Origin of the sequence: Neorhizobium sp. P12A, from assembly GCF_008365395.1 — a bacterium.
Classification (GTDB): domain Bacteria; phylum Pseudomonadota; class Alphaproteobacteria; order Rhizobiales; family Rhizobiaceae; genus Rhizobium.
This window is the reverse complement of the sequence record NZ_QOVX01000014.1, coordinates 1-57,671: the sequence shown is the minus strand read 5'-3', so window position 1 is coordinate 57,671 and position 57,671 is coordinate 1. Positions and strand designations below refer to the sequence as shown.

Annotated in this window: 49 protein-coding genes and 3 pseudogenes; 23 read left to right on the top strand and 29 right to left on the bottom strand. The window is 58.4% G+C overall.

Going from position 1 to position 57,671, the window contains the following annotated elements; all coding sequences use genetic code 11:
• Positions 1-122 precede the first annotated feature (122 nt).
• The 3 genes from DTW90_RS27240 to DTW90_RS27230 all read left to right on the top strand — a co-directional run bounded on the left by DTW90_RS27240 (position 123) and on the right by DTW90_RS27230 (position 4,009).
• Entirely contained in the window at positions 123-1,403 is a 1,281-nt protein-coding gene (locus tag DTW90_RS27240; protein ID WP_149342424.1) for an MFS transporter, read from the top strand.
• A 122-nt stretch (positions 1,404-1,525) separates the two neighbouring features.
• Complete coding sequence (locus DTW90_RS27235; protein ID WP_149342422.1) at positions 1,526-2,677, top strand: mandelate racemase/muconate lactonizing enzyme family protein; 1,152 nt, start codon at positions 1,526-1,528, stop codon at positions 2,675-2,677.
• A 27-nt stretch (positions 2,678-2,704) separates the two neighbouring features.
• Positions 2,705-4,009: an MFS transporter gene (locus tag DTW90_RS27230; RefSeq protein ID WP_149342420.1), complete on the top strand. Its 1,305-nt coding sequence runs from the start codon at positions 2,705-2,707 to the stop codon at positions 4,007-4,009.
• 616 nt (positions 4,010-4,625) lie between these two features.
• Here the strand turns inward: DTW90_RS27230 and DTW90_RS27225 are convergent.
• From DTW90_RS27225 to DTW90_RS27195, 7 genes are all read right to left on the bottom strand, one after another.
• Complete coding sequence (locus tag DTW90_RS27225) at positions 4,626-5,789, bottom strand: M20 aminoacylase family protein (RefSeq protein ID WP_149342418.1); 1,164 nt, start codon at positions 5,787-5,789, stop codon at positions 4,626-4,628.
• Positions 5,790-5,904: 115 nt separating this feature from the next.
• A complete protein-coding gene (locus DTW90_RS27220) occupies positions 5,905-7,278 on the bottom strand; it encodes a serine hydrolase domain-containing protein (protein WP_188080069.1) in 1,374 nt (457 codons plus the stop codon).
• 26 nt (positions 7,279-7,304) lie between these two features.
• Positions 7,305-8,324, bottom strand: a complete 1,020-nt coding sequence (locus DTW90_RS27215) for an oligopeptide/dipeptide ABC transporter ATP-binding protein (protein WP_149342414.1) — start codon at positions 8,322-8,324, stop codon at positions 7,305-7,307.
• The gene (locus DTW90_RS27210) at positions 8,321-9,373 is read right to left on the bottom strand and encodes an ABC transporter ATP-binding protein (protein WP_149342412.1); all 1,053 of its coding nucleotides are present in this window, start codon (positions 9,371-9,373) and stop codon (positions 8,321-8,323) included. Before DTW90_RS27210 ends, DTW90_RS27215 begins: the two co-directional genes overlap by 4 nt.
• A 3-nt stretch (positions 9,374-9,376) precedes the next feature.
• The gene (locus DTW90_RS27205) at positions 9,377-10,249 is read right to left on the bottom strand and encodes an ABC transporter permease (protein ID WP_149342410.1); all 873 of its coding nucleotides are present in this window, start codon (positions 10,247-10,249) and stop codon (positions 9,377-9,379) included.
• Positions 10,246-11,178, bottom strand: a complete 933-nt coding sequence (locus DTW90_RS27200) for an ABC transporter permease (protein ID WP_149342408.1) — start codon at positions 11,176-11,178, stop codon at positions 10,246-10,248. Before DTW90_RS27200 ends, DTW90_RS27205 begins: the two co-directional genes overlap by 4 nt.
• Before the next feature lie 6 nt (positions 11,179-11,184).
• Complete coding sequence (locus DTW90_RS27195; protein WP_149342407.1) at positions 11,185-12,762, bottom strand: ABC transporter substrate-binding protein; 1,578 nt, start codon at positions 12,760-12,762, stop codon at positions 11,185-11,187.
• 190 nt (positions 12,763-12,952) lie between these two features.
• Here DTW90_RS27195 and DTW90_RS27190 point away from each other — a divergent pair, with 190 nt between their 5' ends.
• A complete protein-coding gene (locus DTW90_RS27190; RefSeq protein ID WP_246665063.1) occupies positions 12,953-13,561 on the top strand; it encodes a TetR/AcrR family transcriptional regulator in 609 nt (202 codons plus the stop codon).
• A 55-nt stretch (positions 13,562-13,616) separates the two neighbouring features.
• Here the strand turns inward: DTW90_RS27190 and DTW90_RS27185 are convergent, their stop codons facing one another.
• The 6 genes from DTW90_RS27185 to DTW90_RS27160 form a co-directional block, all read right to left on the bottom strand.
• A complete protein-coding gene (locus DTW90_RS27185) occupies positions 13,617-14,267 on the bottom strand; it encodes a pyridoxamine 5'-phosphate oxidase family protein (RefSeq protein WP_188080079.1) in 651 nt (216 codons plus the stop codon).
• 510 nt (positions 14,268-14,777) lie between these two features.
• On the bottom strand, positions 14,778-15,371 hold the full coding sequence (locus tag DTW90_RS27180) for a DJ-1/PfpI family protein (protein ID WP_132527456.1): 594 nt from the start codon (positions 15,369-15,371) through the stop codon (positions 14,778-14,780).
• A gap of 62 nt (positions 15,372-15,433) precedes the next feature.
• The gene (locus tag DTW90_RS27175; protein WP_246665073.1) at positions 15,434-16,366 is read right to left on the bottom strand and encodes a substrate-binding domain-containing protein; all 933 of its coding nucleotides are present in this window, start codon (positions 16,364-16,366) and stop codon (positions 15,434-15,436) included.
• Positions 16,367-16,445: 79 nt separating this feature from the next.
• Positions 16,446-17,438, bottom strand: coding sequence for an ABC transporter permease (locus DTW90_RS27170; RefSeq protein WP_149342402.1), 993 nt, complete (start codon positions 17,436-17,438; stop codon positions 16,446-16,448).
• Positions 17,435-19,006 carry a sugar ABC transporter ATP-binding protein gene (locus DTW90_RS27165; protein WP_246665062.1) on the bottom strand — a complete coding sequence of 524 codons (1,572 nt, stop codon included), beginning with the start codon at positions 19,004-19,006 and terminating at the stop codon, positions 17,435-17,437. The genes DTW90_RS27170 and DTW90_RS27165 overlap by 4 nt, the downstream gene beginning before the upstream one ends.
• An 8-nt stretch (positions 19,007-19,014) precedes the next feature.
• Positions 19,015-19,698 (bottom strand): GntR family transcriptional regulator, encoded by a 684-nt coding sequence (locus tag DTW90_RS27160; protein ID WP_165927972.1) that lies wholly within the window; start codon positions 19,696-19,698, stop codon positions 19,015-19,017.
• 151 nt (positions 19,699-19,849) lie between these two features.
• On the opposite strand from DTW90_RS27160, the gene DTW90_RS27155 reads away from it, so the two are divergent.
• The 3 genes from DTW90_RS27155 to DTW90_RS27145 are packed head-to-tail and all read left to right on the top strand — an operon-like array spanning position 19,850 to position 23,411.
• Positions 19,850-21,076 (top strand): iron-containing alcohol dehydrogenase, encoded by a 1,227-nt coding sequence (locus DTW90_RS27155; protein ID WP_149342396.1) that lies wholly within the window; start codon positions 19,850-19,852, stop codon positions 21,074-21,076.
• An 18-nt stretch (positions 21,077-21,094) separates the two neighbouring features.
• Positions 21,095-22,579 (top strand): NAD-dependent succinate-semialdehyde dehydrogenase, encoded by a 1,485-nt coding sequence (locus DTW90_RS27150; RefSeq protein ID WP_149342394.1) that lies wholly within the window; start codon positions 21,095-21,097, stop codon positions 22,577-22,579.
• A 10-nt stretch (positions 22,580-22,589) separates the two neighbouring features.
• Positions 22,590-23,411: an alpha/beta hydrolase gene (locus tag DTW90_RS27145; RefSeq protein ID WP_149342392.1), complete on the top strand. Its 822-nt coding sequence runs from the start codon at positions 22,590-22,592 to the stop codon at positions 23,409-23,411.
• 60 nt (positions 23,412-23,471) lie between these two features.
• Here the strand turns inward: DTW90_RS27145 and DTW90_RS27140 are convergent, their stop codons facing one another.
• Positions 23,472-24,791, bottom strand: a complete 1,320-nt coding sequence (locus DTW90_RS27140) for an MFS transporter (protein WP_149342390.1) — start codon at positions 24,789-24,791, stop codon at positions 23,472-23,474.
• A gap of 80 nt (positions 24,792-24,871) precedes the next feature.
• Complete coding sequence (locus tag DTW90_RS27135; protein WP_149342388.1) at positions 24,872-25,981, bottom strand: mandelate racemase/muconate lactonizing enzyme family protein; 1,110 nt, start codon at positions 25,979-25,981, stop codon at positions 24,872-24,874.
• Positions 25,982-26,073: 92 nt separating this feature from the next.
• On the opposite strand from DTW90_RS27135, the gene DTW90_RS27130 reads away from it, so the two are divergent.
• Positions 26,074-26,769, top strand: coding sequence for a GntR family transcriptional regulator (locus DTW90_RS27130; RefSeq protein ID WP_149342386.1), 696 nt, complete (start codon positions 26,074-26,076; stop codon positions 26,767-26,769).
• 215 nt (positions 26,770-26,984) lie between these two features.
• Here the strand turns inward: DTW90_RS27130 and DTW90_RS27125 are convergent, their stop codons facing one another.
• From DTW90_RS27125 to DTW90_RS27100, 6 genes are all read right to left on the bottom strand, one after another.
• Positions 26,985-27,938: an SMP-30/gluconolactonase/LRE family protein gene (locus tag DTW90_RS27125; protein WP_149342384.1), complete on the bottom strand. Its 954-nt coding sequence runs from the start codon at positions 27,936-27,938 to the stop codon at positions 26,985-26,987.
• A gap of 62 nt (positions 27,939-28,000) precedes the next feature.
• Positions 28,001-28,978 carry a sugar-binding transcriptional regulator gene (locus DTW90_RS27120; RefSeq protein ID WP_132527480.1) on the bottom strand — a complete coding sequence of 326 codons (978 nt, stop codon included), beginning with the start codon at positions 28,976-28,978 and terminating at the stop codon, positions 28,001-28,003.
• Between the two features lie 37 nt (positions 28,979-29,015).
• Positions 29,016-29,918 carry a ribokinase gene (locus DTW90_RS27115; protein WP_132527482.1) on the bottom strand — a complete coding sequence of 301 codons (903 nt, stop codon included), beginning with the start codon at positions 29,916-29,918 and terminating at the stop codon, positions 29,016-29,018.
• Between the two features lie 56 nt (positions 29,919-29,974).
• Positions 29,975-30,967, bottom strand: a complete 993-nt coding sequence (locus DTW90_RS27110; RefSeq protein ID WP_132527484.1) for a substrate-binding domain-containing protein — start codon at positions 30,965-30,967, stop codon at positions 29,975-29,977.
• Positions 30,968-31,024: 57 nt separating this feature from the next.
• On the bottom strand, positions 31,025-32,038 hold the full coding sequence (locus tag DTW90_RS27105; RefSeq protein ID WP_132527486.1) for an ABC transporter permease: 1,014 nt from the start codon (positions 32,036-32,038) through the stop codon (positions 31,025-31,027).
• A 46-nt stretch (positions 32,039-32,084) separates the two neighbouring features.
• Positions 32,085-33,596, bottom strand: a complete 1,512-nt coding sequence (locus DTW90_RS27100) for a sugar ABC transporter ATP-binding protein (protein ID WP_132527487.1) — start codon at positions 33,594-33,596, stop codon at positions 32,085-32,087.
• Positions 33,597-34,073: 477 nt separating this feature from the next.
• On the opposite strand from DTW90_RS27100, the gene DTW90_RS27095 reads away from it, so the two are divergent.
• From DTW90_RS27095 to DTW90_RS27070, 6 genes are all read left to right on the top strand, one after another.
• A complete protein-coding gene (locus tag DTW90_RS27095) occupies positions 34,074-34,847 on the top strand; it encodes an SDR family oxidoreductase (protein ID WP_149342383.1) in 774 nt (257 codons plus the stop codon).
• Positions 34,848-34,873: 26 nt separating this feature from the next.
• The gene (locus tag DTW90_RS27090) at positions 34,874-35,866 is read left to right on the top strand and encodes a dihydroxyacetone kinase subunit DhaK (RefSeq protein ID WP_149342381.1); all 993 of its coding nucleotides are present in this window, start codon (positions 34,874-34,876) and stop codon (positions 35,864-35,866) included.
• A gap of 15 nt (positions 35,867-35,881) precedes the next feature.
• The gene (dhaL, locus tag DTW90_RS27085) at positions 35,882-36,523 is read left to right on the top strand and encodes a dihydroxyacetone kinase subunit DhaL (protein ID WP_149342379.1); all 642 of its coding nucleotides are present in this window, start codon (positions 35,882-35,884) and stop codon (positions 36,521-36,523) included.
• A 161-nt stretch (positions 36,524-36,684) separates the two neighbouring features.
• On the top strand, positions 36,685-38,781 hold the full coding sequence (locus tag DTW90_RS27080) for a bifunctional sugar-binding transcriptional regulator/dihydroxyacetone kinase subunit DhaK (protein WP_149342377.1): 2,097 nt from the start codon (positions 36,685-36,687) through the stop codon (positions 38,779-38,781).
• A gap of 57 nt (positions 38,782-38,838) precedes the next feature.
• Complete coding sequence (gene dhaL, locus DTW90_RS27075) at positions 38,839-39,480, top strand: dihydroxyacetone kinase subunit DhaL (RefSeq protein WP_132527496.1); 642 nt, start codon at positions 38,839-38,841, stop codon at positions 39,478-39,480.
• A gap of 388 nt (positions 39,481-39,868) precedes the next feature.
• A complete protein-coding gene (locus DTW90_RS27070) occupies positions 39,869-40,366 on the top strand; it encodes an aconitase family protein (protein WP_149342375.1) in 498 nt (165 codons plus the stop codon).
• Positions 40,367-40,431: 65 nt separating this feature from the next.
• On the opposite strand, the gene gcvA is transcribed toward DTW90_RS27070, so the two are convergent.
• On the bottom strand, positions 40,432-41,346 hold the full coding sequence (gcvA, locus tag DTW90_RS27065; protein WP_132527500.1) for a transcriptional regulator GcvA: 915 nt from the start codon (positions 41,344-41,346) through the stop codon (positions 40,432-40,434).
• A 226-nt stretch (positions 41,347-41,572) separates the two neighbouring features.
• Here gcvA and leuC point away from each other — a divergent pair, with 226 nt between their 5' ends.
• The 8 genes and pseudogenes from leuC to DTW90_RS37745 all read left to right on the top strand — a co-directional run.
• Positions 41,573-42,988: a 3-isopropylmalate dehydratase large subunit gene (gene leuC, locus DTW90_RS27060; protein ID WP_149342373.1), complete on the top strand. Its 1,416-nt coding sequence runs from the start codon at positions 41,573-41,575 to the stop codon at positions 42,986-42,988.
• Positions 42,985-43,623, top strand: a complete 639-nt coding sequence (gene leuD, locus DTW90_RS27055) for a 3-isopropylmalate dehydratase small subunit (RefSeq protein ID WP_149342371.1) — start codon at positions 42,985-42,987, stop codon at positions 43,621-43,623. Before leuC ends, leuD begins: the two co-directional genes overlap by 4 nt.
• Positions 43,620-44,504 (top strand): isocitrate lyase/PEP mutase family protein, encoded by an 885-nt coding sequence (locus DTW90_RS27050; protein WP_188080068.1) that lies wholly within the window; start codon positions 43,620-43,622, stop codon positions 44,502-44,504. Before leuD ends, DTW90_RS27050 begins: the two co-directional genes overlap by 4 nt.
• A gap of 98 nt (positions 44,505-44,602) precedes the next feature.
• The gene (locus DTW90_RS27045) at positions 44,603-45,601 is read left to right on the top strand and encodes an ABC transporter substrate-binding protein (protein WP_188080067.1); all 999 of its coding nucleotides are present in this window, start codon (positions 44,603-44,605) and stop codon (positions 45,599-45,601) included.
• Positions 45,598-46,404: an ABC transporter ATP-binding protein gene (locus DTW90_RS27040; protein WP_132527510.1), complete on the top strand. Its 807-nt coding sequence runs from the start codon at positions 45,598-45,600 to the stop codon at positions 46,402-46,404. Before DTW90_RS27045 ends, DTW90_RS27040 begins: the two co-directional genes overlap by 4 nt.
• A complete protein-coding gene (locus DTW90_RS27035; RefSeq protein ID WP_149342365.1) occupies positions 46,404-47,156 on the top strand; it encodes an ABC transporter permease in 753 nt (250 codons plus the stop codon). The genes DTW90_RS27040 and DTW90_RS27035 overlap by 1 nt, the downstream gene beginning before the upstream one ends.
• Entirely contained in the window at positions 47,156-47,902 is a 747-nt protein-coding gene (locus tag DTW90_RS27030; protein WP_149342363.1) for an ABC transporter permease subunit, read from the top strand. Before DTW90_RS27035 ends, DTW90_RS27030 begins: the two co-directional genes overlap by 1 nt.
• Before the next feature lie 80 nt (positions 47,903-47,982).
• A pseudogene (locus tag DTW90_RS37745) lies at positions 47,983-48,089 on the top strand (ABC transporter permease); the annotation flags it as partial.
• 59 nt (positions 48,090-48,148) lie between these two features.
• Here DTW90_RS37745 and DTW90_RS37740 read toward each other — a convergent pair.
• The 4 genes and pseudogenes from DTW90_RS37740 to DTW90_RS27010 all read right to left on the bottom strand — a co-directional run.
• Positions 48,149-48,247 (bottom strand): annotated as a pseudogene (locus DTW90_RS37740) (hypothetical protein); the annotation flags it as partial.
• A 305-nt stretch (positions 48,248-48,552) separates the two neighbouring features.
• The gene (locus tag DTW90_RS27020; protein WP_246665061.1) at positions 48,553-50,421 is read right to left on the bottom strand and encodes a TRAP transporter large permease subunit; all 1,869 of its coding nucleotides are present in this window, start codon (positions 50,419-50,421) and stop codon (positions 48,553-48,555) included.
• A 35-nt stretch (positions 50,422-50,456) separates the two neighbouring features.
• Positions 50,457-51,368 (bottom strand): alpha/beta hydrolase, encoded by a 912-nt coding sequence (locus DTW90_RS27015; protein ID WP_149342360.1) that lies wholly within the window; start codon positions 51,366-51,368, stop codon positions 50,457-50,459.
• A gap of 48 nt (positions 51,369-51,416) precedes the next feature.
• A complete protein-coding gene (locus DTW90_RS27010; RefSeq protein ID WP_132527520.1) occupies positions 51,417-52,427 on the bottom strand; it encodes a TRAP transporter substrate-binding protein in 1,011 nt (336 codons plus the stop codon).
• 123 nt (positions 52,428-52,550) lie between these two features.
• Between DTW90_RS27010 and DTW90_RS27005 the strand changes: the two genes are divergently transcribed.
• Positions 52,551-53,540, top strand: a complete 990-nt coding sequence (locus DTW90_RS27005) for a LysR substrate-binding domain-containing protein (RefSeq protein ID WP_165927968.1) — start codon at positions 52,551-52,553, stop codon at positions 53,538-53,540.
• 43 nt (positions 53,541-53,583) lie between these two features.
• On the opposite strand, the pseudogene DTW90_RS27000 reads toward DTW90_RS27005, so the two are convergent.
• The 3 genes and pseudogenes from DTW90_RS27000 to DTW90_RS26985 all read right to left on the bottom strand — a co-directional run bounded on the left by DTW90_RS27000 (position 53,584) and on the right by DTW90_RS26985 (position 57,041).
• Positions 53,584-55,039: pseudogene (locus DTW90_RS27000) on the bottom strand (carboxylesterase family protein).
• A gap of 761 nt (positions 55,040-55,800) precedes the next feature.
• Entirely contained in the window at positions 55,801-56,829 is a 1,029-nt protein-coding gene (locus tag DTW90_RS26990) for a fatty acid desaturase (RefSeq protein WP_149342356.1), read from the bottom strand.
• Positions 56,826-57,041: a DUF4167 domain-containing protein gene (locus DTW90_RS26985; RefSeq protein ID WP_149342354.1), complete on the bottom strand. Its 216-nt coding sequence runs from the start codon at positions 57,039-57,041 to the stop codon at positions 56,826-56,828. The genes DTW90_RS26990 and DTW90_RS26985 overlap by 4 nt, the downstream gene beginning before the upstream one ends.
• Positions 57,042-57,671: the final 630 nt, after the last annotated feature.

Below are 57,671 nucleotides of genomic sequence, written 5' to 3'. Positions count from 1 at the left end.
TCGAACAGCAATGCTGACGTTCTTGCAAGCTGTGGAGGAATAACGCTGGCGAGGAGGATCGCCGTTGGCCGCCTGTCGCAGTTCCGGGCCTTTGGAGAACACTGGAAAGGGGAGGAGTTTAAATGGAGAACGTCAACCTTGCGCCATCGCGATGGCTCAGAATCGCACCGGTCGTGTTCGTGGTCTACAGCGTCGCGATCGTGGATCGGGCCAATTATGGCTTTGGATCCGCCGCGGGCATGGCGAAGGACCTGGGTATTACGGATAACGCAAATTCGTTTCTGGGGGCTTTGTTTTTCCTAGGCAATTTCCTCTTTCAGATACCAGCCGCGCACTATGCCACGCGCTACAGCGCCAAAAAGCTGATCTTCTGGAGCATGGTTCTGTGGGGGCTACTTGCTGCTGGCACCGGCATCATCACCAATTTGTCGTTGTTGTTTGCCGATCGATTCCTGCTGGGCGTCGTTGAGAGTGCTGTTTTCCCAGGCACCCTGATTTTTTTGAGCCATTGGTTCACCAAAAAAGAGCGGTCACGCGCAAATAGCATCATGATCCTTGGCAATCCGATTACTCTTCTTTGGATGTCGATTTTATCGGGTTATCTCGTCGATCAATTCGGGTGGCGGGCGATGTTCGTGATCGAGGGTGTGCCAGCAGTTATTCTGGCGGCCGTTTGGCTCTATGCTGTCAACGATCATCCTGCCCAGGCGAGTTGGCTCTCACCCAAGGAGCGCGAGGATCTGGAGAATGCCTTTGCTGAAGAGCAAGGCGAAATCGAGCCGGTCCGCAACTACCGTGAAGCGCTTGCCAAGCCAACGGTGTGGGTCCTCGCCTTCCAGTACATGTTCTGGAGCGTCGGCGCGAACGGATTGGTCATTTGGTTGCCCGCCATTTTGAAAGGCGGTTCCAACTACGGCATGACCGAGATTGGTTGGCTTAGTTCCGTGCCTTATGTGCTTGGTGCAATCCTGATGTTCTCTGGCTCGACATGGTCAGACAAGGTCCAGAAACGGCGTCCCTTCATTTGGCCGTTTCAAATGTTGGCAGCAGCCGGTTTTCTTGTCTCCTATTTGTCTGGAATCTCGCATTTTTGGCTTGCCTATATTGCGATCGTTCTCTCGGCAGGAGCGCTCTATGTCCCGTATGGACCGTTCTTCGCCACTATTCCCGAAATCCTGCCTCGGAATGTCGCGGGAGGAGCGTTGGCACTGATCAACAGTGTCGGGATACTGGGCGCTTTTGTGGGCGCGTATTTCATCGGTTACCTCAACGCGATAACAGGGGGGCCTGATGCATCGTTCCTCCTTTTATCCGGATCGCTTCTCGTTGCCTCCTTGCTCGGTGTGATGACGAAAATCTTTGAAGCCGGCTGGCAGAGTGGCAATCGAGCGAGAGCATATTGATGCGCAATGAACAATGCCGAGTGTTTTTGGGAAGGCATTCTCCACGGCCCTTGCCATTCGGGACCCAATGCGCCGATCACCCCGAGCCGTCTAATCTTAAACCCTTCCAAGAGTAGATACCGATGAAAATTGCTAAGATTGAATGCTTCACCCCGAGGGTAGGCCACCGCAACCAGCTTCTCGTCAAGGTTACCGCTGAAAATGGCATCTATGGCTGGGGCGAATCCGGATTAACGGGTCGCGAGCATGCGGTTATCGGTGCGATCAGACACTACAGTGAATTTCTTCTGGGCCGCGACGTCAGGCGAGCTGGTGCGCTATGGCAGGAGATGTACCGCAGCCAGTATTTCGAAGGCGGACGCGTTTTGTCAGCGGCAATCGGCGCGCTGGATATCGCCTTCCACGATGTTCGCGCGAAGGCATTGGGTGTCCCGGTGTTCGACCTGCTGGGTGGAAAGCAGCGTGACCTTGTTCCCGCTTTCGCAACGGCGCCCGCCGATCCTGGTCCCGAAATGGTCGAGCAGGCCAAAATACTCATGAACGCCGGCTGGACCTGCATTCGGTTTGTGCCATGGGGACAACATTCGACGGACATCTTCGAGCCACGGGAATCAATCGCGCGCACAGCTCCGTGGATGGTCAAGGTGAGAGAGGAACTTGGGCCGGCAGCGGTATTGGGGATAGATTATCACCACCGACTGAGCGTTGCGGAAGCTGCATCCTTCTGTCAGAAAATGCCAAGCGGGACGCTGGACTTCATCGAGGAGCCGATACGGGATGAGACGCCGGAGGCCTATGAGGCATTGCGGCGAATGACGGATGTCCCCTTCGCGATTGGCGAAGAGTTTTCATCCAAATGGCAATTTCTTCCTTACATCGAGCGGGACATCCATCAATTCAATCGACTGGATATTTGCAACGTCGGAGGCTTCACCGAAGCGATGAAGGTCGCGGGATGGAGCGAAGCCCATTATGTCGACCTCATGCCGCACAATCCCCTTGGCCCAATCTGTACAGCTGCGACCGTCCATCTTGCTGCCGCTGTCTCAAATTTCTCCTGGCTCGAATGCCGCTCTTCGCCGGTCGAGCAGCTGGGATTCGACGCAACGGAGCTCTTTCCCGAACAGGTTCGTCTCGAGGGCAGCAATTATAAGGTTCCGGACCGCCCGGGGCTTGGCATTGAGGTCAATGAAGATGCCCTGAGAAAACTGGATTTTCAGTTTTTCGAGCCGCCGCACCTTCGGCGCCGGGATGGAAGCTTTACAAACTGGTAATCACAATAAACTTTGGGAGGAGGATATATGTCCATTTCGGCTACGCTCGCGGCCCCGAGCCGAACACGCTTTGTCATAACCGCGCTATTATTTCTGACGGGGGTCATTAATTATCTGGATCGGACGAATCTATCCATCACAGCCCCAAATCTTTCAGGGGAATTAAAGATTGATCCTGTGACCATGGGCTGGCTCTTTTCGGCTTTTGGCTGGACATACACGGCGATGCAAATTCCAGGGGGATGGATAGCGGACCGGGTTCATCCGAGAGTGGTCTACCCACTGACCATTTTGGTCTGGTCGATTGCGACGCTGAGCCTTGGTTTCGTCGCAGGCATCGTCAGTCTCTTTATTCTCCGGTTGCTCGTCGGCGTTTTCGAGGCTCCAAGCTACATCGTCAACAACAGGATCGTGACCACCTGGTTCCCGGAGCGGGAGCGCGCTAGCACGATTGGCATTTACATCTCAGCGCAATATGTCGGACTTGGGTTTCTGACACCTGTGCTAATTTGGATAGAAGCCGCCTATGGTTGGCGTTCCGTCTTCATCCTAACTGGTATTCTTGGCATCATAGCAGCCGTGCTCTGGGCTACGATCTACCGCGACCCACACCAATTCCGCGGAACGAATGACGCCGAGCTTGATCTGATTAAATCCGGCGGCGGCGTTCCAGAGCTAAGCTCCCGTCTTCAGTCCGAGCAGGCGGACCGAAAGACATTCTCGTGGACCGATCTGAAGATCGTTTTGAGCAAGAAGAAGCTTTGGGGAATTTATATTGGCCAATTTAGCTACCTTGCTTCAGCCAATTTTTTCCTGACGTGGTTTCCCACCTATTTGGTTCAATACCGACACCTCGATTTCATCAAAGCGGGTTTCTACGCTTCGGTGCCATTTCTCGCTGGATTTGCAGGCGTTCTTGTTTCAGGATTCCTTTCTGATGCGCTCTTGCGTGGCGGCTTTACCCTCAGTTCTTCTCGCAAAATCCCAGTTCTTACCGGAATTGCTCTTTCGGTTCTGATCGTCGGCGCGCAGTTCGTCGAGAGCCCAGCTCTGATCATTCTTTTTCTAGCAGTGGCTTTTTTTGGTACCGGAATGGCCTCGATCACCTGGTCATACGTGTCAGCTCTCGCACCGGAGCGGTTAATCGGATTGACTGGCGGGGTCTTCAATCTGTTCGGGGGCCTTTCGAGTATCGTTATTCCGATCGCGATCGGCTATCTGGTTCAGGGCGGCAGCTTTGCGCCGGCATTGGCACTTTGTTCGATTCTGGCGATCATTGCGGCATTGTCCTACATTTTCCTTGTGGGACGCATGGACAGGGTTGTCGAGTAAGCTCGGCGGGCGGCAATCAGGTTTTTAACGAAAGTCCGTGATCCAGCTACAGGCGCGGTCCCCGATAATGAAGCCAGATACCTGCTATCGGACGCGGAGCGTTCAACAAGGCGCTTAAGGCGATCTTGAATGGCCGTCGGAGGCGATGAGGAGCCAGGTTGCAATAAAAGGTCAGTCATCGATCCGTGGCAACATCTGAGCCTGCTGCCGGAAAACCTCGTCGCCGATTTGGCCTGACAGGACCAACCGCTGATGTCACACGGGGGCGGTAACCCGACCTCCGTGCCATAGCGTGTTGGTAGCAATTTAGCCGTGGGCTGGATCGCGCGATGGGATGGTCCTCGCAGCCAAGATTGTGCGCCTACAAGTCTGTGCAACTAGTGGCGAGCGTTGCGTCAGCGCGGGTGCGGCATGGCAACTGCAACTGTTCACCGAGCGGGGCTAGGCCAAGTCCGTTGCCGAACAAGGCCTCTTCGAGGTGGTCGCGGGTGCACGACGCAAGCTTGGCCGGCGGGCTGACGCTCGACGGCCGCAAAACCGGTCCGGCCATTGGCACAGCCGCGTTCTCGATGGCGCGAGAGAGACCGGCATCACTATGAGGCCTTCGCATCAGTGATCAAAAGTGTTGGAGCCTCCTCTCCACGATCCGGGCAAGCAAGCTTGCGCCGATAGGCAGAATGCCGTCATCGAGCATGAAGCCCGGATTGTGTACGGGAACCTCGCCGGCGTGGCCGATGGTGCAGTAGACGCCCGGAACAGCGTGAAGCATGTCAGCAAAGTCTTCGCTGCCCATGACGGGCTTCGTTTTCAGATACACTTGACTGTCTCCCACGACATCGCGCGCGGCTTCCATATAGGCCTCAACAAGGCTTTCCGTGTTTATCAACACATCGAAGACATTCCGAATATCGACCTCGATTTCGACCTCGAACGATGCCGCGAGACCTTCTGCGATCGATCGAATGCGGCTGCGGATGAGTTCATTCACCGCGTTGTCCAGAAATCGCACGGTGCCAGAAACTACCGCTTCTTCCGGTACCACATTATAGGCGCTTCCCGAGTGGATCTGAGTGACCGATACGACAGCCTGCTTGAGCGGGCTGATATTGCGACTGACCACCGTCTGCAGCGCCTGAACCAGAGCCGTAGCGACGATGATCGGATCGCGCGAGTGCTCGGGCATGGCGCCATGGCTGCCGCGACCGCGAATGCGTAAATCGAAGAAATCCGCGCCGGCCATCGCCGGGCCTGGTTTGATACCAACGCGATAGGGGTCATCATTCGGCGCATTGTGCAGGCCATAGATTTCATCACAGGGAAAACGCTCGAACAAGCCATCGGCGAGCATGGCACGAGCTCCACCACACCCCTCCTCGCCTGGCTGGAAAATAAAAATCGCGGTACCAGCGAAATTGCGTGTTTCCGCGAGGTAGCGTGCAGCACCAAGCAGCATCGTCGTGTGGCCGTCATGCCCGCATCCATGGAACCGACCCGGGTATCTCGACGCATAGGCGAGGTTGGTGCGTTCCTCCATCGGCAGGGCGTCCATGTCGGCCCGCAGGCCAATGCGGCGACCGCCGCCGAGATCGCCCTTCAGGATGCCGACCACACCGGTCTTGCCGATGCCACGATGCACTTCGATACCCCATTCTTCAAGCCGTTTGGCAACGATCCCGGAGGTACGCACTTCTTCAAAGCCGATTTCCGGATGTTGGTGGATATCACGGCGGATAGCAGTCAGGTCTTCGGCGTAAGCGCCGATGCGTTCGATGACGGGCATGTGGGAAACCTCGGTAAGCAAAAAATGTATTGATCTTGCGCAGTCGGTGCCAGCCGATGGACGGCACCGATGCGACCACTAGGGACAAGGAGGGTTGTTCAGAGCGACCCGGAGCTTATTTCGGCCCGGAGGGAAGACCCGCGTAGGAAATCGCCAAACGAGCCGGATCGGGGGACCAATCACTGCCGCCCAAGAGCAGGCGTTCTGGCTTTCCACTGACGTCGAAGCTGCGCCGGACGGGCTCGCCGTGGCTTGCGAAGCCATTCGCAAGGACGATCTTTCCTTCGTTTGAATTTAATATTTCCAGTTCGGCCTCATCCGTGAACGGCTTCAGTCCTCCAGGATTGCCGACGAAGACCTTGTCGCCCATTGGCACAAGGTCTATGGCCGTCCACAGCGTCCACCAACGGCTGGCCCAGTCGGCAACCCTTTCGGTAGGGGAGCCGTGGATGCTGAAACGGTCCATGATGGATACGATGCCTTCCAGCCAGGCATTGGCGGGTCCGTCGACTGAATTCGTAACCACCGATAAGGTGACGCCCCATTGAGGTATAGTGGCCGTCCGACTGATGAAGCCCGGGAACGACCCCCCGTGGCCAATGAGCGCCTGGCCTCCCGCATCCATCAGCATCGTACCGAGGCCGTAGTAGCGCGGCTCGGAACTGTGTGGCACCTGCCAATGGCGGCGACCCATTTCGCGCCTGCTTGCTTTCGAAAGCAGGCTTGTCTCCGCGGCCGGATCAAGGCTTGAAAAGAAACGGGCAAGATCGGCAGCAGTGCTTACGAAACCGGTTGCAGCGGCCAGCGCAAAGGTTGGTTGATGCCCGTCGATCGCACCGCGGCCAAACGGCGGGCGACCACTATGACCAAAGGCAAGTGGCGTCCCATCTGCTAGAGGCATATCAGGCGTGGTGTGTTTAAGGCCTGACGCTATAACGACCTCGCGCATGATCCAATCGATGTAGGCTTCGTCGGTGATTGCCTCGATAAGGAAACCCAGGAGGCCAAAACCGAGATTGGAATATTTGAAGCGAGTGTTGGCGTCGATCGTCAGCGGGAGTGCCAGTTCCTCCCGTAGGGCTGCGGCGTCGAAGAACGGCGCAGTCACCTGCCAATGGGACGATAGGCGTCCGTCGCGCATGATGCCGCCGGAATGGGAAAGCAGCTGGCTTATTGTCGTGTCCGCAACCGACGGATCGAGATCCTTGATATAGAGGCCTATGCGATCGTCCAGATGTAGACGGCCGGCCTCCTGCAGCATCATGATGCCGACAGCGGTAAAGGTCTTGGAGTGAGAGGCGACACGGAAACGATGCTCTGTTCCTAGCGCTTCGCCGGTCCTTAGATCAGCCACGCCAAAAGCTTTGTCGAAGATGACTTCGCCCTTCTTTGCCACCGCGACCGCGCAGCCAGGCTGCTCCGTCTGCTGCATTTGAAAGTCAATCCACCTGCCTGCGTAGGCGAGGGCGGCATCGAGCCATTCTGTCATGGGGTTACTCCCTGTCTTTCTGTGTTTCATTTCTTGGATGCTTCGATGGCTGCTGGTACTGCGCTCATCGCTGTTTCTCCAGTCGCCCAGCAGGCGACCCTGTGCCCACCTTCCCCCATAGCCATAGGCGGTTCGGCCTCCACGCAACGGGCGAAGGCCAGTGGGCAGCGGGTGCGGAAACGGCAACCGGTCGGAAGATGGGCCGGATCCGGTGGGTCGGCGAGGCGCAGTACGGGATCGTCGCGGCGGCCAATATCGATCGAAGGGACAGCAGCCAGAAGCGCGCGCGTATAGGGGTGACGCGGATCGGAGAACAACTGGCGAGTGGGGGCAATCTCGACGATTCGACCGTAGTACATGACGGCGACTCGGTCGGCGATATACTCGACAACCGCAAGATTATGAGACACGAACAAAAGCGCCAGCTGGAATTCGGCTTTCAGATCGCTGAGGAGATTGAGGATCTGTGCCTGTACCGATACGTCGAGCGCAGAGACCGGTTCGTCACAAACAATCAGGCTGGGCTTGAGGATAAGGGCGCGGGCAATCCCGATGCGTTGCAATTGACCGCCTGAAAGCTCATGGGGATAGCGAAAGCGATGCTCCGGCCGAAGACCCACCTTACGGAAGATGTCAGCGACCGCATCGTCCCGTTCGAAGGGGTCGAGCATTTCCTGGATATCCAGTGCCATGCGCACGGAGGAGCCGACCGTGCGGCGCGGATCAAAACAGCTGCGCGGGTTCTGGAAGATCAGCTGGGCAAAGCGCCGTTGCTGCTTCAATTCCTCGGGCCGAAGTGCGAAGAGATCCTGATTTCGAAACAGTACCTGGCCTTCACTTGGTTTCTGGAGCGCGATGACCGTGCGACCGAGCGTGCTCTTGCCGCAACCGGATTCACCAACGAGGCCCAGCGTCTCGCCGCGGTCGAGTGTCAGGCTGATGCCATCGACGGCGTTGACATGGCCGGCGATACCACCGAACAGACCCTTGCGCACGGGATAGCGGACATGGAGCCCGTCGACCCTAAGAAGCGGAGGGATACTCATACGCGGTCCTCCACTACGGTCGCGATGGGAAGGGCCTCCTCCGCCTGAGGCAGCGCCCAGCAACGGGCAGAATGGCGCTCGCCAATCAATGTGAAGGGAGGCGGAGCGGTCACGCATGCATCAAGTTCGAGTTTTGCGCGCCGTTCGCAGCGTGGGGCGAAGGCGCAGCCGGGCATGGGACGGCTCAAGTCAGGAATGCTGCCGGGAATGTCTTTGAGCCTCTGGCCAGCAAGCTGGCCGAGCCGCGGGGCAGCATCGAGAAGACCACGCGCATAGGGGTGCTCAGGCCTGGTCAGCATCACGGACACGGGACCTTCTTCTACGATCCGACCGGCATACATGACGGCGACACGATCGGCGAGACGAGCAACGACGCCCAGATCATGTGTGACGAGCAGCAACGACGTCCCGAAATCGCGGCAGCTGTCACGCAGGAGTTCAAGAATCTGCGCCTGGATCGTCACATCCAACGCCGTGGTCGGCTCATCTGCTATCAGGAGCCTGGGCCTCAGCGCCAGGGCGATAGCGATCATGACGCGCTGCGCCTGTCCGCCAGATAGTTGATGCGGATAGGCAAGAGCCTTTTCTTCAGGCGCCGGGATGCCGACGGAACGAAGGAGTGTCACGGCCTTATCCCATGCGGCTTTGCGACTAATTCTCTCCTGTTGTCGAAGCGGCTCGGCCACCTGCCAGCCAATGCGGCGAACCGGGTTGAGGCTACCTTGCGGCTGTTGGAAGATCATCCCGATATCGCGGCCGCGCCATGTTGAGAGCTCGCGTTTCGACATCGTCAGAACATCTCTGCCAGCGAAGAAGACTTGCCCCTGTGTAATTCGGCCCGGAGACTGGATGAGCCGGAGGATCGAAAGCGCAAGCACGGATTTCCCGGAACCTGACTCTCCGACCAAACCGATGATCTCGCCGGCCGCTATCGTCAGGTCGACACTCTGGACGGCCTTGATCGCACCTCGAGCTGAAGTGAATTGGGTTTGCAGTCCTCTGATAGTGAGCAGGGGAGGCGAGGTAGTTTGCAATTGATGTTGCTCCATGCGTCAATTCCTCGGATCAAGCACGTCGCGCAACCCGTTGCCCAGAATGTTCATCCCAAAAATGGAAACGAACAGAGCCAGACCGGGAGCTGCAACTGCCCACCAAGCAGAGAACAGATAGGTTCGCGAATTGACGAGCATCGCCCCCCATTCGGGCGCCGGTGGCTGGGTGCCGAGTCCTGCAAACGAGAGTGCCGATGCGATGAGCGCCGACAGTGGCGTTGCAAATGCGAAATAGACGATCAGTGGCGACAATACGTTCGGCAGGACGGTGCCGAACAGGATCTCCATCTCGTTTGCGCCCAGCGCGCGGACGCTGGTCACATAATCTTCGCGCTTGACCGTCAGCACGGTACTGCGCACGAGACGAGCATATCCTGGGATACCGGCTATGCCGACCGCTACCATGCCGGTCCATAGACTAGGCCCGAGGATAGCGACTACGACCAGGACCATGAGGATATATGGAAAGGCGAGCAATATATCGATCGTGCGCATGATGATACCGTCGGTCATCGGCGAGCCTGCTCCGGCAAGGAGGCCGAGGAATGTGCCAGCCGTTGCCGAAATCGATGACGTCACCGCGCAAATCAGTAGAAAATACCGTGTTCCATAGATGATGCGGCTGAGCAGGTCGCGCCCGACCTCGTCAGTGCCGATCCAATGGTCGAAACTTGGCGGCTTCAGGCGATGGACAGGATCGATCTTGAAGGGATCATGGGGGGCGATCCACGGAGCGAAGATCGCAAGCAGTGCGACAAGCAAGACGATCGAGCCGCCGACAACCGTCGCCCGGCTGTGGAGAAGACGACCTGTGATTATGCGCCAGCGCGGAACAACCACAACCAAGGGCTCTTCGAAGGAGAGGGCCGTCATGACACAAGCTCCACACGCGGATCGAGCCAGGCATAGAGAATGTCTGCCACAAGGTTGATGATGAGATAGGTCGCGGCACTGATCAGGATGATCGCCTGCGTCAGAGCGAAATCCCTCCACTGGATGGCGTTGACCGCCAGTTCTCCTATGCCGTGCCAGGAGAAAATCGTTTCCACGATGAAGGCGCCGCCGAGCAGATTACCGATTTGCAAGCCGACGACCGTCAACACGACAATAAGCGCATTCGGCAGCGCATGACGGAAAATCAGTGCCATTTCGCTTTGACCGCGCGCCCGCGCCGCCTGAATGTAATCGCGTCGCAAGACGTCGATCATACTGCTGCGCGCCACCTGAGAAAGGGGGGCCGCCTCAATGATGCCAAGCGCGAAGGCCGGAAGCAGAATAGCGATCGGTCCGTGCGGAACTACGGGCAACACCCTCAGCCATACCGAAAAGATAAGAATCAACAGCAGACCGAAGAAGAATGCCGGCATCGAGATGCCAAACAAGCCGATCGTCGTCGCTGTCACATCCAACCAGGTGTTGCGGCGGGCGGCCGCAAGGATACCCGTCGTAAGACCAAGGATGAGTGCAATCGCCAGCGCAAATCCGGTAAGCAGGATCGTGTTGACATAGCGATACCCGATCTCGTCGATCACTGGTCGGCGCAATCGGATCGACTGGCCGAGATCGCCGTGCAACAGATCCTTCACGTAGAAGAAGAATTGCTGGTACCAGGGCAAATCCAGGTGATACTTCGCTCTGAGCGTTGCGATGGCCTGTGCAGCGTCCTTTCCGGATAATTGGCCCTGATACATGGCGGTGACGGCGTCCGTCGGGATCAGGGCCTTCATCAGGAAGGTGATCAGCAAAATCGCGGTGATCACCGGGACCAGCAGCAGCAGACGTTTGAGAACGTACTGCATCATGGCTGACTATCCTGCGATCTGGAGATCGGATGCATAGAGCCGTCCAAGGAAATCGAGGCGATAGCCTTGAAGCTCGCTGCGCACGACGGTGATCGGCCAGTCCGTCAGAAGCGGGATGATCAGGCGATCCTCCAGAATGGCCTTTTGCGCATCGCTGACGAACTGCATGCGTTTGACGGGATCGAGTGCGGTGTCGGACGCATCTAATGCATTGTCGATTGCGGCATTGGCCGGCAGCAACTGTCTGTGTCCTGGAGAGCGGAACAGCTGGGACATGACGTTGGGATCTGACCAGGTCCAGCGATTGAGGTCCATGTCCCAATCCGGTTTGAGAAGCCCGGGATAGAATGTTCCCCAATCTGCGGTGCCGACATCGACCTGAATACCGACATCGGCGAGATTTGCCTGGATGACAGCCAGTGCCCGTTCAGTGGTGCTGTCGGCATAGCTGCGCACGGTGAACTTGGCAATCGCGCCTCCCTTTGCCCGGATCCCACCATTTTCCTTCCAACCGGCAGCATCGAGAAGCTCCTTGGCCTTTTCGGCGTCGTAAGGCGTCCCGTATTTCTGCGCGACGACGTCATCGTAGCCGGGAATACCTCTCGACAGGGGCCCCAGAGCAACCTTGCCGTTGCCGCCGAACGCAGCGGCCAGGACCGCCTGACGGTCGATCGCATAGCTGATTGCTTCCCGGACGGCCTTGTCGTCGAATGGAGGCTTCTTGTAGTCGAACTCCATGAACATCAGGTTCTTGGCGTTCTGATCGTTGATGATGTGATATTGAGAATCGCTTTGAAGGGGCTGCACGGCATCCGCCGTCAGCTGCCCGGCCTGCAGTTCACCGGTCTGCAGCGCGGAGGCGACGACGCCTTCCTCAGCCAGCACGTTCAATATGACACGGTCCAGATAGGCCGGGCCCTGGTTCTTGGCATCGGGACGATATTGCTTGAAGTCAGGGTACCGAACGAGTTCGATGCTGGTCCCAGGCACCCAATTGCTGAACATGAACGGTCCCGTGCCGACGGGATGACGCGCGTAGGCCGATCCAGCCGCCTTGACGGCCGCCGGAGAATTGAAGCCGAAGTAGGACATGCCAAGCAAATTGACGAACGGCGCGAAAGGCCTTGAGAAGGAGAAGACGACGGTCATGTCGTCGGGGGTCTCCACGCTTTCAAGCGCGCTGATCATTGCCTTTGATGGTGAAGCACTGTTCGGATCGAGGACGGTGTCGAAGTGGAATTTGACCGCCGCGGCGTTGAAGGGTGTGCCGTCGTGAAATGTCTTTCCGCTTTTGAGCTTGAAGGTGATGACCTTTCCATCCGCACTCGGCTCCCAGGATTGCGCAAGCCACGGCTGAGCTTGCCCCTTCTCATCGAGATACACGAGTGATTCAAGCAGGTAGTTTCCGAGAACATCGCTCACGACCAGCGAGATGCTCTGCACATTATAAAGGCCCTCCGGATCGATCGGCAGGCGTAGGCGGCCTACTTTTTCATCTTTTGCAAAGGAGCGGCCCGAATTGGCCAGCGCAAGCGCGGCGAGCGCCGTTGCTGATGCAAGCGTGAATTGACGACGGTTCAGCATGGAAGTTCCCCTTTTTTATTGAGGGAATGTTTTTCCGCAACGCTCTTCGTTCGAAAAGAGCACCACGCCCTCTAATCCGAATGATTACTCGGATTTGTGCGCACTGCAAGAAAATATTTTTGCGGTGCAAATTTCTTGCCAAAATGGCATTACGACCGATTAGAAGAGTTCACAGCACGGAGAGACCAGCGTGGGGGATAAGCGCACTCCTGTTCAGGTGCGATCGCGCAAGATCAAGGCGACGATTATGGAAGCAGCGCATGAGGTGATGCGCGAGCGGGGCATCCGCGCGATCACCACCAATGCGATCGCGGAACGGGCCGGCATCAAAGTCGGCTCCATCTATGACTATTTTCCAAACAAAGAGGCAGTCATCGCCGAGATCTATGAGGAAAAACTGACCCAGGTGCGCAGCTTTCTGGAAGCCGGATCCGAGAGAATCGAACGCGAGAATTGGCGCAACCAGCTTGGCGAACTGTTGCGCGAGACCTGGACGTATCAACTGGGAATCGGGCTTGACCGCACGATCGTTGACGCCTCGTATTATTATGAGGACCTGTTGCGTATCGCCCGCGCCCATTCGCAGCTTTTCGCCACGAATTACGTTCGACTTCTCAAGCGCCTTGGGTCGTCATGGTCGGACGACCAGCTCTTTGATCTCGGCATAAGTCTTTATACGTTGGTCAATGCCACCTGGAGCTACTGGCGGCTGACCGAAACGCAGCGCGATATCGCCATCGAGCGGCAAGTCCTATTGACCATCACGCTTATGGAGCCGGCAGTTGGAGGCCGGCTGTAGACCTGTGCAGCGTTAGTTTGCCTGGCGGCAACCAGCGCGCATCGCTCTCGACCAATCAATAAAGCGTCCTCTCGTACTCTCTTTCGAGATCATCATCAATTTTGAGCATCTCATTCTGGTCGCTGGGCGCGCCGGTTGTTTCGTCCAAAATGATCTTCATGAGTGACGGCATATCGGTGCGATCCTGGAAGCGGTCGGGGCTCCACAGGCGAGAGCGCCGAAATGCCTTGGCGCAATGCATGAAGACCTCACGCACTTCCACCACAATGGCGAGCTTGGGCGCGCGATCATTTGCAATCATGCTCTTTAAAAGCTCAGGGTCATTCATCAGCGTCGCGCGTCCGTTCACGCGCAATGTCTCGTCGAATCCTGGAATGATAAACAATAATCCAACGTTAGGATTGGCGAGAATATTGACCAGCGTGTCGAGGCGATTATTGCCGGGACGGTCGGGTATTGCCAGCGTCCGCTCATCGAGAATTTTGACAAAGCCAACAGGGTCGCCGCGCGGACTGACATCAGCTTTTCCGTCCAGATTCTGTGTGCCGATGCACACGAACGGCGATCGCCCGATAAACTCTTTCGCATGATTGCCAAGCCTGTCCTGACACTTTTGTATCGCCAGAGCGTGTGTGGCGTCAAACAGACTTCGAAGAGATTGTTCATCTGTTATGGCGAATTCTGGATTGGGCTTGAACCCCTTGATAATATTGCCATTCGACGTTGTGTTGTTGTCCACGCGGTCCATCTGTCTGATCCTGTTTGAATATCAGCCCATTGCGGTCTCCTGCCTCGTTCCGGCGCCGCGATTAACGGTGGGTAATGAGGTACGTACATCATAGTGCCGCAAAATCTGGTTGGAATCAAGTCGAATCACTCTCCAACATCACGCAAAGGCGGCGACAAAAGGTGAAAGCCCATTGGCCTCTGTGGTAGGGATTGGGCGGTAGCGTTCCTATTCGCGATGGCACGGACCGCCCCGAAATGCCGACGACATTGCATGGCGGATTGTCGGGGCGGTTGCCAGGGCTCATACGGAACTCCTTAGAGTACGTCTTCTTATGTCGACCGTGTTGGCCCGCATGACACGCTGTGTGTTGCGCTTGAAGCGTTTTAGAATATTGCGCATCGATCACACATGTCGGAGCCGATGGTTTTTGAAGCTCTGAGTGGGATGCTGGAAAGTGTGATTTGCCAGCATCCCCGCAAGAACAAGTCAACGATGGTGGATTTCAGTACCCAGAACCTTCAGGCACTCCCGAATAAAGGCTGCAAGTGCGGTCCAGCCCTTTGCGGATACCATGGTGCCGTCAACGTAGGCCTCGGTCGGCGACAGGTCGATATAGGTGCCCCCAGCAAGGGTTACTTCCGGCTCGCAGGCACCCAGGGCGGCAACCTTCTTGCCGCGGACCACCCCATCCACCGCGATGAGAATCTGCACGCCGTGGCAGATGGTGAAGATCGGCTTTTGCGTCTCGTGAAAGTGGCGGACAATTGACTGAATGCGCTTGTCGGTGCGGATATATTCAGGACCACGGCCCCCAGCACAGTAGACAGCGTCATACTGACCGAGCTGGGTCTCGGCCTCAGCGAACGTCTTGTTGATCAGGGCAAAGTGACCGAGCTTTTCGGTGTAGGTCTGGTCCCCTTCGAAGTCATGCAGCGACGTCTTGATCAGGTCGCCGGCCTTTTTGTCGGGGCAGACAACATGGACCGTGTGCCCCACCGCTTCCATGGCCTGCTGGTAAACAAAGATTTCGTATTCTTCGGTGAACTCACCGGTCAGCATTAGTATCTTCTTGCCTGGCATCGACTATCCTCCTCTTTGCACTGTCGATGTGAGGACGGCATCGCCGTCCCCACTGTGGTTGTTTAGAATGGTGAATCGGGGAAATAGTATTCCTTCGCATTCGCCTGCGTGATCAAGGGAGCGTCGAGCTTCACCGCACCACGCACGGGAGCCTGTCCGACGAACTGAGCCGCCGTCAGGTAAATCGCCGTCTTGATCATCGACGGGGGGTAGGGCGTCTCCACGGGCGTCACTGCGTCGCCGTCGATAACCTTCTTGACAATGTCCTTCATCCCATTGCCGCCAAGAGCGAGTTTGATGTCCTTGCGGCCGGACTCCTTGACGGCCTCAAGGACGCCGAGCAGCATGTCATCATCATTGGCCCAGACCGCATCAATATGCGGATACTTGGCAAGGTAGTCCTGCATCAACTTGAACGCCTCATCACTGTTCCAGTGAGCGTACTGCATGTCGAGCACCTTGATGCCGGTGTCCTTGATCGCATCCTGGAATCCCTTGATGCGCTCGTCGTCGATGACGGTCGGAATGCCCCGCAGCACAACGATGTCGCCCTTGCCGCTAAGCTTGTCGATCATGTACTTAGCAGTGTTCCGGCCAACGGCGATATTGTCGCCGGCAACGTAGAGACCTTGAATGGATGGATCTGTCAGGCCGCGATCCACGACAGTGATAAATGTCCCTTTCTCCTTGATCGCTTTGACCGGCTCGGTCAGCTCCTCGGAGGAATAGGGCAGGATAACAAGCGCATCGATTTTGCCAGAACCCGACAGATCCTCGATCGCGGAGACCTGGTCGCTTGCCGATGGCGACGTCTTCACCGTGACATGAAGACCGGGGAAGGCGGCATTGATTTCCTTGGCCGCCATCTGGGCATGGTAGACGACACCTGCCGTCCAACCATGGTCTGCTGCCGGAATGGAGACCGCGATCTCCTTCTTGTCCGCGGCCAGGACATGGCTTGCCGTTAGCAGCGAGCCGAGTGCGACCGCTGCCATCCATTTCTTCACTAACATTGATTGACTCCTCCCAAGAGTGGACCGTTTGCGATCAATACCCGTGCGGTCCGGACACAGGCTATTTCGAGAACCTTTGTATGAGCATGGCGATGATGATGATAACGCCCTGTACCCCCGACACGAGGTATTCGGACACGTAGTTCGACAGGACCATCAGATTGGCGATCAGCTCCAGGATCACCGCACCGGCAACCGTCCCCCAGATATGTCCTTTGCCCCCGCGCAGTGCCGTTCCGCCGATGACGACCGAAGTGATGACCTGCAACTCCCAAAGCAGTCCCGTCGTTGGCGTGGCCGCTCCTAGGCGCGGTATGTAGCAGATCGCGGCGATCGCAACGCAGATCCCCTGGATGGCATAGGCGATGGTACGGGTGCTGATGATGGAAATGCCGGAGTAGCGGGCGACGTCTTCGTTCGCACCCACGGCCGCGCAGCGACGCCCGTATTTCAAGCGATAAAGGATGACGGAAGCGACAAGAGCGGCTGCGATCGAAATCAGAATCGGAACAGGAATGCCGAGGAAGGACCCGAAATAGACCGGACGGTAGGCTTCCCGCAACGAGCGGTCGATCGGGATGGTGCCGCCATCCGTCAGGTAGGTGATCAACGCCCGGAATATTCCCATCGTCCCGAGTGTCGCGATGAATGGCTCGATCTTTCCCACTGTTACGATGAGGCCGTTCAAGAGGCCACAGAACAAGCCGACGATCAGCGCGACGCCCATGCCTGCGGGAATCGCCCAACCCTGGAGGGTGGGTGCCATCGCATTCATGAACATGATGGTGATGCCTGTGATAAAGGCGGCCATCGATCCGACAGACAGATCGAGACCTCCAGATGAGATCACGAAAGTCGCGCCAACGGCAATGATCGCGATAAACGCGCTGCGTGTGATGACGTTGCTGAGATTTGTGGCAGCCAGAAAGTCGGGGTTGACGGCAAAGCCGATAATGAGGAGAGCACAGAGCGCGAGAAATGGCCCCGTATCGGCCCAGCTGATGCTCCACGCCCTCTCTCGCCCGAGTGCCCCCGGGCTCGTAATCATTGTCATGACAGTCCTCCCATTCCGCCGCGATCAGTCGTTGCAAGCAACGCTATGTTGCTCTCGGTCATATCCTTGCCGCTCAGTTCGCCATTGATCTGCGCCTCCCGCATCACCAGGATCCTGTCGCAGATCCCAATTAGTTCCTGCATCTCCGACGAGATGACAATGCAGGATTTTCCTTCGGAAACCAGCTTCTGGATGAAGGCGTAGATTTGCGCCTTGTTGGCAATATCGATCCCGCGTGTGGGCTCGTCGATGATGACGATGGCCGGATCAGAGAGCAGTACCTTCGCAAGCAACAGCTTTTGCTGATTGCCTCCGGAGAGCTGCCCCGCCTTGACACGCCGGCTCTTGACCCGGATGTCGTAGTGTTCAACCTCTTCGTCGAGCAACGCATCTTCGCGTCGGCGGCGGATATGAAGGCCGGGATTGAGACGGTTTAGTGCGGAAAGCGTTAAGTTCGGCGCAAGGCGTTCCTGCAAGAGCAGGCCTTTTCCCTTGCGGTCTTCGGTCAGATAGCCGATCCCAGCGTCGATCGCTTCCCTTTGGGAGCGCAGATGAACAGGCGCGCCCTTGAGCATGACCTTGGCGGTTGCTGGCCGCAGGCCGACGAGGCCCTCAAACAGCTCCGTGCGGCCTGACCCGATCATCCCAGCAAAGCCAAGCACCTCGCCCTTACGTGCGACAAACGAGACGTTCCTGGCATAGCCTGGAACAACGGCGTCTCGTACCTCGAAGATGACGTCGCCGTTGGTGTCGCCCCCCTTCGGCGGATAGAGCGTCGCAAGTTCGCGGCCAACCATCAGACGGGCCATGTCCATCTGGGAGAGCGTTTTTCCGCAATAGGTTCCGATCAATTTGCCGTCGCGCAGAACCGTAACGCGGTCGGCAAGTCTTTCGACTTCCTCAAGACGGTGGCTGATGTAGAGAATGGCGATGCCCCGTGCCTTCAGACGTTCGATAATCGTAATGAGGCGTTCGACTTCGGGCCCGGTAAGAACAGCGGTTGGCTCGTCGAAGATCACCACCCGATGCTCCTCCAGGAGCGCGCGTCCAATCTGGACCATTTGCCGGTCAGCGAGTGCCAAATCACGAACCAAGGCAGAGGGCGATGCGTCGCACCCGATATCTTCCAGCAGTTCGCGCGTGCGGCGCTTCATGGTCCGATCGTCGATGAAGCCTCCTCGGGTGACTTCTCGCCCGAGAAAGAGGTTTTCCGCCACGGTCAACGCCTCCGCCAAGAGGATTTCCTGGTGGACGAGAACAATTCCTGCCGCTTCGGCCTGGTGCGGTCTTGAAAAATGCACCGGCTGGCCGTCGATGAGAAGACGGCCGCCAGTCGGCTCGACGTAGCCCGCCAGGAGCCGCATCAATGTCGATTTGCCGGCACCGTTTTCGCCGATGATCGCGTGAATTTCGCCCGGGAGAATGTCCATCACCACGTCCGTCAAAACCGTTACAGGACCGTAGCGTTTGACGAGGCCATCGGCCCGAATGACCGGCTGCTCCTTGCCCTTCGCCGGCGATCCGACGATGGAGAGTTTGCTTGCTGTTTCGACGGTAGTGGCGGACATGACGACACTCATTCGAACGCGGGGAGAAGACGGTCGCGCGACTGCTCGATATGACGCCGCATGGCCGCGGCCGCTTTGTCTGAGCTCCCACTTGCAAAGGCAGCCAGGATCTCCTCGTGTTCGTCGAGCGCCTCTTCAGTGACCCTTGAATGAAACATCAATCGGAAGATGTGGAAGTGGGTATGCTGGAAGCCAAGGGTTTCCCTTATCAGCTCATTGCCAGCGATCTCCATGATCCTGTCGTGAAAAACAGCATCCTGACGGGCGAACGTCGAATACCGCAGTCGCTCATCCTTGCCTTCTCGCCTGGCCATCACCCCGGCAGCTTCCTGCAGTGCTTTGAGTTTGTCCTCATCCATCAAGGCGGCTGCCTTTGCAGACGCGTCAGGCTCGAGAAGCAGACGCAATTCGTAAAGCTCGTCGAAACGCCGCCGGCTGATCTGCGGTGCTGCGCGGTATCCGACCAAATGCGTCTTGACGACCAGACCTTCGCCTTCGAGCCGGCCCAGAGCCTCGCGGATCGGGGTATGGGAGACGTTGAACTCCTTGACGAGACTGTCGACGGTGATCCGTGAACCAGGGATCATCTGCAGCGACATCAGCTGCGCGTAAATCGCCTCGTAGACCTCGTTCGCAAGGCTATTTGGTCGCGAAATTGGGCCGCTTCCGGCGCGAACAAGTGGGGCGGGCATGGGTAAGTTCTGCATGGTTTTCCTCTTGACAGGACCAACGACTAACACGATGCTCCGGGCAATTCAATCCCATATCATATACGATTTTATCTCGGACATGATATCGGCTTGTTTCGAGCGCGCGCCGAGGGGCGATAGGGGAGGGAATGACATGACGGTTTTTGCAGGGCTAAGGCTGCCACGCGAGATAGTCTTCGGTGCCGGGCAACGACATGCCTTGCCGGCCATCGCAAGGCGGCTCGGCGAGAGGGCGTTCGTGTGCACCGATGAACGCTTCGCTGCCACTGAGACGTTTCAGACAATGATACAGGCCTTGCGGGCGGCAGGTCTGGAGGTGCACGTATTCGACCGAGTTCTTGCCGATGTGCCACGAGACTCGGTTACCGCCTGTATCGAGGGGGCCGCTTCATTTAATCCCCAAATGGTTATCGGCATTGGCGGCGGTAGCTGCATGGACATGGCAAAATGCGCAGCACTTCTCCTGAGCCACGGCGGCGCATTGCAAGACTACTACGGCGAGCTAAAAGTTCCTGGCCCTATCCTTCCTGTGATCGCGGTCCCCACCACCGCGGGAACCGGCTCCGAGGTAACGCCAGTTGCGGTGGTTTCGGATCCAGACAAGACATTGAAGGTTGGCATTTCCAGCCCTCATCTCATTGCCACGGCCGCGCTCTGCGATCCTGATCTGACGGTGACATGCCCACCTGGCCTGACGGCGATTGCAGGCGCAGACGCCCTGACCCACGCGATCGAAGCCTACACAACCTCGCGAAAACAGGCGGATCATGTGCTGTTCCAGGAACGCGTCTTTGTCGGCAAGAACGAGTTGACTGATCATTTTGCTATGATGGCCATGCGATTATTGGGTCGGAGCCTTGAAAAGGCAGTTCTCAATGGGGCAGACGAGCTTGCGCGCAGCGAGGTCATGCTGGGATCGCTCGCCGCCGGCTGCGCGTTCGGAACGGCCGGGACGGCGGCGGCCCACGCTATCCAATACCCGGTCGGCGCGTTGACGCACACGGCGCACGGCCTCGGGGTGGCAACAGTCCTACCCTATGTCATGACTTACAATCTTAAGGTCGCGGTTGCCGAATTCGCTAGCATAGCAAGAATTCTCGGGCTGGAAGACAAAGGCCGAACGCAGGAGGAAATGGCCGGTGCCGCCATATCCGAAGTTGTGCGGCTGTTTAAGGCGATCGGAATCACGGGGTCGCTAGCAGATCTCGGTCTTGAAGCAGACAAGATCGAATGGACCGCCCAGCAGGCTCTCGGCATAGGCAGACTAATCAACAACAATCCGCGGCCCCTCGATCTGACCTCGATGAGGCGTCTGGTCGAAGCGGCCTATCACGGCAATCTCGCCGCATCGGCAATGTAAGATCGACAGGAGTGCATCATGGACCTTTCCAATCCTAACCTTACTGCCGAGGAGCAGGACCGTCTCAGTGCCATCACTCGCGGCCTCTATATTGGCGGTGATTGGCTTTCGTCGCAGAAAGGGCAAACCATAGCCGTCATCGATCCGGCGACGGAGACGATCATTGCCCACGTCCATGATGCGACCCCTGCCGACGGGATTCGCGCCGTGGAGGCCGCGTCTACGGCCGCAAAGAGATGGCGGCACACGTCTCCACGCGATCGTTCCGAGATCTTGCGACGGTGCTTCGAACTCATGAAGGCGCGCTTGGAACCGCTTGCCCGTCTGATCTCTCTTGAAAATGGGAAAGCGCTGGGCGACGCCCGATCCGAAGTCTCCTATGCCGCCGAGTTCTTCCGCTGGAACGCCGAAGAGGCCGTACGGATTTCAGGGGAATTCGCTACAGCGCCATCCGGTGCCAACAGGATCATTGTCGATTATCAGCCGATCGGCATATGCCTTCTGATTACGCCGTGGAACTTCCCCGCAGCAATGGCAACGCGAAAGATCGCGCCGGCACTCGCTGCCGGCTGCACAGTCGTACTCAAGCCGGCGAGCGAAACGCCCTTGACAGCCTACGCACTCGCCGCGCTGTTCGAGGAAGCGGGCGTGCCGCCCGGTGTTGTCAACGTCGTCACGACCTCTGACCCCTCTTCATTGACAGCGGTAATACTGGCGGACCCGCGGGTAAGAAAGCTTTCCTTCACCGGATCGACCGGCGTCGGGCGGATATTGCTGGGCGAGGCGGCCAAGCACGTAATTTCCTGCTCGATGGAACTTGGCGGCAATGCGCCGTTTATCGTCTTTGATGACGCCGATCTGAATGTCGCCCTTGACGGTGCGATGATCGCCAAGATGCGGAATGCCGGCGAGGCATGCACGGCCGCCAATCGCATCTACGTTCAGTCTGGAATCTATGACGCATTTGCTGCGGGCCTCGCCCAACGCATGTCTGCGCTCACCGTCGGACCGGGCCTGGATGAAGCGACGGTCTGTGGACCGATGATCACGGAGAAGGCGGTTGCGAAGATTGACGGGCTCGTCGAGGACGCCCGCAGGAAGGGAGCAGAGCTGCTTTGCGGCGGGGCGCGCGCAAACCGAAAAGGGTTCTACTACCTGCCAACCGTCCTCTCGCATGTACCGCCCAATGCGGAGATGGCCCGGGAGGAAATCTTCGGGCCAGTTGCCCCGCTGTCTCGCTTTGAAGATGAAGACGAGATTATCGCTCGGGCAAACGATACTGAATACGGATTGTCCGCGTACGTCTTCACCCGTGACACTGTGCGCGGCATGCGCGTGGCAGGGCAGATCGAGGCGGGAATGGTCGCGCTTAATCGCGGACTTGTGTCCGATCCAGCGGCTCCCTTTGGAGGCGTCAAACAAAGTGGCCTTGGCCGTGAGGGTGGGCAGCATCATGGGATAGCGGAGTTCATGGAAGCCAAGTATATCGCAACCACCATCTAATGGAGGCAGCATGCCGGAGACAGATCCTTTTCGCACGCGTGATCATGTCGCAAACTTCGACTCCATCGTGGAGGAGATGGTGTCCCGAAGCGCCGCCACTCGCGCAGCGCTCGAGATGGTCGCGGACGTTCGCTATGGAGAAGGGCAGGGCGAGACGCTCGATCTCTTTCTGCCGCCGCGGCCAGCAGCCGGCATGCCTGTCCATATCTTTATCCATGGCGGCTATTGGCGAATGTTCTCAAAAGATGACTATTCCTACGTCGCCAGGACCGTCACGGAAGCGGGAGCGATCGCCGTCATCGTTGACTATGCCCTGATGCCGACCGTCACAATGCGGACGATCGTCGAACAGATCCTGCGCATGAGGGCTTGGACGGAAAGCAATATAAAGCAGTTCGGTGGCGACCCCCGTCTGACATCGGTGAGCGGCCATTCTGCGGGAGCGCATCTTGCCGCATTTCTGTTTCGCGGGGATGCTGCACTGCCACAAATACGCTCGGCATTCCTGCTTGGAGGGATCTACGATCTTAAACCCTTGCAGACGTCGTTCCTCCGGAAAGAGATTGAGATCACCGACGACGACGTCGTCGCCTTCTCGCCAATTTCGTTCACGTACGATCCGTCGCCGAAAATAACGATCGTGGTCGGGGACAGGGAAACAGCACCGTTCCACCAGCAGGCTGAAGCTTTCACCGCTCTTCTGGTGGAACAGAGACTGCAAGCGGCCAAGATTGCTCTGCCCGAGAGTGACCACATGTCGAGCGTAAGGGATCTCGGCTTGCCGGGAACGGCGGCATCTCGGCTGCTTCTCCAAACCATCTCTAAGAGCTGAAGGAAACCCGATGATCTTCACAGGATCACCGGGTGCCGATCACTTGGATTAGTCAGTGATTCAACTCGACGGCGCTATCCTTTCAAGTCGCTTGTCATGCCCGACAAGGAGCAACACGATTCCCCCGAGAAGAGGTCCTGCCGCCAGGGCGAGCAGCGCAACGCTGGTGCTGCCGCTGGCATCGCGCACGGCGCCGTAGACCGAAGGCCCGATCCAGCCGCCGAGATTGCCGACGGCATTGATCATGGCGATCCCGCCGGCGGCGGCCGTGCCGGTCAGCATCGTGCCGGGGATAGACCAGAAGCATGGTGCAAAGGACTGGTTTCCGATGACAGCGATGGTGAGCACGATCATCAATATGACCGGGTGATCCCCACCGACGAATTTACAGATCAACATGGCCGCCGCAACAATGAACATCGTCGAGCTCGCATGCCAGACGCGCTCGCCGCTGCGGTCGGAGCTGTAACCCCACAAGATCATCGCCACAAAACCGAAGATATAGGGGATGGCGGCCACCGGCCCGATCCAGTCCTTGCTGACACCGAGGCCTTTGACGATGAGCGGCATGAAGAAGACGAGACCATAGCCGGCATACTGATGCCCAAGTTCCACGAATGTGAGGAGCCATACCTTCGTATTGCTAAAGGCTGCCTTCAGCGTGAAGGTCTGCACCGATTCCTGCTGCGCTCGTTCCGTGGCAAGGCGCGCCTCGAGCCAATCTTGCGACTTCTTGTCCAGCCAGCGAGCTTGGCCGGGGCGGTCGGTCAACTGCCAGAGGATAAGGGCTCCGGTGACAATCGACGGCACCGCTTCGACAACAAATAGCCATTGCCATCCGGCAAGTCCGAGATAGCCGTCGAGATGCATGAGCAGGCCGCCGATCGGGGGCCCCAGGATCTGCGAAATGACCCCTGCCGACATGAACCAGGCGACGACCCGGCTACGATATCTTGCCGGAAACCACCAGGTGATGTAGATGAGCACCCCCGGAAAGAACCCAGCCTCCGCCAGTCCCAAGAAGAAGCGAACGGTATAAAAGCTCCAGCCGTTCCACACAAAGGCTGTCAGCGCCGAGACGATCCCCCAGGTAACAAGGATGCGGGTCAACCAGACGCGGGCACCAAAGCGGTCAAGGACCAGGTTGCTCGGGATCTCCGCGAGCAGGTAGCCGAAGAAGAAAATGCCCGCTCCAAACCCGAACTCGGCGTTGGAAAAGTTCAGTTCCGGGCTCATTGTTGTCGCTGCCATGCCGATATTGGCGCGATCCAGGCTGGCACAGAAATAGCCGAGCATCAGGATCGGCACCAACCTCCAGGTGACCTTTCGCATCGTCTGGCGTTCGATTGTACTTGTGTCGGGCGGTGGGGCCGCATCCATGTCTCTTCTCCCATATGTTTGAATTCACTCTGCCGCGGGCCTTCGTCCCACCCCTCCCCCAGGGACGCGACGAGAGGGCTTCAGCGCACCCGCAGTTGCTCCAGCGCCGTCTCGTCGATGTCGATCCCCAGCCCTGATGCGGTCGGCAAATGGAACAGGCCGTCCATCGGTTTCGGTGCATTGGCGAAAATTGCGTGACGTCGCGAACTCGGATCGTCGAGCTCGCAAGGTTTGGTGGCATGGAGCTGCGTCGCGCAAACGTGAAGGTTTGCCAGATGCCCTATGGTTGGCTGGGTCTGGTGTGGCACAAGTTCGACGCCATGTGCCTGACAAAGGGCGGCGCAACGCAGAAGGCCGGTGATGCCACCCATCTTCACGATGTCGGGCTGCACCATGCGAACACCTGAGTCGATCAGATCGACGATTGCGGCAGAAGTGTAGCTTTGTTCGCCGGCTGACACGGTAATGTCGAGTTTCTGGGCAAGCGCCCCGAGCTCACGCGGATGATAGTGCTGGAGCGGCTCTTCGAACCACCAGTATCCGAGCTCTTCCAAGGCCCGGCCGACGCGAATGGCACCTCCGAAGGAAAGACCGTTGTTGGCATCGAAAGCGAGCGGAAAATCGTCGCCGACCAGACGCCGCACGGCGCGGGCCTTTTCGATGTCGCCGGCTATGTCTTGATCGAGCTTTGTTCGGTCATTGTCGAAGCGAATCTTGATCGCGGCAGGATTGTCGCGCATTCGCGCTTCGACAATGCGGCAGACTTCGTCAACTGTTCTTTGGCCCACGCTGTTGCGGCCGATCGAGGCATAGAAGGGCAGGGATGTCCGCCAGGCTCCCCCGATCAATTTGTAGATCGGCTGACCGAGCAGTTTTCCCTTGAGATCCCACAGCGCAATGTCGATTGCCGCCAGCGCACCGGTGAGCGCTCCTTCCGGGCCAAGCTTTACGAGGCGATGGAGGAGCCGGTCCTGGAGGACGGCATGGTCCAGGGGATCCGCGCCAACGAGGGCAGATGCTATGTCGTTGTCGATCATGGAAAGGGACGCACGCCCCCCTTGCATCGGAGAGGCTTCACCAATGCCTACCAGACCGTCGTCGGCATGGATGCGCACGAATGCGCTGCGCATCGCCGGCTGATCATCCGGCGACCATTGGACCTGAAAAGTTTCAACGCGTTCAATCTTCACGGCTCTCACTCCATATTATAGATTATATATAATCTTTTTTCGATAATGAGATCAAGTGTCGAGGTATAGCAAGTCACGAAAGGGAGATTTCGGTGCTGGACAACATGGAAAGAGAGTTCGACGCCCTTGGCGTCCCCAACTATCAGCGCGTCCGCGATGCGATGCGTGCAGACATCGCCCGTGGAAATCTTGCGCCGAACGCCCACCTGAAAATCAATGATCTCGCAGCCCGTTACCGCCTGAGCCCGGCGCCAATTCGCGAAGCATTGGCGCAGTTGGCGGCAGAGGGTTGGGTGGTTATTCACCCAAACCGAGGCGCATGGGTAAGGGTGATCGACGAAGCCTTCCTACAGGATTTGAACGAAATCCGGATCGCCCTGGAATCCTATATCACCGGCCAGGCGGCCGCCGTTGCGACACCTGCCCAGATCGAACTGCTGGAGCAGATTGAATCTGATTACGAACGGGCCCTCTCCATCGCGGGGCCGACGGACACTGGTCGTCTCGTTCAGCTGAATGCTGCGCTTCATGATGCGATCAAAGCCATCCGCCCCAATCAGGAGGCCAAGGCGCTCATGCAGCGCCATAGCATCTTTTTCAATACGATGAGAGTGGCATGGGGCTATGGTGACTATCGCCCGCATCAGATTGCGGAAGAGCATCGACGTTTGATTGAGGCGTTTCGAAAAAACGATGGCGCTTTGGCAGAGCGTATCTGCAGGGAGCATATCGCCCACGCCATGCAAGACCTTTTGAGCCTTTGGCGAACACGAAACGGCCGGTCGTAGACGACGTGTACCGGTTCGCTCGAGCGAACCGGGAGCTGCTTATTTTATCCTTTCCGACCGAGCGCAGCGCCATGGGTCGACCGCGGGCATGAAGATCGCGGGGAGCATCCATCAACCACCCTATCTTGAACGAAACAGCCGGTTTGGTTTAGGGCTTGTGCGGGCGTATCGCCATTGCCGACAATGGCCCGAAGGAGATTGGAGTAAGCCGGCAATTATGCCTTTCTTTCTGCCAATCTGCGAAAGAGTAAATCTTCTCTGTCTTCTATTGGTGCAAGGCGAAAGCGGTGACCATGAAGCCCGGCAATCTTTGCGGGAAAGGATATCAGCCGTCCGTCTTCCGAACCCCGCGCTAGCGACGTGACGAAGATGCGGTCCATGCTTTTGCCGCCGAAACAGATCATCGAGGGAGACGATACGGGAAGGTTGATTTTTTCAACGAGGTCACCGGTCGCTGAAAACCTGTTCAAGCAGCCGGCTGAAGCTCCCGCGCTCCAATAGTAACCTTGGCTATCGACGGTTCCGCCATCCGGTCGTCCATCCGTTTCCGAGAGGCGGGCGATGATGTGGTTATTCGAAAGACTGCCCTCGACTGGATCGTAGTCGAAGACCTGCAGGAGCTGGCCGCGACTGTCGGAGTGGAACATGCGTCGTCCATCTGCGGACCACGCAAGGCCGTTGGATGTGTAAAGACCGTCAATCATGCGGGTACAGTGCCCGTCAGGATCAATGCGGTAGAGCGCAGCGTCCGGCCTGCGCGGGTCAGAGAGATTCATGCTGCCAACCCAGAAGCGGCCTTCGGGACTGGCCTTGCCGTCGTTCAGCCTGTTGCCGGCGCGTTCGGGCTCGGGGGTTGCAAACAAAGTCAGCGTGCCCGTGGCAAGGTCGAACAGATAGACGCCACTACGCAACGCCACAATCGCGCCCCCCCCCTCGCAGAGCGCGAAACTGCCTATGTCCTCCGGCATTCTCCATCTGTCGGTTTCGCCGGTTTGCGGATCGGTGCGGATCAGAGCGGGATCGAACATGTCGACCAACCAGATGCAACTTGTCTCAGCATCCCAGAACGGGCTTTCCGGTGCTGTCAGGCCGCGAAGATGTGTCTCGCAGGTCTCCAAATGGGTGTATGCGACACCCAAATCGTCCGCAGGGTCAGAGAACCGAGGCATCACATTATCCTTTGCGGTAGTTCGCCTTTCCGTGTGCGATCAGCGCAGCCGGCAGGCACAGGCTAGGTTTTGGTCGCGTCGTCGAGAGCGATGACAGCCGCAGCATTGGCAAGGGAGGTCGCCAGCGTATTAATCGCCCCTGTCCGCAGCGCCCCCAGGATGATGGCCGTCTTCGTTGCTTCGGAGGCAATAGCTATGACGTTGTTTATGTTACGTAATTCCTGAAGGCCGAGACCTATAACCCTGCCTTCGATCATGCCGCCAAGGCTGCGGCCGTCGATCGAGATGAAATCGTGCCCCATCACATCGCCGACGGTTCCGGCAACGCGGGCCTGGGTGAGTTCCTGTGGGGTGAAAAGACCCATGCGAATGAGATTGCTGTCTTCCGAGAGGTCGCCGAGTCCGACCAGCGCGACATCGGCGCGCCGCGCACAGTCGAGCGTCTCCTTGACCGTCTCGTTGCGCAACAGTGCTTCCTTCAGCTCGCGCGTTGCAACGATCGCCGGCGCATAGAGCGTCTTTGCATGTCCGCCGAAGCGCTGCTCGAGACGGCGGGCGATGTGATCCGGATTGAGCGCGGCTGCACCATGCACGGAACCCCCGATCGAGGGCGCGAATAACAGCTTGCGCGGGGTTGCCGAACTCGGCGCCTCGGTGATCGAGGCGACGTTTCGTCCCATGCCGACAGCGACCGTCATGCCATCCGTCAGAATCTGGTCAAGATAGGCAGCCACCAACGCGCCAGTGGTGTTGCGCTGCTCCTCTTCAGTGGGCTGATTGATGGCCACAAGAAGCTTGTTCAGGCCGAAGCGCCGCTGGAACTCTGCCTCGAATTTCCATGCGAGGTTGGGGTTGGCGCGCACTTGAATGCTGACGATCCCCATTTCCCGCGCACGCTTCAAAACCCTGCTGATCCGAGAACGGGACATGTTGTACCGGCGCGCCAGATCCTCCTGCGTCACCTCCTGCAGGTAATAAAGCGCAGCTATTTCAGTCGACTGATCGATATCTAAATCATTCATCGTCGTTGCTTTGGCCATCTGACTGCATCCCTCGGGGAAAGAGGATGCCGGGGTATCAGAAATCGGTCGAAAAAGACAAGATATCGGTAAGCCGGGGGATGGAGGTCTGCGCCCCTGGCAATGTGCAGGCCAGGCTTCCCGCTACGATACCCCGCCGTACGGCGGTTGCAAAATCGCTTCCCGCGTCCAATGCGGCTGCAAATGCTCCGACGAAACTGTCGCCCGCGCTGGTCGTATCCACCGCGGTTACTTTCGGGGCAGGAATTTCCAGATGCGCACCCTGATGCCATGCCTGCGCTCCCTTGGGACCGAGCGTGACGATGGTGCTGCAGCCATAGGCGCGATGCAGGGCTTCGGCAGCTTCTGTCGGCTGGCCTACGGAAAGGCCGACGGACTCTGCGACGATCATGGCCTCGTGTTCGTTGACCACGAGGACGTCGAGCTCTCTCAGCGTCTCCTCGGGAACGCGTTGTGCGGGGGCGGCGTTCAGCACGACCCTCGCACCGCGGCGGCGCGCCAACGCGACGGCCGCGAAATTTTCCGGCAGTGTCACTTCCATCTGCAGAACCAGCGTGTCCTGCGATCCGAATTCGAGCGCTTCAAGCTGGCTCACCCGGGTATCGAGATTGGCGCCGGCTGCGGCAATCACCGTATTCTCACCATCGGCGGCGACTGTCACGAGACAAAGACCTGTTGTGCGGTCTGAGCGCGCAACATGCGAGAGGTCGACACCTTCGGCCCGCAGCAGCGCGGTCGCCAGTTCGGCATGCTCATCCCGTCCAACCGTGGCCACGTGGACGACCTTCGCTCCGGAGCGGGCAGCCGCCAGCGCCTGGTTGCCGCCCTTCGATCCGGGCACCAGCGCATAGCTCGGACAGGCAAGAGACTCACCGGGCGAGGGAATGCGGGGAACATTTGTCACGAGATCGAGCGCGACAGATCCAAAGATGACGATCATGGCCTTTACCTTTTGCGGAGGTCGACCCGGATGGTCCGGGTCGACCGATTTAGCCACTACTTGTTGCGGAACTTCAGCAACGCGTCGACGTTCTGTGCGGTGACGGGAGTCCACGGAACGTTGTAGTTGGCGGACTTGCCATCGGCAAACGGCATGTCCGGATACTGCTTCCAGACGTCCGACTGCGGCTGATAGCTAGGATCAGCCAGCTTTGCGGCAACGTCGAGCGAGCCCATTGCCTGCGCACGCGCATCCTGCAGGATGGAGGTCATCTCGCCGGCCTTGACAGCCAGCAGGGCGTCAGTGATGCCATCGATACCAGCGATTGCGAAATCGCTGACATTCAGGCCCTGGCCCTTGATGGCTTCGATCGCGCCGAGCGCCATTTCATCATTCTGGCCAATGACACCGTTGATCTGGCCCGGGTAGCGGGTCAGCCAGTTTTCCATCAGAGCCTGTGCTTCCGCACGCGACCAGTTGGCGGTCTTGGTCTCGAGAACCTTGACGTTCGGGCATTCGGCAAGTGCCTTGTCGTTGCCCTGGCTGCGCTGGATCTGTGCGGAGATGCCGATCGGACCCTGGATGACGACGACGTTGCCCTTGCAGCCGATCTTGTCGAGCACGGTCTTGGCTTCCATGTAGCCCGACAGCGTGTCGTCAGAGCCGACATACGACGACAGCAGGTCGGTGTTGGCCTTGGTGTTCGTGCCGACGACCGGTATTTTCGCGTCATGGGCCATCTTGACGGCAGTCGCGCCGGCATCGGCGTCGATCGGAGCGAAGATGATTGCGTTGTACTTCTGGCTGATCATCGTCGAGAACTGATCCTGCTGGACCAGCGGATCGTAGCGGCCGTCGAACACGGTCACCTGGACCTTGCCGCTCTTAACGGCTGGGCTTTCCTGGACGGCGGCGGCCCACAGCTGCATGAACTCGGCCTTGAGGCCGTAGAGCGATACGCCGACCTTTATGGGGTCTGCGGCGCTCGCGAAGCTGGTCAACGCCGACAGTGCAAGCGCGCTGACGATGCCAAGTTTAAGAAGTTTCATTTCGGTTCCTCCCGTTGGGTTGCTGCGTGGATGGTAGGGGTGGGCGTTGCTGCCCGTTCACTCGGCCTCTTTTTGGCGAGAGCTGTCGATCATGACGGCCAGAACGATGATCAGGCCCTTGATGATCTGTTGGTAGTTTGAGTCGACCCCCAGGAGATCGAGCCCGTTGTTCATGACGGCGATGATCAGCGTCCCAAACAAGGTTCCGGTCACAGAGCCTGTGCCGCCGGAAAGGCTTGTGCCGCCGATGACGACTGCCGCGATGGCATCCAGTTCGTAGGAGACCCCGGCCTGTGTCAGGCCCGATCCGGTGCGTGCTGCCAAAAGCAGGCCGGCCAGTGCCGCCGTGACGCCGGAGATCATGAATACCGAAAGGCGAATGCGCGAAACCCGGATACCAGACGTGTTGGCTGCGCGCGGGTTGCCGCCGACCGCGTAGACATGCCGGCCGTAGCGCGTCTTGTTAAGCACCCACCAGGAGACGGCGAAGACGACGAGCAGCACGATGATGGGAGCCGGAACGCCGAACACATGGCCAGTGCCCATCCACCGGAATTCCGGTGTCAGGCTGGGTACCGGCTTGCCGCCGGTATAGAGCATTGTGAGCCCTCGCGCAGAGGAGAGCATGCCCAGCGTGACGACGAAGGAAGGGACGCGGAAGCGCGTTACGATCATGCCCGACACAGTGCCGCAGATGAGGCCGATGATAAGGCCGACAATGATCGAGACCAGCGCCGGGTAAGGCGTGCCCGGCACGCCAGCGACTGGTGACATCGTCGCGAAGCTCGCGCCGACGATGCCGGCAAGCGCCACGACCGAACCCACGGAAAGGTCTATGCCGCGCGTTAAGATCACGAAAGTCAGGCCGATCGCCAGGATCCCGTTGATCGAAGACTGGCGCAGCATGTTCAGAAGATTCTGCGATGTCAGGAAGTAGGGAGAAATGACCGTCAGGAGGCCACAGAGCACGAAGAAGGCAATGATGATGCCATAATCTCTTAAAAGGCGGCCGATCAGCGGAGCCGGCGATGCCTTCAGGCTGCTGCTGGCAGTTTGGTTCTGTGTATCCATCGTCCTATTCCACTTTGTTCTCTGGGTACCCTGCCGGTGACCTGCCTCAAGCCGCCAGGTGAAGAAGGGTCTCTTGGTTGGCGTCGGCGCGGCCGACGACACCCGAAACCTGGCCGTCCTTGATCACCACGATACGGTCGGACATGCCGAGGACTTCCTCGACTTCGGAGGAAACCATGATGATCGATCCGCCCCCTTGAGCGAATTCGGACATCAATGCGTAGATTTCGCGCTTTGCGCCGACGTCCACGCCACGCGTCGGCTCGTCCAGCAGGAGAATCTTGGGCTTGGTCAAATGCCAGCGTCCCATCACCACCTTCTGCTGATTGCCGCCGGAAAGAGCGGTGACGGCCAGCTGGTCAGAGGCAGTGCGTATACGGAACTTGGCAATCATCTCCTTGGCGAGGCTGGTCTCCCGTCGCTTGTCGACGACGCCGATCGAGCTGGTGAGCTCCGGCAGAATCGCCAGCGAGAGGTTGCTGCGCACGCTCGAATGCAGGATGAGTCCGCTTTGCTTGCGGTCTTCAGTCACAAGTCCGAAACCGGCAGCCATCGCATCCTGAACGGTGGCGATCTTTTTCTGCTGGCCGTCGATGTCGATCCGGCCGGTCCAGCCGCTGTATAGCCCGAACAGGCACTCCAGGATTTCGGTGCGGCCGGCGCCCATCAGCCCGTAAAGGCCGAGGATTTCCCCCTGCCGCAGATCGAGGTCGATATTGCTGAGGCGTCCTGGGCGCTGCAGGCCTGTGACCGACAGGACGGTACGATCGCAGGGAGTGCTGGTCTTGACATATTCCTCGGCAAGCTCACGCCCGGCGATCATCCGGATCAGATCATTGCGGCTGAGATCTGCCATCGAACCGGAATCGACATAGGCACCGTCGCGGAACACGGTGTAATCGTCGGCGATACCGAAGACTTCGGTCAGGCGGTGTGACACGTAAATGATGCCCTTGCCGCGCTCCTTGAGGCGACGGATCACCGCGAACAGATTATCCGCCTCAGCGGCTCCTACGGCAGAGGTCGGCTCATCCATAATGATGATTTCGGCGTCGCGGCCGAGTGCCTTGGCGATCTCGACAAGCTGGATCTGGGCGACCGACAGGCCCCCCATCGACGTCTGCGGCGGAAGCTCGAAGCCGAGTTCATCCAGCAGTTCCTTCGCGCGCTTGTTCATTGTGGCGAAATCGACTGTGCCGAACCGAGTGATCGGCTCACGGCCGAGGAAGATGTTCTCGGCAATGGTAAGCCCGCTGACAGGGCTGAGCTCCTGCTCGATGATCGATATTCCTGCTGCAAGCGCATCCGCAGGATTGGCGAAACTGACCTCCTCACCGCGAAGACGAACGACGCCGCCGTCACGCTGGTGGATTCCCATGATGATGGACAGGAACGTCGATTTGCCGGCGCCATTGCCGCCGCAAAGAGCATGAACGGAACCTGCTCGGAGACTGAAGCGTCCGTTCACAAGTGCTGCAACGCCGCGAAACGACTTGGTGAGCCCGCTCACATCCAGCAAAAGACCGGCATCAGCCCGGTTGGGCGACGATCCAGACATTCTTCTCCTCCCATGTCACGGAATTCTCAAAATTCCGCAGGCCGCATTGGGAATTTGTGTCCCGACTGCGCATTTGTTCGTGACATATGATGCGGTGATCTGAAAGATGTCAATCTCACGAACCCGAAAAATGAAGGATTTCTTGTTGAAGTCGCATTTTCGCGCGATGATTGATCGAACTCAAATGCAACTGGTGGGTTTTTGATCCAAAAAAGTGGTCTTAGACGGATGGATCGGGCATTGTGTGATCGATCATATGTGCAAAGCAGTAAAATATATGCACAAACATGCAAGTCTCTTGCGGCATTTGCCAATGTCACTGCGATGGCGCAGGGGTGTGGTCCAATCGGGCGTCATTAAATATTGCTCATTGACATTTGTCGATCGCTATTTGATTTTTGTCGAAATGGGAGAGGAGATCGTCATCTTCGTCGACGACGCCTTACCCGCGCCAGCTCACCAACGAGGTTTGACGACATGACGGATGCTGCACCAAATATCGATCTGAACTTCCCGCTTGCCGGGAAGGTGGCTCTGGTAACCGGCGGGGCGTCGGGTATCGGCGCCGCTGTGGCCACCGCCCTTGCCGCTAAAGGCGCACGGGTGGCCGTTCTCGACATCAACGAGGATGCGGCACGCGCCCAGGCGGATCGCCTGGGTAGTGGAGCCAAGCCGTTCGTCTGCAATGTGTCCGATCCGGCGTCTGTCAATAAGGCAGTCTCGGACGCAGTGGCGGCGTTCGGCGGCATCGACATCGCCGTCAACAGTGCCGGTGTTGTCTTCCTTGCTCCGGCAGAGGATTTGCCGCTCGATTATTGGGATAAGACGATCGACATCAATCTCAAGGGAACGTTCCTTGTGACCCAGGCTGTCGGCCGCGTCATGATTGGCGCCGGCAAGGGCGGCAAGATCATCAATCTCGGTTCGCAGGCGGGTACGGTCGCGATCGAAGAGCACGTTGCTTATTGCGCATCCAAGTTCGGCGTCATCGGCATGTCGAAAACTTTCGCCGCCGAATGGGGCAAGCATGGCATCTGCGTCAACACTCTGTCGCCGACCATCGTGCTGACGGAACTCGGCAAGAAGGCCTGGAGCGGCGAAAAGGGAGAGGCTGCCAAGAAGCGTATTCCCACCGGCCGCTTTGCCTATCCGGAAGAGGTCGCAGCAGCTGCGGTCTTTCTTGCGTCCGCTGGAGCGGACATGATCAACGGTGCCGATCTCCTGATCGACGGCGGTTATACGATCCTCTGAAACCAGCCTGAAGCTGTGGAGTCATCATGCAAAGATTCATCAATAACCCTGACGAAGTCGTTGAAGATACCGTCAAAGGCTTCGTAAAGGCACATTCCGATCTGGTGCGGCTTGCCGACAATCCGCGGGTTGTCGTTGCGAAGGACGCGCCGATCAAAGGCAAGGTCGGCATCATCACCGGCGGCGGATCGGGGCACGAGCCGGCCTTCGTCGGCTATACGGGCAGGAACATGCTGGATGCGGTGGCGGTCGGCGAACTGTTCTCTTCCCCGACCGCCAAGAGCTTTTACGATGCCATGCGGGAAGCGGATGGCGGCAAGGGCGTCGTCTGCCTCTACGGCAATTACGCCGGCGACAACATGAACGTGAAGATGGCGATCAGGATGGCGGAGAAGGATGGCATCCAGGTTGCCACCGTCGTTGCCAATGACGACGTCTGCTCCGCCCCCATGGAAGAACGCCAGAAGCGACGCGGCGTTGCGGGCGAGATCTTCATGTGGAAGGTCGGCGGCGCGAAAGCTGCAACCGGCGCCAGTCTCGAAGAGGTTCGTGCAACGGCGCAGAAGGCAATCGACAATTGCCGCTCTGTCGGCGTGGGCCTTGGCCCCTGCACTCTGCCGGCCGTCGGCCATCCGAATTTCCAGATCGAACCGGGCACGATGGAAGTCGGCATCGGCCATCATGGGGAACCGGGCGTCAGGGTCGAGCCGCTGAAGAGCGCCGATGGGGTCGGCAAGAGCATGAGCGAGCTCGTGCTGGAGGACCACAATCTCGCCGCCGGCACCGAAGTCGCCGTCCTGGTTTCGGGCCTCGGCGCCACGCCGCTCAACGAACTCTACATCCTCAATGATACGATCGAGCGGGAAATAACAGCGCGTGGGCTGGTCATTCACAAGACGTTCGTCGGCAACTATTTCACATCGCTCGAAATGGTCGGGGCGACGCTCACGATCATGGCGCTCGACGACGAGCTGAAGGCACTGCTCGACGCAGATGCGCAATGCACCGTGGTATTCTGAGGCGAGGAAATTATCATGCAGACATTCCAGAACGCTTCGGCGGGGTCGATCGTCCTATCCATGGCCGATCGGATCATCGAAAACCGTGCCTATCTGAGCGAGATCGACGGCAAGATCGGCGACGGCGACCATGGCGTCAACATGGCAAAGGGCTTCGGCATGGCCGCCGAACGGCTCAAGGAAAAAGATGCCTCCCTCGCCAGCGCATTGGATACGCTCGGCACTGTGCTGATGACGGAGATCGGTGGTTCCATGGGGCCGCTTTACGGCGTCATGTTCACCGAATTTGCAGAAAAACTGCAGGGCGTGACATTGGTCGATGCCGCTGCCTATAGCCGCATGCTGCATGCTGGGCTTGAGGGTATTCAGTCGATCGGTTCGGCCAAGGTCGGCGACAAGACCATGCTGGATGCGCTGATACCGGCCGTTGAGGCATTCGATACGGCGCACGCCAAGGGCCAATCCTTCGGGGAGGCGCTTCAGGCTCTCGTCGAAGCGGCGGAAGCCGGGCGTGATTCGACGCTGAACCTCGTCGCGAAGATCGGACGCGCCAGCCGTCTCGGCGAGCGCTCGCTCGGTGTTCTCGATGCAGGCGCAACGTCCTGTGCCCTCATTCTAAAAGAATTGTCACTTGGAGCCCGCAGCCGGCTTCAGTGAATCGTCTGAATTCGGCGTCATGCCGTCCGTTGTCTCCCAAGACCGCGTGATCGCGTCGTCAGTGATGCGGTCACGCGTTGCCTTCTTTAAGGAAGGCGGTTGCAAACCTTTGACATTGCTTCCATCCTCTGGCCGGACGAACGAGGGAGCCCCACGAATTCATGACATCCAAGACGGCTTTGGCGCGTAAAGGCGGAACAAGCGGGAGCGGCGGCGCGGAGCGGACGGATGCGATGCCCTTGCGCTACGGGGATGATCCATATGTCTGGGCCTGCTGGCTATACTACGAAGATGGAATGACCCAGGGCGAGATCGCCGATACGATGGGTGTGTCGCGGGCCACCGTCAACAGTTATCTCGCAGACGCTCGCGAGAAGGGCATTGTCAGGATTTCGCTGGATCCGGCACGTCTCGCCTCGCTCACTGTTGCCCAGCAGCTCAAGAGCCATTTCGGGCTTGTCGATTGTCTTGTGGTGCCGAGCGACGAAAGCGGCCGACCTCTGATCGAGCGGCTGGGCGTTGCCGGCGCGCAGGCGCTTCCCAGCCTTCTCAAATCTGGAGATACGCTGGCGGTCGCATGGGGCCGAACGATTCTTTCCGTCGGCGAGCATATGAAACCCGCAGCGCTGCGGGACATGACGGTCGTGCAGGCGACCGGTGGTATGAACGCCACCTTTGCCTATACGCCCGAACTCTGCGCCGCCAAGATCGCCGATACGCTTGATGCGCGCTGCGTCAACCTTACTGCGCCCGCCATCGTCGCCTCCCGGGCATTGCGCGAGCTGCTTCTGGACGAACCGTTACTAAAGGAACAGTTCGCAACGCTGGAGCAGGCCAACAGGATCATCTTCGGCATTTCGTCGCTGCGCCCAAATTCCACTATTCATACAAGCGGCCTGCTCGAGCCGACCTTGTTGCAGCACTATCTCGCGCATGGCGTCGCAGGCGTCGTCGCCGGTCGTTTCATCGACGAAAAAGGCCGGCCGGTTCACGGGCCGCTGGACGACCGGACGGTCGGCATCTCCCTCGATAATTTGAGCCGCATCGGAACGCGCGTCGGCGTTGCCGGTGGTTTCGACAAGGTCCCGGCTTTGCTCGCCGCCTTGCGGGGCGGCTACATCAATGTGCTGATCACCGATGCGGAAACCGGACGCGGAATTTTGCGCGCCGATGGCGCTGTGGGGGTAGACGACAAGCCGCAGCCAAGGGTGGCGGAGAAACGAGCGCCAGAGCCGGCGGGTTTTTATCGAACGCAGGTGAAGAAATTTCTTAATAAACCGAATGACGTCATTGAAGAAATGATGGACGGCTTCCTGAAGGCGCACGGCGAATACATCCAACCGATCGACGGATCGTACCGAGCACTGGTGGCGCGTGATGGCCCGAGAAAAGGCAAAGTCGGTCTCGTGATTGGCGGCGGCGCGGGGCACGAGCCCTGTTTTGCCGGATATGTCGGCAAGGGGCTTGCAGATGCCGTGGCAGTCGGCAATATCTTCTCGTCGCCCCCACCCGACCCGATTGTCCGCTGTGCCGTCGCCGCCTCAGGTGGCGCTGGCGTGCTCTTCGTTTATGGCAACTACGCCGGTGACGTGATGAATTTCGAGATGGCCGCGGAGCTTGCGGCGGAAAAGGGCATTGCGGTGAGGACAGTTCTCACCACCGATGATGTGGCATCTTCGTCACCGGAGGATCGCGACGGCAGGCGCGGCGTCGCCGGTAACTTCTTCATTTTCAAGATAGCGGGAGCTGCCGCAGACCGAGGTCTGACCCTTGATGCTTGTGAGGCAGTGACGCGAAAGGCGAATGCACGCACCTATACGATCGGCGTTGGGCTCGAGCCTGGCTCCATGCCGCAGACCCGTCGGCGCAATTTCGAGATTGGCCCCGATGATATCGAAATTGGCATGGGCATCCACGGTGAACCAGGCGTTTCACGCGAACGTATGCGAACGGCGGACGAGATCGTGGATTCCGTCATGGACAAGATTTTCTCCGAGTTGAAAGCAGGGCCCGGCGAAAAAGTGGCAGTTCTCGTCAATTCTTTTGGCGGAACGCCGATGATGGAACTCTATATCCTTTACCGCCGCGTCGCCCAACGGCTCGCGGCCAAGAAGATTGAAATACAGGCAAAATGGGTCGGCCACTACTGCACATCGTTGGATATGGTTGGAGCGTCGATCTCCGTTTTTCATCTTGATGAAGAATTGAAGGATCTGCTCCATCACCCGTGTGAAACGAGTGCTTTGCGGGTCAATTGATCCGCATCGATGGTGCTGATCGGGCGGCCAATCAGTCTGCGATATAGGGAGGATGGAATGTCGGAGAGCCCGGCCAGTAGTTTGGCCAAGATGTTCGAGATGATCTCGAAGGCGATCGAAAACGAAAAGGACCGTCTTTCGGAGCTGGACGGTGCGATCGGTGACGGAGACCACGGCATCACAATGTCGATAGGGTTTGCCGCGGTTCACAAAACTCTGTCGAAGCTCGATCTCGGTAATAGCAGCTTGTCGGAGGTCATGTCGACTGCCGCCGACGCTTTTCTGGACGCCGTTGGCGCATCGTCCGGGCCTTTGTATTCCACAGGTTTCCGTCGCGCGGCGAAGACGCTGGCCGGTCATTCGCAGTTGGACGTGAGAGCATGTGCCGACATGATCCGCGGCATATCCTCCGGAATAGCCGAGCGTGGAAAAGGGCAGCGTGGTGACAAGACCATGCTGGATGTCTGGCTTCCGGCGGCCGACGCGGCGGCCAATGCGATCGAGGAGGACAAGACGGGAGATGCCTTCTGGAGCGCCGTCATTGCTTCCGCCGACAATGGTGCCGCCGCCACGCGTTCAATGATCGCGACCAAGGGGCGCGCAGCTAGACTTCGCGAGAGGTCGCTCGGTCATATCGATCCAGGTGCAGCCTCTGCCACCGTGATGATCCACGCAATGGCCAAGGCAATTCGCCTGTAGTCGGAAGGTGAAGCAAGGACAGCGTCGCAACTGGGCCGGTGTGGTCGAAGCATCGCAAAGGGAAAGCTCCCAATCTCATGGCAGGCCCAGTCTAAATGTAGCCTCGTCCGGGGCAAGCTGTCAGGTGAAATCGTCCCTGCAGGGATCTCCGAGGGAGAAAGGACGACAACACACGGGATGCGTATCGCCTTCCCTTGATGTCAACCAGCCTGCTTGTCCGTAATCAGCTTCTGCCATAGTCATTCGCGATGGTGGCTTTCCCGAAAACTACGCCACAAGCAAGCCACTGATGCATCATCATTTCCGAGGATGAGATCGGTGAAGCGTTACTCGTATGAGTTGCTGTGCGTCTGGAGGCTGATCGAAAAGTGATGGGAGTGAGTATAATATGCTGGCCAGTGCCTTGGGTATGCTGAAGACGATGTACGACAAGATCTGGGATAGTCACCGGATTATGTCGCGCGATGATGGCCAGGCCCTTGTTTTTATCGATCGCCATTTTATTCATGATGTTACCGCACCGGCCTTCCAGGTCCTGCGCGACCGCGGATTGAAGCCACGCTCGCCCGAGCGTATTTTCGGCACGGCCGACCACTACGTGCCCACTCACACGCATGAAATGTCCGCGATCAACGACCCCGAACGCCGAACGATGATCGAGGCGCTGACGCGGGACGCCAAGGAATCCAACATCACCGTTTTCGGTCTCCACGATCCGCGCCAGGGTATCGTGCATGTCGTCGGGCCCGAGCAGGGTTTGAGCCTTTCGGGCATGACAATCGTGTGCGCCGACAGCCATACCTCCACGCAACCGGTGATCGCCGCTGCGTCTTCGGGCGTTGTTCCCCAGGGCAAGGTTTCCCTGTCATCTCCTGCAGATGCCTGAAGTCGGCTGACCAGCCGTACCCCCGACATCACATCCCCGTGCCAAAATAGAGAGCCTGCGATCGTTCACTGCGGATTTGATGGCGCATCCCAGTCCTCTTCTCGCGCCAAGGCGGTGATCCAGTTCTCGAAAGTCGTGATTTTCGCTGGCGGTCGCGGATTCGTATAGGTGATGCAATACGCTTGCCCGGTTGGCACCCTAAGTTGGAAAGGCTCGACCAGCCGCCCCGTTCGCAGATCGTCCTTCACAAAGGCATATTGCGCCATGACGATCCCGAGCTCGTCGATTGCGGCTTGGTATGCCAGGGCGCTATTTTCAAATTTCAGGCCGCTGTTTCCATCTATGTGTGGGAGGTTGGCCGCCCTGAGCCAATCGGGCCAGTCGTTCGGTCGGTGCATTGAACAGAGCAAAACATGCTGCGACAGGTCTGACGGCTGCTGCGGCCTTGGAAACATTTTAAACAGTCCAGGACTGCAGACCGGTAGCAGCACTTCGCCAAACAATCGGTGGTGCTTGACGTTCGGGCTTGGAATGTAGCCCGACTCGATGGCGACATCGATATCCTCGACGCTAAAGTCTGGCGGCTGATGAGATGTGGTGATCTGCACGTCAATATGTCTGTTAAGGGCGTGAAACCGCGCAAGCCGCGGCACGAGCCAGCGAATCGCGAACGTTGGCGGAAGCTTCAACTTCAGCATGTTCGCGTCCGGCTTCTTCGTCAGCTGTTTGGTCTGAAGATCAATCTCCTTAAAAACCGGGCTGATGCCGCGAAAATAGCTGTCGCCCTCTGGCGTCAATTCGCTTCCACGCCGCGTTCTTACGAAGAGCGGCACCCCCAGCCATTCTTCGAGCTGGGAAACATGTCGGCTGACCGCTCCTTGCGTTACGGATAGCTCCCGCGCGGCTTGTGTGAGGCTCCCGTTGCGGGCTGCAGCCTCAAATGCACGCAAGGCGTTCAAAGGTGGAAGGCGTAAGGTCATTGTGCCATGACTTTTTCTAGGGTCACTATGATTAAATTCTGGCTACCGAGCCCATGATTTCTCATGTTTATGTAACCGGCAGCAATCCTCATATGCAAGAAAATCAGGATATGCCAAGCCGGTGCGAGGCCGGAATGTTGATCCGAACCTTGGGAGGAGGCGGGGACGGCACAGTAGATCGCGCGTTGAGATAGGCGTGGCGATGTCGCTGTCCCTTGGCAAATGAATGAATAAGTCCGCTCAAAGTCTTTTCGAAAAAATCTGGCAGTTCCATCTCATCAAACATTTTGACGATGGTCGGGACCTGCTTTTCATTGATCGTCACGTCCTGCAGGAAACGACCAGCGCTCGCGCCTTCGAAGGTCTCGTGCGCAAGAAGCGTCCGGTCCGGCATCCCGAACTAAGCGTCGCCACGCAGGATCATATCATATCGACGGAGCCGGGGCGCACCGAAACGACCAATCCGCAGGGTCGCGAACTGCTGACCCTAATGAGGGAAAATGCCTTTGCAAACCGCATTCGGCATTTCGGCGTCGAAGACCCGCGCCAGGGCATCGTCCATGTTATCGGCCCCGAACTCGGCTTGGCTTTGCCCGGCGCGATCCTCGTCTGTGGCGACAGCCATACATCGACGGCCGGTGGATTGGGTGCTCTCGGCATCGGCATTGGGACCAGCGAGGTCGAACACGTTCTTGCGACACAGACGCTGGCACTGATGAAACCGAAAACCATGCGGATCGCCTTTTCCGGTCGCTTGCCTGCCGGCGTGACCGCCAAGGACATGATCCTGCACGCGATCGGTAAGTTTGGCATTGCTGCAGGGCAGGGGCATGCCGTCGAATATGCCGGCGACACAATTAGGGCTTTGCCGATCGAGGCGCGGCTGACGATCTGCAACATGTCGATCGAGATTGGAGCACGTCTCGGTCTGATCGCTCCGGACGAGGCGACAATCGCTTACGTCACGGGTCGCGAGTACGCCCCCAGGGGCGATGTGCTCGAACGAGCGATCGCACACTGGCGTCGGCTTGCCACCGACTCAGGAGCCAATTTCGACAAGGATTTGGTGATAGATTCCACCCGCATTGCACCTCAGGTAACCTGGGGAACAACACAGCAGGATGTTGTCGGAATCGGTGAACGTGTTCCGGATCCCGCAAGTTTCAGGGACGCGGCGCGACGTGAAATGGCCACCGATTCCATGCGATACATGGATCTTTCTCCCGGCATGCCGTTGGAAGGGTTGCCAATCGACATCGCCTTCATCGGATCATGCACAAATGCCCGCCTCTCTGATCTTGAAGATGCCGCGGCGGTCGCGCGCGGCCGCAAGGTGGCCCATGGTGTCCGCGCCATGGTCGTTCCCGGCTCGATGACCGTCAAGCGTGCCGCCGAAGCCAAGGGCCTTCACAAGGTCTTTCAAGAAGCCGGTTTCGAGTGGCGGGATGCCGGCTGCTCGATGTGCGTGAGCATGAACGAAGATGTTGTGCCTCCTGGAAGCCGTTGCATTGCGACCTCAAATCGCAACTTCGAAAACAGGCAGGGACCGCGCAGCCGTACCCATCTCGCCAGTCCCGCGATGGTCGCCGCGGCTGCGATTGCCGGCAAGATTTCGGATGTGCGCAAGGTGATGGCGTCATGAGTAACGGTTTCGTCAATTTCTCCGGCATAGCAGCTGCGATGCCAGCCGCGAATATCAACACCGACGCGATCATTCCGATACCATGGATGCGCACTGCTCATGCGGACCTCGGAAAAGGTCTCTTTGCCGTGCAGCGATATGATGATGCCGGCAACGAACGTCCGGAATTCATTCTGAACCAGCAACCTTTTCGATCCGCGTCGATCCTTCTCGGCGGCGAGAATTTCGGCTGTGGCAGTTCGCGGGAGGCCGCGGTCTGGGCGTTGGTGCAGTTTGGTATCAAATGCGTTTTCGCACCCAGCTTTGCCGATATTTTTTACGAGAACGCATTTCGAAACGGCCTTGTCGCCGGGATCATCGACAAATCTGAGCTTGAAACTTGCTTCGCTCTCTCCGCCGAAGGCGGCGGCGATCCGGTCTTCTCAGTCGATCTTGTTGGGGGCACCTTGATCCATGCAAAAGGCCATCAGACCCCCTTTCGCATAGCCGCATCTCGTCGTGACGCGCTCATCCGCGGCGATGACGAGATCGGCCTTACTCTTCGTTATGCGGACGATATTGCTGCGTTTCATGCCGAGGGACTTGCCAAATATCCCTGGCTACATGCTCCTCTGACATCCAAGGTATCGACGTGAATAGACAATCGTTCCGACACGCGCTCGCTTCAGAGCGGCCCCTCATTACCCCTCTTGCTCACGACGCCCTTTCCGCGCGGTTGATCGAAGAGGCCGGGTTCAAGGCTTTCACCATCGGCGGCTCTGCTTTGCTGGCCGCGCGTTATGCCTATCCGGATATCGGCCTGATTGGCCTGACCGATATGGCGCAGGGGATAAAGGATATCGCCGACGCATCCACTCTGCCGTTTCTGACCGATGCCGACGACGGCTATGGAGACGTTAAAAGTACGGTGCGCACGGTGCTCGCCTATGAGGCAATCGGCGTCAGTGGGATGCTCATCGAAGATCAAGAACGCGATAGGAAACAGCAACGGGCCGACAAGGCGGCGGCGGTAGCCGATGAAGCCGTCATCGAGGCAAAGCTCCGCGCGGCGCTCGCCGCACGTACCAATCCCGAAACCTTCATCATCGGACGTACGGATGCCTACGGCGTCTATGGGCTTGATGCGGCAATGCGCCGGGCGGAACGTTTTCTGGCGCTCGGCGTCGACGGCATTTTCATTGCCGGACTAAGGACCGATGCCGACTACGAGCGTGTCGGCAAGACGTTCAAGGGTGCGTTCTTGTCTGCGGCAATGTTTGAAGGCGGTAACGCACCTTGGCTTGCTCCCTCTGTCCTCGGACAGATGGGGTTCAGCCAGGTATCGTTCCCGTTGAGCATTCTTCTTCGTTCCGTTGCCGCGATGCGGGCCGGCCTGGAGGATCTGCGCAGCTATGGACTTGGCAAGACGCAATTGCAGCCGTTCGCGGGAATAACACAAGCGCGTGAGATTTTGGATGTGGCCGTCAACTTGACCAAATGGCGGAGCATCGAAGCGGAATTCGGACAGGACGGCTGAACGCCGACAGTTTCGGAAGGGAGTGGGCTGACGGAGGAGATTTTCATTCAGCGCACAGGAAAGATCGGACGCAATCGAATACAATGGGAGGAAAGTGCATGCCAAGTTTGAGTTTTCAATGTCTGTCGGGCCCGGTGATCGCTCTGGTCACCGGCCTTATGCTCGCCGCGCCTGCTGGGGCCGAGCAGCTTGTCGTCAGCAATTATGGCGTCTCTGCCAATGGCATGCCCTTTGCCGTCGCGATGGCCAAGGGCTATTTCAAAGATGAGGGCGCCAACGTCACCGGTATTGTGACGTCCGACGGTGGCGGTACCACGCTTCGCAACATGTTGGCCGGCGACGTGCCTTACGGTGAAGTCAACCCGAGCGTCGTTGTCGCTGCAATCCAGAAGGGCGCTGACATCAAGATCGTCAGCGACAATGTCAGCACGGTTGCCGAATTCGTCTGGGCGGTAAAGCCGGACTCGCCGATCAAGACCGTCAAGGATCTGAAAGGCAAGAAGATTGCCTATACCAATCCGCGTTCGACCAGCCAGGCGCTCGCGACGCTTCTGCTGCAGTCCGGCGGCCTCAAGACCGAAGATGCGGAACTTGTGAAGACCGGTGGGTTTGGCGAAGGCGTGGCAGCCCTCGATACCGATCTGGTCGACATCGCTCCCATTCCCGAGCCGCTTTGGTCGAAATTCAAGGACAAGTATCGCCCCGTCGCCAAGGCGACCGATATTTTGCCGCCGCTTGAAAACGTCATCGGTGTGGTCTCGGAATCCCAAGCGAAGGCGAAGGGTGATTTTATTCGCGCCGTCATCCGCGCGCGCCGCAAAGCAGTCGATTTCATGATCCAACATCCCGATGAGGCCGGCGATATCGTCGCCAAGGCCTATAATCTTGATCCCGCTGTCGGTCGCGCCGCCGTTACCAACCTTACGACCAGCCGAACGCAGGGCATGCCGTACTGGGGACCAGGCACCATTCACATGGCCGGCCTGCAGCGCATGATCGATCTGCAGAAGTCGGTAGGAGCGATTTCGGGCGATGCCGACGTGTCGAAGATGATCGATACAAGCTTTCTGCCGGATGACATCAAGGGCATACAATGACATCAGCAGTACATGTCACGCTTCGGGCAGCGGAGAAATCATTCCAACGCTCGGGCAGCAAGGAAATCGTGCATGCAATGGGGCCGATCGACCTCGATTTGCGCAAAGGCGAGTTCTTTGCGGTCGTGGGTCCCTCCGGATGCGGCAAGTCGACCATGCTTGAGTTGATCGCCGGATTGACGACAGCAAGCAAGGGCAGCGTCGAATTCGAAGGCGTTGCTATCGGCAACCGCATCCCGGATGGCGTCGGCGTGGTTTTCCAGGAGGATGCATCCTTCCCCTGGATGACCGTGCGGAATAATATCCAATTCGGGTTGCGGCGAAAGAAGCTTAGCCAGGAAGAAAGGGAAGGGCGCGTTTCGCGCGCCCTTGACATGATGGGCCTCGCCGCCTTTGCTGATAGCTACCCCGCACAGCTTTCAGGCGGCATGCGTCAACGCGTCTGCATAGCTCGCACCCTGGTCATGCAGCCGCGCCTCATCCTCCTCGATGAGCCCTTCGGAGCGCTCGATCAGCAGACCCGCTTGCTGATGGGCGACGAGCTCTTGCGTCTCTGGCGGCATACCGGAGCCACTGTATTCCTCATTACCCATGCACTGGACGAGGCCGCGATGCTCGCTGACCGTATCGGCGTTATGTCGGCACGGCCGGGAAGACTGCTGGACATAGTGGAAACCGGATGGTCCAAGGATCGCGACAGTCGCATCGTCGAAGACAATCGCTTCGGCGAAATCACGGCGCGGCTCTGGCGATCGCTGCGGACGGAATCGATGAAGTCCATGGGCAAAGTGGGAGCTGCATGATGAGCCGCCCTGCGATCTATCGTTTGGTGATCATCCTCGGTTTCATTGCCCTGCTCGAAGTGCTGTGCCTGACGGGAACGATCGATGTCATAACGATGCAGCCGCCGCACCGGATGATCATTGATCTGTTTGATATGCTGGCATCCGGCAGCCTAAACGCCGCGATCGTCAAAACGCTTTCCAACGCTGCAATTGCCTTCGTGCTGGCGCTTGCTATCGGCATTATGACTGCAGTTGTTCTCTACCGCTTCCGTCTGGCGCGCGATGTCCTCGATCCCCTGTTTGCGACTTACTATGCGATCCCGGTTTTTGCCTTCTATCCGTTGCTTATCATTGTGCTGGGGCTCGGAGATGCGCCGCAGATATTGCTGGGCTTCATGCTGGCGGTCGTGGCTATCATAGTGAACACGTTGAACGGCCTGGATCGCGTACCCCGCGTTCTTCTCAAGACGGCGAGGGTCAATTGTATGGGACCCGTCGAGACCGCAGCAAAAATCATGCTGCCGTCCGCGGCCCCCTATGTGCTGACCGGGGCCAAGCTCGCTGTTGCCTATTCGCTGATCGGCATCATTGGTGCCGAGTTCATCATGTCGCGTGGCGGCATGGGATATGAGATCAGCTTTGCCTATAACAATTTCGATAACGCCACCATGTATCCGTTGATCCTCCTGATCCTGTTCGTTTCGATCAGCGTGAACACGATCCTTGCTTATTGGGAGAAACGGCTCATGCGGCGGAGGGGACAGGGATAATGTCTGGTTCGCAAGCGGCACTGCGAAATGCCGCAATCCTCATTCTACTCGTGCTCATTTGCTGGCAGCTGCTTTACTGGGATGTTGGCGATATTGCACTGCGCTCGCCAGCGCAGACCCTGAGCTATGTCGGCACCTTGCTTACCGGGGATATGATTTGGCCGCATCTGTGGGAAACGATGCGGGCCTTCGTGATGGCATTGATCCTGGCAATCTTCGCCGGCCTGGCGATCGGATTTACGCTCGGCTACAACCGCTCGGCGGCTCAGACCTTCGAGCCTATCCTCGTCGCATTCTATTCGATTCCCAAGATCACACTTTATCCGATCCTGCTCCTCATTTTCGGGCTTGGAATATCGGCGAAGGTGGCATTCGGCACGATCCACGGCATCATTCCGATCGCCCTTTTCACCATGAACGCCGTTCGCAACGTTCGCCCGGTGTTGATCAAGACGGGCAAAGTCATGCAGCTCAGGCAAGTCGACATGGTTCGTTCTGTCCTGTTTCCCGCCGCGCTTCCGGAAATATTCACCGGCCTCCGCGTCGGCTTTTCGTTGACACTCATTGGCACCCTGCTTGGCGAAATGTTTGCTTCTCAGAGCGGGCTAGGCTTTCTCTTGATGAACGCGATAGGGCTGCACAACATCGATCTCATTATGGCGATAACGCTGCTGCTGGTCATCTTTGCGGCAACGGTCAGCAGCGTCCTGCTCTTTTATGATCGCAAGCTGCACAAACAGAAGTAGCCATGCGGCGAGATTTCGGGGTGGGCACCGCTCGCCTTTTCCAGGACGAGCGCGGGATGCTGTGGCGTAAGGAGATAATATTGGGGCAGCCCTACCTGCTTCAGTCCATCGCCGCCGTCGTGCTTGGCGGAACGCTCATCTTCGGAGGCGCTCGGCGACCGCGCTCGGCACCGCGTCGGCATCGGTGTGGGAACCCTCCGGATCCCATACGATATGCCCGAACTCGGCCGCGCTTCCATTGACTCCTCGTACAACGGTGCTGTCGCGGACAATCGCACCGCCGACGCCGAGGTCAAACTTGCAGAGCAGGAAATCGGATTCTCCGGTCGCGGCACCCCACGCCATCTCCGCAAGAGCCCCGCAGTGAGGCGCCTCGATCAAGACGTGTCGCCCTCGTGCTGCCACTACTTGTTCCCGGCCAATAACCGCACGCCCCGCAGCGCGCCTTTCATGACGCATTATTCGTGCTGCGCGTCACGCCGCGTGCCATCCTTCGTGCCGCTCGAACGACGGGGTTAGTCATAACGAAGCCGGTGAAATGACCGCTGCTCGCGTTCTACTCTAGGCGGCTCTTTTGGCTGTGCGACCAATCACCTAGTAATTTGGCGTATTGAAATGATAGTCGAACAGCGTCTGGGCGTGGGCTCTGTCTATTGTATGAGGCCTATGGAAAGCCACGGAACCAGAGCAATGATCACCACGCCGACGGTGAGTATGGCGAGATAGGGCCAGAGATGTCGCATCGCCCTGTTGGGATCGGCTCCGCCGATTGCACAGGTGATATAGAAACCGACGCCGAAGGGCGGGGTGAACAGACCAAGGCTCATCGCCAGAATGGCCACGATCGCATAGTAGATGTCGTTGATGCCCAGGCCTTGGGCAATCGGGAACATCAGCGGTCCGAAAAGCACGATTGCCGGCAGTCCCTCAAGCACGCTGCCGAGAATTGCAAACAACAGGATGGAAAGGGCCATGAAGGTCGGCACGCCGCCCGGAACTGCCGCAATGGCGTCGGCAAGCGTCTGAGAGAAGCCCGACTGGGTGATTGCCCATGCCATCGCCGTAGCAGCGCCGGTCACGAATAGAATGGCCCCCGAAAGAGAGGCCGTCGCAGCCAGCATGGGAATCAGCCGCTTCCACTCGAATTGCCGGTAGAGCAGGAGGCCGACGATGAGCGCGTAGACGATGCCGACGGTCGAGACTTCGGTGGCTGTCGCGACACCCTCGACGACGGCGCTGCGGATGACGAATGGCAGCGCAAGTGCCGGCAGCGCGACTACGAAACTCTTCCACATTAAGCTGCGCTTCACCGCAGGTCCCTTCGCCTTCGGCGCCTTGCGGGTGCGAAACCAGACGAATATGCAGAGCATGACGCCCAACAAGGCGGACGGCAGCAAGCCCGCGGTAAACAATCCCGCAATCGACAGGCCCGTTACCGAACCGACTGCGATCAGGATAAGGCTCGGGGGGACCGTTTCCGTCTGCGCGCCGGTTGCCGCAAGCAGGGCGGTCATGGCGTCTCGGTCGTTTCCGAGCTTTTCCATCTCGGGAAACAATGCCGGTGCAATCGCCGCCATATCGGCAGCCTTCGAGCCTGAAATTCCCGAGACCAGATACATCGCCGCGATGAGGACATATTGCAATCCGCCCCGGACATGGCCGAGCAGGTTTGACAGGAAGATGATCATCCGTTCCGCCATGCCCGTCATCTCGATGAGCAGACCGAGGAAGACGAATGTCGGGATCGCCAGCAGAAGCAATTGCGACATGCCGGCATCCAGGCGTGCAACCAGGATGGACGGCGGCACGTAGGTTCCGAGCGTCAGATAGGCAAAGGTCGCGGTGCTGAAGGCAAAAGCAATGGGAATGCCCGAAAAGACCATCAGCGGGACGCCGACCAGAAAGAAGATGGCAAGATTGGCCTGATCGAGATCGAGAAAGAAGGGTTGCAGAAAGGCAAGCACGGAAGCCGCGATCACCACGGCGACAAGAGAAACGACGGCGACCATGCGCGGCATCGTGCGAAGCCGCAGGAGCGCCGAGACGATCATCAATCCGATGCCGACAGGCATGGCGACCGCCCGCCAGAACATCGATATTTCGAGACTGGGGCTAATGACGCCGGCCTCTGTCTGAACATGCTCGAAGGATGGCGGCAACAAAAGCAGCAGAAAGGCGATAACCACAGCCAGCGCGAAGCCCGACAGGTAGCTCTGCCATGAGGCCGGCAGCATCGAGACGAAAGTGCTCATCCGCATATGTTCCCACCGCCGCAAGGCGATCGCGGCGCCGAGCATGCCGAGCCAGAGGAACAGGATGGAATCGAATTCGTCCGTCCATACGAGCGGGTGGTGGAAGACGTAACGGGCAACGATGCCCAGGAACAGGACGACGATCTCGATAGCCAGCAATAAAGCCGCTACTGCTGAGATGGCCGCGACGAAGAATTCGTCGACTACCGTCAATATGCCGGTCTTCCGATCCTCGTCAGCCCGCTTTTCAATTGTCTTACCGCTCAAGGTGCTCGCCCCAGCCATGGATGTACCCTCCCGGCTCAGCCTGCCGCTGCCGCTGCCGCGGCCCGACGCTGCTGCGTGGCGGTATCGGATGCGGGATCCCAACAAGCGTCCACAAACGTCGTCAATTCGGCGTTGAACCGCTCCGCCGCCTCGTAGAACACGGAATGCCCGCATCCATCGTAAAGGCTCAAGGTCGCATGGGGGACGAGTCGGTGGGTGATTTCCGCGGCGCTTGGGAGGACCAGAATATCATCACGACCATGGACGATGAGGGTTGGGACGGTGACGGCCTTCAGGGCCGCTTCGGAGATTGTCGGCTCGGTCCACCATTTACCGATCTGCTGGCGGATCTCGAAGGGGCAGACCATGTTGTAGGCGAGCGCGAACGCAAATTCCTCGCCTGAAGGCTGCACGCCAAAGCAGTTGCGAAGGAACGCCAGCGAGACCTCCACCCGGCTGCCGAGGTCATCGATATCGAGCTTTTGCACGACGGCGTTACCGGCGCCGATAACCTCAGGCACTTCGACCGGCCGACAGGACAGGAAGGCGACGCCGCTCAGCTGCGCATCGCCGTAGTCGACCAGATATTGCCGCACGATCCGCCCGCCAAGCGACCAGCCGGCGAGGACTGGCTTGCGGAGCTTGAGTGCATCGATGACGGATTGTACCTCGCCGGACCAGCGCTTGCCTTGCTGATACCACCCGTCGCCGAAAGGCTTGTCGGAGAGGCCGTGCCCGCGCGGATCGAAGGAAATGATACGGAACCTCTGCATTTCTGGATCCGAGTATTGTTTGACGAAAGACAGATAGCTTTGCGCAACGCCCGTGACCAACAGCAGTTCGGGTCCTTCGGGATTGCCCCATTCCCGTACTTCGATCACCACACCGTCGTCGGTGCGAACGCGATGGCGACGACCGGCAGGCCGGTTTTCGAAAGCATTCTTCATTTCAATCTCCAGATCAGCGACGGCCCGAAAGGCCGTATGACATTACCTTCAGCCCAGGGGCCCCGTGTAATGTTCGAGGCGCGTCCAGGCCTCATCTCCGATTTGCTTGCGCCAATTGGCGTAGAACCCAGCCTGCTTGAGCTTGGCGCGGAAGGAATCGGGCTCGGTCGGGTTCACCGCCAGTCCCTTGGTCTTCAACTGGTCGATGAGCGTCTTGTTGAGCGTGACGAGATCGGCGCGCTGCAACAACGCTTTTTCGCTGAAGACCGAGTTCGCGATGTTCTGAACATCTTCGGGCAGGCGCTTCCAAGCGGCGCCGTTGGCGATGATCCAGAACCCGTCCCAGACGTGGTTCGTCAGCGACATGTATTTCTGCACTTCATAGAACTTGCCGCTATCGATCTGCGACAGCGGGTTTTCCTGACCATCGACGACTTTGGTCTGCAGGGCTGTATAGATTTCGCCGAACTGCATACTGACCGGAGCAACGCCGAGGCCTTGGAACAGGGAGACGAGGGGCGGAGCGCCTGGCACGCGAAGTTTCAGGCCGGCAAGATCGTCGGCTGTGTTGATCGCCCGCGCGCTATTGGTGACCTGCCGGTAGCCAAGATCCCACATCTTGGTCATCGGAACGAGATTGGTCTTGCTGGAAATCTGATCGCGAACATAGGTGCCGAGATCTCCGTCCATGGCCTCCCAGACTTTGTCGTAGTTCGGGAAGGCGAATCCCATGCCGTCGATTGCGGTCACAGGCAGAACGGAGGCAAGAATGAGGCCGGCGGCCGGGAAGAATTCGACCGCTCCACTGCGAACCTGCGATAGAAGATCGTTGTCGCCGCCGAGCTGACTGTTGGGGAAGACCTGGATGTTTAGACGGCCGCTGGTTTTCTCGAGGATTTCGCTCGAAGCTTCAACAAGACGTTTGCTGAAGGGATGGTCGGCAGGCGTGCTGTGGCCGAGCTTGTAGCGAAACTGCGCGGCAAGGGCGTTCTTCGACATGGTCGCTGCGGCAGCAGCTGCTGCAGCCCCGCCAATGAAATGACGGCGATTGATATGCATATGTATTCCTCCCATTATTCTCGGTCTTCGCCGGCCGCTCCCCGGTACCGGCTGAAGTCGGTTTGCATGATGTCGCGCCTTTGTGACAGATGCCATTGCCCATTCGTGAAGCTGCATGCGTCGTTGGCGAAGATCCCGGCCGCGTGCTATCGTTCGGATGTAAGTTCTTGTATTGGCTATCGTTCAGTGCAAGGCGCGGGGAACATCGCTCTGGGGGAGGGCCATTTGACGCGTGTCGATCTGATTACACTTAGTCTCTTCATCGCTGTGGCTGAAGAAACGAGCCTGGCTAAGGCCGCTGAGCGCGAACATCTTGCGGCCTCGGCAATCAGCAAGCGCCTTGCTGACCTGGAACTCAATTTCAACATCAAGTTGTTCGAGCGCAAGCCGCACGGCATGTTCCTGACCGCCGCCGGCTCGGCACTGCTGCATCACGCCCGCCTTATCATGCGTAATGTTGCCGAGCTCGAAGCGGAGCTACAGGATTTCTCCGCCGGCGTGCGCGGTACCATCCGTGTTCAGGCGAACGCCACCGCGATGGGGAGCTATCTGCCAGAAGATCTGAAGACCTTCCTAGCCCTTTATCCCGAAGTTCGCGTCGAGGTGGGAGAAAGCACGACGCCTGAGACATTGCGCGCGATTGCAGACAATGCCGCCGATATCGGAATTTACGGTGACGTGATCGTTCCAACCGATTTGACATCCTTTGTCTATCGGGCTGACCGTCTCGCGCTGCTCGTTCCGCTGAGCCATCCCTTGGCCTGCAAGGATTGCGTCACCTTTGCCGACACGGTTGAATACAACTATATCGGCGCTCCGAAAGGGAGCTCGATCGACACCGCGCTCATACGCGCTGGAAGTGATCTTGGCGTGACGCTACGCATGAGCACGCGCACCTCCGGCTTCGACGCGATCAGCCGCATGGTCGCCGCCGGGCTTGGAGTAGCCGTGGTGCCGCACAGTGTGGCAACCTCTTATGCCGAAGCTCTTGGTGTAAAAGTCCTTACACTCAACGAACAATGGGCCGAGAGGCGATTGATGATCAGCGTTCGAAGTATCGATTCGTTGACTCCCGCGGCCGCGGCGTTCCTTGCCCATTTGACCACGGACTAAAGGTGGGTTGGAGAAGTTAAGGAGCGCGAGCGTTCGGCGCTGGCTATTTTCGTTCCACCGTTCTCCAGAAGGCGCATTGGTGTTCTGTCGCGAAATTGTTGATGCTTCTGGAGGTCGGCTTGTTAAGGGATTGCACCGGCCCTGCCTTGCCATCATCGAATCGGGGCCATACCGGCAGGCCCGTTCCATCGGGATTGCCGGCGCGAGCAAAATTTGCCCAATAGGCGCGCATCTGCCTACCAAGCGCTTTCTGGGCGTCCGTCATGTCGGGCGTTCCCTTGAGCGTGATGCTGCTCAGATCGAAGAGATATTGAAGCTCACTGAAATGGCCTGCCCGATAGGAAAAGCTGATCGGCGGAGCGACGATTGAGCGCGCATCGGTGTCAGCCATCTCATATTCAAAGGTCGGTGAATATTTTGCCATGACCTTGTTGATCTCGAACGCGGGGCAGGCGATCACACCATCGGTGATGACTTGGGCGGCCGCCAATCCCGGCGCCTTGTACTTCGAAAGAGCATAGGTTTTCGATATCGCCGGGATGGCTGCGTCGGCAAAGCCGACACGCGGTATGAAGGATCCGATACCCTGAAGCGCCTTCTCGTAATCCTTTGCGACAAGCGGGCTCCCCGACAGATCGAACATGAAACCCGCAATCAGATTGCCTTCGTCATGGTTCGTTCCGTTGATGACCGGTACGTGGTTGTAATGTCCGGCCCCGAGAGCGTCGGCGATCGGACCGGTCAGGAGCTTCCCGTCGATGATCGTCGCAATCGGCGTTGCCTGCGCAGAAACGAGTGCATCGACCGGTACCTTGCGAAGACAGGCGGCTGCCTCCGCGCCGGCATCCACTGGGCAGCCCACTTTCTGGGCGAGGGTTTTGCCCTGGTCCTCCGCCGTCTGCAATGTCTGGTCCGCAGGAGCGCCGCTTTCGATGATCGCCTTCTGGAAAAGGCCGGCAGCCATCGGCGAAACGATGTGCGCGTAGATCGCGATCGCTCCGGCCGACTCGCCGAAAATTGTCACGTTGTCGGGATTGCCGCCGAAGGAGGCTATGTTGTCGCGAACCCATCTAAGAGACTGCTGTTGATCGAGCAGGCCATAATTCGCAACGGCATGATCTTCCGCATCCAGTGCGGGATGGGCAAAGAAGCCGAGCGCGCCAAGACGATAGTTGACCGTAACGACGACGACATCATTTTCCCTGGCAAGGTCGTCGGCATTGTAGAGATCCCCGGAACCCCCAGTAAAGCCGCCGCCATAGAAGAACACCATGACGGGCTTCCGCTGCCAGAATTGCATGCCGGAGCCGTCCGCGGGAACGGTAACGTTGAGAAAAAGGCAATCCTCATTCGAAGAAGGGACACCCCACGGGCCTCTTGCCCTGCGGGCAGCCGCTGCCTGGTTTGGTCGCATCGACCGTTCCGCTTGCCGCCGGGGCCGGGGCGGGTGGCTTCCATCGCAGATCGCCGATCGGCGATTGGGCATAGCGGATGCCCATAAATTTCGCGAGACCCGGCGAAGAGGTACCGACAAGCGTTTCGCGCCCGACATTTGCTTGAGGCGCATCGACAGCAAAGACTGACGTAGCTGACAGTACCGCCATTGCCACGGCTGCGGGCACAAAAAACCGTTTGGCGCCACGCAGCGACGCCGCCAAAATAGACATGAATTCCTCCCAGACCACGGATGCCTACAAGAGCTGCCCTTGTCTCGATCGCTCGGGCGTGTCCTCACCTATCCGTAACAGGAGACTATGCACTGAGGCCCGGCGATGGCTATTTCCGAATCAAGAACGGCCATGCGTGGAATGAGAAGGGCGAACTGCCAGTGAATTTGAGAAGCTGCTTATCCCGCAATCGATAGCTGCTGCGCTAGCTGTCGACACCCAGCTGGATCCGTCCGAGCCATACGATCTCGCCGTTTAGATAGTCCGTTTCGAGAGAGCCGGTACCCCGGACAACGCTTTGCATCGTCGATGACCCCATTCGATCACGGCCCGAAACGGTGCCCAAGGTTGTTTCCTTGCGAGCGGGCGCATCCGACTTGTCCTAATCAACGCCGGGCGCGCCCAAGACTTGCTCGCCTTCGGCGCGCACTGTCTCGTATCATTCGTTCTGTACCAGTGACGCGCTCGGGCAGTGTCGATCCGGCCAAACCGCGCGGCGGCTTCCGAGACGATATGTTGGGCGGTCACGGGATCGCCGATACCCTGCGCAACGCGGCCAGTCCTATCCATGCCCCAATGGTGCTGCGATCTTCCTACGGACATCTCTTGGCCTCGCTCAGCGAAACGAGCCGCCGCGAGTTCTCGTCCCAAAGGATGAATTTTACGCAGCGCAAGCTCTCTTTGAGGGTGATCCGGCTGACGCTTGTAAGTTCCGGATAATCGCGCAACACTTCCGGCAGCCTGTAGAAGGGCACGCGGCTTGAAATATGGTGGATGTGATGCATGCCGATATTGGCGGTTATCCAACGCAGAGGCCGCGGGAGATCGTAATATGAAGCGCCGTGCATGGCCGCATGCTGGAGCGTCCATTCCGGGGGCCTGGACCAGTGGGTCTCCTCGAATTGGTGCTGGATATAAAACAGCCACACACCGACCGAACCGGCGATGAGCACGATCGGCAGATGGATCAACAGAAAAGGGACGATCCCGACAGCCCATATCAGGAGTGCTGCGAGTGCCACAACGACCGCGTTCGTTCCCATCGTCGAGATCCACGGAAGCGCACCGGCTCGCATCATCCCGAATGGCAGTCTCTGCTTGAACAGGAAAAGCCATGCCGGACCAATGCCAAACATGACAAGCGGATGCCGATATAGCCTGTAGCCGAGCTTTCCAAGACGCGACAGGGCGCGATATTCGGCAACGGTGAACGTGGCGATATCGCCGACACCTCTTTCGTCGAGATTGCCGGCCGAGGCGTGGTGTTCGGCATGCGCGCGGCGCCAATAGTCGTAAGGCGTAAGTGTCAGGATGCCGATTGCGCGACCCGTCCAGTCATCGAACCGACGCCTTCCGAAGAACGAGCCATGCCCACAATCGTGCTGCACCATGAAGAGCCGCAAGAGAAATCCGGCTGCCGGGATAACAAGGATCAAGCCGAGCCAATACCCATGGTCTATCGCCATCCAGGCTGCCGCCCAGAGAAGCACGAATGGTACCAAGGTCACGCACAGCTCAAACAGGCTTCGGCCGATCGCCGGCTTTCGGTAGGTCGAGAGAATTTTGAGCCAGGTTCTTTCAGTCTTGTCGCCGCCCGGGCCAGTTCTGGTCGTGGCGTTCATGGGCGATGCGCATCTTGCGCCTCGGCGGCGCTGCGAAAGAAGTGCTCGGCATGCTGGTAGTCGTTTTCGGCTCCGATGCGGTCGCCAGTCGAAATCTTTGCCTCGGCAAACCGAAGGTGCTCGTGGTATCGATCCAAGAGGCGTTCCCTCGAAGGAGGAGCAATTCTCTGGCTGCGGGAAAGATGCTGATTGTTCATGATATGTCGGCCCATCGGGCGCTCCTCGTTCTGATAAAGCAAGTTGCCAAATCGATCTGCTCGGCAACGATCCGGCGTTGCTCGTCTCGGGCAAATGTCTTTGTCCTGGTAGCCGCCTGAGCTCGTGGCGGAGGCGGACCAGACAGCGTTGCGGCTGTCGTAGACTGTTGTTTTGAATTGGGGTTCATGGGATCCACGCGCACGAGCAGCGCTCGACAGCGTCAATTAAAATCGCTGATTGGAAGATTGTGAATTTATGCCGGCAATCGGACGGCAGCCTCTGTAACGAGCACTGCGCTCGGAAGATTCGACCTATACAGCAGCATTGTGGCGGCTTCACGTCCCAGATCCAGTGAAGAGCAGGGCATTGCGAAATGAGANAATGCGGCGGCGATGGAAACGATGGCAGCGAAATTTCGCTTCGTCTTCTCGCAGCGTAGTGCGACGCGCTTGAAGCGTTTGAGCTTGCCGACGGCCTGTTCGATGCGCGCGCGACCTTTGTAGATGCCTTTGCGAAGAAGGCCGGCTTTCCTTTCTCGTTGGATTTGTGCGGGATCACCGGAATGATGCCGCGCGACCGGGCTGCATTGCGATTGGCTTTGCTGGCGTATCCCTTATCGGCAACCGCTGCCTTGGCCCTGATGT

Coding starts and splice junctions, on each gene's coding strand:
- dhaL (WP_132527496.1), top strand. CDS start 38,839: ATGTCGGAGAGCCCGGCCAGTAGTTTGGCCAAGATGTTCGAGATGATC.
- DTW90_RS27030 (WP_149342363.1), top strand. CDS start 47,156: ATGTCTGGTTCGCAAGCGGCACTGCGAAATGCCGCAATCCTCATTCTA.
- DTW90_RS27100 (WP_132527487.1), bottom strand. CDS start 33,596: ATGTCTGGATCGTCGCCCAACCGGGCTGATGCCGGTCTTTTGCTGGAT.
- DTW90_RS26985 (WP_149342354.1), bottom strand. CDS start 57,041: ATGGGCCGACATATCATGAACAATCAGCATCTTTCCCGCAGCCAGAGA.
- DTW90_RS27095 (WP_149342383.1), top strand. CDS start 34,074: ATGACGGATGCTGCACCAAATATCGATCTGAACTTCCCGCTTGCCGGG.
- DTW90_RS27080 (WP_149342377.1), top strand. CDS start 36,685: ATGACATCCAAGACGGCTTTGGCGCGTAAAGGCGGAACAAGCGGGAGC.
- leuC (WP_149342373.1), top strand. CDS start 41,573: ATGAATAAGTCCGCTCAAAGTCTTTTCGAAAAAATCTGGCAGTTCCAT.
- DTW90_RS27010 (WP_132527520.1), bottom strand. CDS start 52,427: ATGCATATCAATCGCCGTCATTTCATTGGCGGGGCTGCAGCAGCTGCT.
- DTW90_RS27120 (WP_132527480.1), bottom strand. CDS start 28,978: ATGGCCAAAGCAACGACGATGAATGATTTAGATATCGATCAGTCGACT.
- DTW90_RS27180 (WP_132527456.1), bottom strand. CDS start 15,371: ATGCCAGGCAAGAAGATACTAATGCTGACCGGTGAGTTCACCGAAGAA.
- DTW90_RS27200 (WP_149342408.1), bottom strand. CDS start 11,178: ATGATGCAGTACGTTCTCAAACGTCTGCTGCTGCTGGTCCCGGTGATC.
- DTW90_RS27145 (WP_149342392.1), top strand. CDS start 22,590: ATGCCGGAGACAGATCCTTTTCGCACGCGTGATCATGTCGCAAACTTC.
- DTW90_RS27115 (WP_132527482.1), bottom strand. CDS start 29,918: ATGATCGTCATCTTTGGATCTGTCGCGCTCGATCTCGTGACAAATGTT.
- DTW90_RS27240 (WP_149342424.1), top strand. CDS start 123: ATGGAGAACGTCAACCTTGCGCCATCGCGATGGCTCAGAATCGCACCG.
- dhaL (WP_149342379.1), top strand. CDS start 35,882: ATGCAGACATTCCAGAACGCTTCGGCGGGGTCGATCGTCCTATCCATG.
- DTW90_RS27170 (WP_149342402.1), bottom strand. CDS start 17,438: ATGACAATGATTACGAGCCCGGGGGCACTCGGGCGAGAGAGGGCGTGG.
- DTW90_RS27070 (WP_149342375.1), top strand. CDS start 39,869: ATGCTGGCCAGTGCCTTGGGTATGCTGAAGACGATGTACGACAAGATC.
- gcvA (WP_132527500.1), bottom strand. CDS start 41,346: ATGACCTTACGCCTTCCACCTTTGAACGCCTTGCGTGCATTTGAGGCT.
- DTW90_RS27215 (WP_149342414.1), bottom strand. CDS start 8,324: ATGAGTATCCCTCCGCTTCTTAGGGTCGACGGGCTCCATGTCCGCTAT.
- DTW90_RS27195 (WP_149342407.1), bottom strand. CDS start 12,762: ATGCTGAACCGTCGTCAATTCACGCTTGCATCAGCAACGGCGCTCGCC.
- leuD (WP_149342371.1), top strand. CDS start 42,985: ATGAGTAACGGTTTCGTCAATTTCTCCGGCATAGCAGCTGCGATGCCA.
- DTW90_RS27165 (WP_246665062.1), bottom strand. CDS start 19,006: ATGTCCGCCACTACCGTCGAAACAGCAAGCAAACTCTCCATCGTCGGA.
- DTW90_RS27160 (WP_165927972.1), bottom strand. CDS start 19,698: ATGCCCGCCCCACTTGTTCGCGCCGGAAGCGGCCCAATTTCGCGACCA.
- DTW90_RS27235 (WP_149342422.1), top strand. CDS start 1,526: ATGAAAATTGCTAAGATTGAATGCTTCACCCCGAGGGTAGGCCACCGC.
- DTW90_RS27140 (WP_149342390.1), bottom strand. CDS start 24,791: ATGGATGCGGCCCCACCGCCCGACACAAGTACAATCGAACGCCAGACG.
- DTW90_RS27230 (WP_149342420.1), top strand. CDS start 2,705: ATGTCCATTTCGGCTACGCTCGCGGCCCCGAGCCGAACACGCTTTGTC.
- DTW90_RS27125 (WP_149342384.1), bottom strand. CDS start 27,938: ATGCCTCGGTTCTCTGACCCTGCGGACGATTTGGGTGTCGCATACACC.
- DTW90_RS26990 (WP_149342356.1), bottom strand. CDS start 56,829: ATGAACGCCACGACCAGAACTGGCCCGGGCGGCGACAAGACTGAAAGA.
- DTW90_RS27110 (WP_132527484.1), bottom strand. CDS start 30,967: ATGAAACTTCTTAAACTTGGCATCGTCAGCGCGCTTGCACTGTCGGCG.
- DTW90_RS27045 (WP_188080067.1), top strand. CDS start 44,603: ATGCCAAGTTTGAGTTTTCAATGTCTGTCGGGCCCGGTGATCGCTCTG.
- DTW90_RS27225 (WP_149342418.1), bottom strand. CDS start 5,789: ATGCCCGTCATCGAACGCATCGGCGCTTACGCCGAAGACCTGACTGCT.
- DTW90_RS27090 (WP_149342381.1), top strand. CDS start 34,874: ATGCAAAGATTCATCAATAACCCTGACGAAGTCGTTGAAGATACCGTC.
- DTW90_RS27220 (WP_188080069.1), bottom strand. CDS start 7,278: ATGACAGAATGGCTCGATGCCGCCCTCGCCTACGCAGGCAGGTGGATT.
- DTW90_RS27105 (WP_132527486.1), bottom strand. CDS start 32,038: ATGGATACACAGAACCAAACTGCCAGCAGCAGCCTGAAGGCATCGCCG.
- DTW90_RS27015 (WP_149342360.1), bottom strand. CDS start 51,368: ATGAAGAATGCTTTCGAAAACCGGCCTGCCGGTCGTCGCCATCGCGTT.
- DTW90_RS27040 (WP_132527510.1), top strand. CDS start 45,598: ATGACATCAGCAGTACATGTCACGCTTCGGGCAGCGGAGAAATCATTC.
- DTW90_RS27175 (WP_246665073.1), bottom strand. CDS start 16,366: ATGGCAGCGGTCGCACTCGGCTCGCTGCTAACGGCAAGCCATGTCCTG.
- DTW90_RS27035 (WP_149342365.1), top strand. CDS start 46,404: ATGAGCCGCCCTGCGATCTATCGTTTGGTGATCATCCTCGGTTTCATT.
- DTW90_RS27205 (WP_149342410.1), bottom strand. CDS start 10,249: ATGACGGCCCTCTCCTTCGAAGAGCCCTTGGTTGTGGTTGTTCCGCGC.
- DTW90_RS27150 (WP_149342394.1), top strand. CDS start 21,095: ATGGACCTTTCCAATCCTAACCTTACTGCCGAGGAGCAGGACCGTCTC.
- DTW90_RS27210 (WP_149342412.1), bottom strand. CDS start 9,373: ATGGAGCAACATCAATTGCAAACTACCTCGCCTCCCCTGCTCACTATC.
- DTW90_RS27155 (WP_149342396.1), top strand. CDS start 19,850: ATGACGGTTTTTGCAGGGCTAAGGCTGCCACGCGAGATAGTCTTCGGT.